This is a genomic window from Nocardia sp. NPDC049220, from assembly GCF_040647855.1.
Classification (GTDB): Bacteria; Actinomycetota; Actinomycetes; order Mycobacteriales; family Mycobacteriaceae; genus Nocardia.
This window is the reverse complement of sequence record NZ_JBEZDA010000018.1, coordinates 1-56660: the sequence shown is the minus strand read 5'-3', so window position 1 is coordinate 56660 and position 56660 is coordinate 1. Positions and strand designations below refer to the sequence as shown.

Here is a 56660-nt window from a genome sequence, read left to right as displayed (position 1 = left end):
CACCGCTCGCTACGGGATCGCGGACACACTGGGCGATCGCGGTTGGCAGGTCGGCGCGATCTTCGCATTCGCGCTACCCGCCGCCGTGCTGGCGGGCCGGTGGGAATACCGCACGCCGTACCTCGAGCTGTGGTCCAGCCCCGCCTCGGCGGTGGCGGGGCTGCTCGGTGCGCTCGCCTACCTGACCGGTCTGCTGCTGTTGTTGCGGACCGAGACCGGCGCGGTGCTGTCGGAAGTACTCGAGCCACTCGGCCGGATGGCACTGACCAACTACGTCTGCGCGACGGCGCTGATCCTGCTGGCGAACCCGTGGTTGGGACTGTCCGACTCCGCCGACTCCGCCGACTCCGCCGACTACGCAGCGCTGCTCGGCCTCGCGGTCGCGATCATCGTGGCGCAGGCGATCCTCAGCGCCGCATGGCTGCGGTTTTTCCAGTACGGACCACTCGAATGGGTGTGGCGCAGCATCACCTGGTGGGAATGGGCGCCTGCCCGTGCCCGCCGACGATCGGTGTCCTGGTGATGGTGGACGGCTTGCCCGCGCGATCGTTGGCGCGCGGGTCACCGACCGGCGGGTTACTGCGCTGGATCGCTGAGTCTCCCTTGGGTCAACCGAGCCGCACCGGCAGCACGAGTGGTCCACGATGCCGAAATCCCGAGCGCCAGAGGATCTCTCGCTTATCCACCGCGAGCACGGTGTCCGGCCACCGGGCATCGACGTGGGCTAGCACGGCCGCGGTGACCGTGCGCACCAGGCCGTTGCCCAAGCAGGCGTGCACCCCGTAGCCGAGCGCGAGCTGTGGGCCGCGGTCCCTGGTGAGATCCAATTCCTCCGGGCGGTCGAAGATTTCGGGATCGTGGTTGGCAGCGGCGAGGCAGAGCAGAACGGCCTGCCCCGGGCGGATGGTCGCCGCGCCGATCGTCAGCTCGGTGGTCGCGAAGCGTGGTCCGGCCAGCACCTGTGGCGACAGGTGGCGCAGCAACTCGTCCACCGCGGCTTCCTTGTCCGACATCGACCGGAGAATTTCTCGTTGGTCCGGGCGGCCCAGCAGCGTGAGCACGGCACCCGCGATCAGGTCGACTAGTACCTCATACCAAACGAACAGCAGGTAGAACAGCAACCCTGCTAGTTCGTCCGCGCTCGGCGAACCGGTGTCGACGTGTGCGGCGACCAGCCGTCCGAGCACCGTGTCCGTGCGGTGCGTCCGCGCGTGCTCGATGGTGTCGGTGATGATCGCGAGCATGGTCGCCAAGGTGTCGCGTGCCCGGGGCGGCGACGCCGACGGCAGTAACGTCGAATTCGCCCACCCGAGAAGGTACTCGCGGGTCGGTCCGTCGAGGCCGAGGAGTTCGCCGAGCACCGCGGCCGGCAGCGGCACGGCCAGCCGTTCGACCAGATCGACCGTCTGGCCCGAATTCAGTGTCCATAGGCAGGAATTCACCAACTCAGGAGCCAGCCGGGTCCACTCGGCCAGCCGTCGTGGCGACACCTCGCCGGTGACCAGGCTGCGCAATCGAACGTGGTCGGCGGGCTCGGTGTTGAGCAGGTTCGCATTCAGCGGTGGCGGAACAGTGAAACCCTGGTAGTCCTCGGCATTCGCGTGCCGGACATGGGTGGACAGCCGATCGTCCAGCAGCCCGGCCCGCACGTCCCGATACCTGGTCACCAACCAGGCCGAGGGACCGTCCGGCGTGCGGATACGGTGCACGCCGCCCGACGCACGGAGTCGCGCGAGCTCGGGCCACGGGTTTCGCGCGAATTCGGAGTCGAAAACGTCCGTCACCCCTGCATCATCGCGTATGGGGCGTAGACGGGTGGGCATGGGCGAGGTGTTGTCCGGCGTATCGCGCGTATCGCCACCGGGCAGGGCCGATCGTGGCGTCCGGCCCAGGCGGCACTGCTTGGTCAGGTGGCGGCGACGCCGCTCTGGCGGATCGCGGCCAGGACCTCGTTGTAGGTCAGGGTGGAGGTGACCAGGGCGCGCTCCGAGGTCACATCGATGTCGACCGAGTCGATGCCGCTGACACCGCGCAGGTTCGCTGCGATCGCCGAGGCGGACTCGCGGGTAACGCTGGGCAGGTTGATGGTGTAGGTCATGCTTTCCGCATAGACCGATACACCTGGCTCAAACAAACAATTCCTTGGTCGGGTTTGACTCTGTTCTCGCCGGGAATAGCCGGTTTGTCACATCAATCGACGCAACAGGATTGTCATGATCATCATCATCGGACTCATTGTCTTGATCGCGGCAGTGATCATCGGGGTTGCCGCCGTCGTGGGAAACACCGGCACAGCCCAGCAAGTGACAAGTGAATTCTCGGTCTTCGATTACTACTTCCATGGTTCCATGGGAACGCTGTTCGGTTATGGGGTCGTGCTCGGCGCGATCGGGATGCTCGGGCTCGCGCTCGTACTGGCCGGTGTCTGGCGCGCTACCCGGCGCGGCGCGGCCGCACGGCGCGAACTGCGGCAGTCGCGTCGGGAAATGGCCGCGGTGCGGCGAGACCTCGCGACCGGCACATCCGAGACGCGGAAGCCGACGGCCACGGGAGAGCCCGTCTGGAACCGGTTGTTCCGCAAGCGGGCGACACCTTCTTCCGGTGGCTCCGCGAGTACAGAACGAACCCGCAGCGCACCGGCATCGGCGGCGAAATAACTATCGAGAAAAGGAAATACAACCATGATTGTTCTCGGTCTCGTGCTTCTCATCATCGGATGGCTGCTCGGAATTTCTTTGCTCACCACCGCGGGCATCATCATTCTGGTCATCGGCTTGGTCCTGCTGCTGGCCGGCTCGCTCGGCCGCCCGGTCGGCGGCCGCCGCTGGTACTACTAGGTATCGTCGTCAGAGTGTGGTAGTTCGTCGAGCGGAGGCGAATGGCGGTCGAACCCTTCGACCGCCATTCGCCTCCGTTCGATCATTCGCGTCCGTCAGGTTCCCACGCCCGCGGCGAACTGCCCGATGCCGTAGGTGACTGCCATGGCGAGCGTGCCGCCGAGTACTACCCGTGCGACGGCTCGGCCGCGGGGGCTTCCACCGAGGGCGGCGCTGATCGACCCCGTGAGTGCGAGCGCGGCCGCAACCGCCGTGAAAGTTACTGGAATGCGGGCGGTAACCGGCGGCAGCAGAATGGCCAGCAGCGGGAGCAGCGCCCCGAGCGTGAACGCCACCGCGGAGGAGAATGCCGCCTGCCACGGGTTGGTCAGTTCGTCGGGGCGCAGGCCGAGTTCCGCCTCGGCGTGCGCGGCGAATGCGTCGTGTGCCGTGAGTTCTTCGGCCACCTTGCGCGCGGTCTGGGCGGACAGGCCTTTGGCTCGGTAGATTCCGGTGAGTTCATCCAGCTCGTAGTTCGGCTCTTGCTCGAGTTCCCTGCGCTCGGTGGCCAGCAGCGCCCGCTCCGCATCACGTTGCGTGCTGACCGAGACGTATTCGCCGACCGCCATCGAGATCGCGCCCGCGAACAGGCCAGCGATGCCGGCGGTGAACAGGGCGCTGGTGCTGGTCGTGGCCGCGGCGACACCGACGACGAGGCCAGCGGTGGACACGATGCCGTCGTTCGCGCCGAGCACGCCGGCGCGTAGCCAGTTCAGGGTGGATGCGAACCCCTCGCCGTGCGGCTCGTCCGGATGCGCGCCCGATGCGCTGGTCGATCGGTTCATGAAGCGCAGACTAGGCTATTGGGTCGCGGAGGTCGGGTGCTGTGGGTTTGCCCACGAATCCCAGTGCGGTGCAGACGATAGCGATACGGCGTCGGAAGGTCCGCTGGCCCGCCGTTGTGCGTGACAGTTCCAGCCGTCGGCGCCATCGCAGCGATGACGGCTACTCGGACCGATCGCCGCCGGGGAGCAAAGGATGTGGCAGAAACGTGCGGTGCACGATCTGCAGAATCACCAGCAACAGCACCGAAAGCACTGCGGTGGTGTAGTCGCCGAGTAGTACGGCGAGTGCCGCGAAGGCGCCGTACACGGGCAGTTCCAGAAGCGCGCACCACCGCAATATTCGAACCCACCGTGCGTTGGCGTCCAGCCGCTGTACGCCGTCGTCAATGATGTCGAGTGCGGTGTCGTAGTGCACCAGTCCGTCGCCGACCTGGACGAACATGTGCACCGCCTGTTCGCGGGTGAGTTCGCCGAGCCAGGCGCGGTCGATGAGCCGCTTGCCCTCCTCGGCGACCTCCTTGATGACCGCGTCCATGCGGCCCCCTTCCCAGTCGATCCCGAGAGGATTCTATGCCGCGCGACGGCCTCTTCCCAGCACCGATCAGAGCGGGCGGGGAGCCGAACAGTTGCTGTGGAACGATCCGTCGATCGGATGCTGCGCCGCCGATACCGGGGGTGTCGCGCCGACCAGGATTCGCGCAGTCGAACCGGGATCGGACACACTGGAACCATGACCGAGCCCGTCGTGCGTCCGGAGCACCTCGATGTCGTGATCGTCGGTGCGGGCCTGTCCGGTATCGGCGCCGCCTACCGGCTGCAGACCGCGTGCCGCGGCAAGACCTACGCCATTGTCGAGGCACGCGACAGTCTGGGCGGTACCTGGGACTTGTTCCGGTATCCAGGCATCCGATCGGACTCCGACATGTTCACCCTCGGCTACCCCTTCAAGCCGTGGCGCGCCGCCGAGTCGATCGCCGACGGCCCGTCGATCTTGCGCTATATCACCGAGACCGCCACGGACTACGACATCGACCGGCACATCCGCTTTCGCACCAAGGTGCGCTGCGCCGACTGGTCCAGCCGGACCGCGCGCTGGACGCTGACGCTCGAACACCGCGACGCGACGGGCGGCACCGAACTGAGTACTCTCACCTGCGGCTTTCTCTACGCGTGTGCCGGCTACTACGACTACGACCAGCCGTACACACCCGAGTTTTCTGGGATTTCCACCTTCTCCGGTCGGGTGGTGCACCCGCAGTTCTGGCCGGAGGACATCGACTACGCCGGCAAGCGCGTCGTCGTGATCGGGAGCGGCGCTACCGCGGTCACCCTGGTCCCGGCGATGGCCGAGCAGGCCGAGTCGGTGACCATGGTGCAGCGCTCACCGACCTGGATCAGCCCCGTCCCGGGCCGGGACAAGCAAGCCGACAAGATCCGCGAGTTACTCCCGCCCCGACTGGCGCATCGGGTGATCCGTATCAAGAACATCCTGTTCACCATCGGCTTCTACCAGTACTGCCGGCGCCGACCGGACTCCGCGCGCAAGCTGCTCACCGGTCTCGCCACTCGAATTCTGAAGGACGACAAGGCCGTAGCGGAGCACTTCACGCCCAGCTACAATCCGTGGGACCAGCGGCTGTGCGCTGCCCCGGATGCCGACTTCTTCAAGGCGATGCGCAGGGGTACGGCCGAGGTGGTGACCGACCACATCGAAAGCTTTGTGCCGGAAGGTATTCGGCTGAAGTCCGGCCGTGTGTTGGCGGCCGACATCGTGATCACCGCCACCGGACTGCAATTGCTCGCCTTCGGCGGCATCGACCTGACGGTAGACGACGCCGCGGTCGAGTTGTCCGAGCAGTTCGTCTGGCAGGGCACCATGATCACCGGCGTTCCCAATTTCGCCGTCTGCATCGGATACACCAACGCCTCATGGACCTTGCGCGCCGATCTCACGTCTCGGCTGGTGTGCAAGGTCCTCGACCACATGGACCGCAAGGACTACGCCGCCGTGGTCCCGCAACCGCAGGGCGCGCTCGACGAACACCCACTGCTGGATCTGGCCTCCGGCTATATCCGGCGGTCCATCGCCGAGTTCCCTCGCCAAGGCGCCCGCCACCCGTGGAAGGTTCGGCAGAACTACCTGCTCGATTCGGCTATGACGCTACGCACAGACCTGAACAAGACGTTGACCCCGACGCCGAGATCCGCTGTCGGGCAACCGGTGCGAATTTCCTAGCGCTGAGCGAACATCTCGCCTGATGGACTTGGCGCCGGGTCGCGCCATCGTGACCCGGACGTCCAACCGAAAGGGTCATTCGACATGACGAGATTCGTTCGAGCCACCGTCGCTCTCGGCAGCCTGGTCGCCGCGGGCGCGCTGCTGATCCCGGCGACCGCCTCCGCCCAGCCGGGTTCAGGCCTGCTCGAGACGACCTGCAGCTTCGAGCAGATCGATGCCGCCGTGCATGCCCAGTTCCCCGAGTTCGCCGCCCGCCTCGATGCGCACCCGGACCGTAAGGCCAAGGCGCAGGAGTTCCTCAGCCTCCCGGTCGACCAGCGTAAGCAGCGGGCCAAGGAGTTCCTGGACACGCATCCGGAGGCCAAGGCCAAGTTCGAACAGCGCCGCGACTCGCCGCAGGCGCAGGAGCGCAGGGAGAAGATGCGCACCATCGCCGACACCTGCCACAACTACTGACGTCGGTGCGGGCGGGTGTCGTACCCGCCCGCGTCCGGAGTGGATCACGGCACGGAGGCAACCGGCCGGGGCGGTGCCGGCTGCTGTTTGCCGTGCCCGCCGGCGAGCGGGAGGTCGACTGTCACCGTGAGCCCGCCCTCCGGACGCGCCACCGCACGGACGGCGCCACCGTGGGCCTGGGCGACCGAGCGCACGATCGACAGCCCCAACCCGGCCCCGCGGTTTCCAGAGTCGGCGAGGCGCTCGGCGGACAACGACCGGCGAAACGGTTCGAAGAGCCCGTCGACTTCCGACGCCGGGACCGCTGGGCCGCTGTTGTCGACGGTGAGTTCGGCGTGGTCAGCGGCCGATCGGGACCGAACCGACACCCATCCGTGCTCCGCGAGGTTGTAGCGCACGGCATTGTCGACCAGATTCTGAATGAGGCGTTCCAGCAGCAGTGGGTCACCCAGTACGGGGGCCGTTCGCAGGTCGGCGGTGATCCGCACACCGGTCTGGCCGGCGGCGCTCGTCGCGACAGTGATCGCGCTGCGGGCGAGGTCGGCGAGATCGGCGCCGCGGTGCTCGGTCGGACATTGTTCGCTGGTGGCCAGCAGCAGCAGGCCTTCGATGAGTCGTTCGTGGCGGTGATTGACCTCGAGCAGCGTACCGCCGAGCATGCGAGTGGACTCCGCTACATCCGGTGCGTCGAGTGCCACTTCGATCAGTGTCCGGTTGATCGTCAGCGGTGTGCGCAGTTCGTGTGAGGCGTTCGCGACGAACCTGCGCTGCCCGTCGAACGCCCGGTCCAACCGTTCCAGCATGGCGTCGAAAGTGTCAGCCAGATCCTTGATTTCGTCCTCGGGCCCGTCGAGCGCGATACGCTCGTGCAGGCGAGTGTCGGCCACGCGTCGTGCGGTCGCGGTGATCCGCTGCAACGGATGCAGGGCCCGGCCGGCCATCAACCAGCCGATCCCGCCCGCGGCGATCCCGACCGCCCCGAGCGACACCAGCGACCACACCAGCATGGCACGCAGAGTATCCCGCCGATTCTGCTCGGCCTGATCGATCAGTGCCCGGTACAGTTCCTCCGAGACCGGCGTCCTGGTCCGCTCCGCTCGCGCGGCGAGATATTCCCGTACCACCTTCTGTGCGCCCACCCCGGGGCGCCGTTCCAGCGACTGGTTCAGGTAGAAGTACATCAGCGCGATGAGCACCGCGCCCGCCAGGAAGAAGGCCGCCGCGTACAGCAGCGTGAGCCGCAGGCGAATCGTCCTTCCTCTCACCGGATCCGGTATCCCACACCGGGCTCGGTCTCGATCAGCTGGGGCTCGCCGAGTTTCCTGCGCACGTTCATGATGGTGTATCGCACCACGCCCGTGAACGGGTCGGTGTGCTCGTCCCACGCCTTTTCCAGCAAGTGTTCGGCCGACACCACGCCGCCGTCCGCCCGGAGCAATTCGGCGAGCACCGCGAACTCCTTGCGGGACAAGGACACCGGCCCGCCGTTGCGGGTCACGACGAAACGGTGTGGGTCCAGCCTGATCCCGGACCGTTCCAGTACCGGGGGAGTGGCGGCACGCGCCCGCCGTCCCAATGCCTGGACGCGCGCGACCAGTTCCGCGAAGGCGAACGGCTTCGTCAGATAGTCGTCGGCCCCGAGTCCGAGGCCGGCCACCCGCTCGGTCACCGCACTCGCGGCGGTCAGCATCAGGATCCGGGCCTGCCCACCCGATTCGGTGAGTCTGCCGCACACGGCGTCGCCGGAGACCTGAGGGAGGTCCCGGTCCAGCACCACCACGTCGTAGTCGTTGACGCCTGCTCGTTCCAGCGCCGCGGATCCGTCGTAGGCCACGTCGACCGCCATCGCATGCCTGCGTAGTCCGCCCGCAATCGCGTCGGCCAATAACTTCTCGTCCTCGACCACCAGCACTCGCACACCGCTATCGTGCCTGTTCTCGCTGTTAGGTGACTGTTAGTCACACCCCGCGTGCGAAGATACGGCCATGGCAGACGACTGGAACAGCCAGATCATCGAAGAATTCCGTGCCAATCAGGGCAAGGTAGGCGGTCCGTTCGCCGGCCGTGACCTGCTCCTGCTCAGCACCATCGGCGCGAAAACCGGTCGGCCCCGCACCACTCCGCTGGCCTTCGTCCGCGACGGCGACACCCTCGTCATCGTCGCGTCCAAGGCGGGCGCCCCCACCAACCCGGACTGGTACCACAATATTCGGGTCAACCCGGAAGTCACCGTCGAAATCGGGGCGGAAACCGTGGACGCGACGGCCACCCCGATTACCGAGGGCCCGGAACGCGACCGCCTCTACACAGCGATGGTCCAGGTGATGCCCGGCTTCGCCGAGTACCAGGAAAAGACCGACCGGGTGATTCCGGTCGTTATTCTCACGACGCAGTAAGCGCCTTGCCGGCCACCGCGGCTCAGAGCTTGCGCAAGCACGCGAGGTGATTCGCCGATCGAGGGCTGCGCAGGGCAGCGTCGGGCATTTCGCACCCGGATTTGCCGCGGGTGTCTCTGAGTGTCGCTGTGATGCGGATCCAGTCGACTCGGCGGTCGAGGTAACTGGGCGGCAGATCTCGGTGGTCGGTCCACGCCCAGGAAGCACGGGACATGGCTGCCCGCAGCCGAGCCACCGCTGAAACCCGTGCAGTTGAACCGGCCGAGCATTCGTTGGTGCCATTCTCTGTTTGACGTGCTCGTGTCGCCGGAAGCCACGGATGTGCGGATGTCGGGTGGGCTCGGATTGCGGGGGTAATGGCCCCATCGGGCGCGCCTAGCGAGGCGCGTTCGGCCACGAGTTTCGGGTTGCAGCCGACGAGTCGGCGAGGAACCGTGCGGGAATCTCACGCAGGAGTTCGTTGACGGCCATGATCCGGCCGGCGCAGGTGATGCCCAGTCGGCGGGCGAGCAGGCGCTTCTTCGGACTGGAGACGAGACGAACCGGTCATCGATGTGTGCTGTGTGTACTTGACCAACGTTCATCCTCGCGACCGCGACCATTTCGAGCAGTGCCTCGAAACCTGCACGTCCGGACAGAGCAACAGTACCCCGCTCGCCTGTTCTCAGACTGAGAACCTGAAGCCGTTGACACGCAGAATCATTCATTAGATGAAACTCTGGCCGGAGGTCAGATGACGCGCTATTGTCTGAAGGGCCGGACAAAGCCCCTGGCCCCGCTGCGTGCCACCGCTTTCCCGCTGGTATCTGACATTCGAGGAGTCGTGGGCCGATGACCCCCACCCGGCGACTGGCTCAGGTTCCCATCCTTCCGGCCGCGATACCGACCGTAGCGGCGCTGGTGCAGTACCTGCGATGGCTCACAGTCGATCCGGGCGTATCACGTGACCGGAAATGGTGCGCGCCGGTACTAGAGCGCTGCCGGTCGCGTTCGCTGGCATCGCGAACCTCGCCGAGTTCGACGGTTAGGGCCGAACCGGCTACACCGCAACATCCCCGCCGCGCGGGGGTACCGTGTTCCGGCCACGTTCAACGCCGAACGCGCAACGGTCGTCAGCGCCTCGAACTATTTCCAGGCCCAGCAGTGGATCAGCGACGCTACTGCCTGTGCTGGACGGGCTGTATCGCGAACACCAACCCAAACCCGACACCAGCCGGGTCCGCCTGCGCAAGGCGAACTATCGCCTGGTCTTCGACAAACGGAGACCGCTCGAAGACCAGACCGTGTGGGCGATGCTGTATGCGGCCACGGCCCGCGCTGCAGAAGTCCTTTGCCGGGAATCACCGACCCGGACCGCTCCTACCGGCGCGCCCGAATCTGCTGTAAGGGCGGCAAGCCGGATGAACTGCGCTACAAAACCTGCACCGCACGCCTGCTCGGTCAACTGCCCACCACACGCACCGGCGGACCGGTCTTCCTGTCGTGCCACGTCGCGTCTGACGACGACATCGTACCCATCTGTGGCATCGTTCCGGGTCACGCGGCGCCGGCAGATGTGCTCCCGCACCATCGAACGACATCTGGGCGCCGCGGCTGACGATGGATGGGATCCGTACGGCCCGCGGCATTCCCGGCTCACCCATGCCGGGGAGGACGGCACCACCGACACCGACCTGATGGACCTGTCGGGTCACGAGGATCGCCGCACCCTGCAGCGGTATCTGACACTAAGCGAGTACGCACCCGCCGCCGGCTCGACGGCATCGTCGCCTGAAGGGCCACTTGGACGCCCCGCCCGGACGAGTTCGCGATCCGCCTCGCCGCCGCCTCGCCGCCCGCAGTTTGTCACAGTGGTAAGGGTCAAATGCGCAACGGCGTAACCAGAGCCTTGGTCTCGGCCATGAACGAGCTGAAACGCCTCACCAGCCTAGAAACGGCGGCGCTACGAAACGCCTACAGAGACGTAGTTCGCTCGATGGTGCGGGACGCCGATGAAAAGGTACGCACCGACCAGGCAGGCGGGCGCAGGATCAAGAATGCGACGAAACAAGGATGGGTGCACAGACCGCACTCCCAATCCATAGGTCCGGAGCTCGCCATTGCCGAGATCGGTTCTGGCCGACAGGAACTCCCAAAAATTACACCTGGTTACGTCATATCATTGCCGCGATCGATCTGGAAAGAATTTGGCACGGGAGTCGATGTAATAATTAGGACGTCGCCTAGCCTTCTGCGGCGCATACACGATATTACGCGCGAAGGGTGGACTATCAGATATGGACCGAAACACAGTGGGACGCAGACTATTACTGAACTGAAACGGATAATCATCGATCCCAGTCGCAAAGACGACCCGTTGCAAACAGCTGTCGCCATCGCGTACGAGGTCGGGCACACAATAGAACCCTTCAGAAAACTCAGACCAGGGCCAGTGGATGACAAAGAGGAGTGGATCGAACATCACCTGGACAAGATTTACAAATCCGAGGCACGCGCGCATTGGTCTCTGCAGCACGCGCAGCGCGAAAGCGCTTCTCGGGGTGGTCCACTCGTCGGTTTCGGGTCCCCCACCTTCGGAAGGCGTATCGAAGAAATCTACGATGCCGCGGATGGCAACATGTCTGACGACGCGATCGAAAGTATTTCTGAACTGATGAAATATGGAACAGTGGGAGATTGGCACGATTCGTCACCGCCCACCTTCGCGGATTATTATAGGCAATGGCTCGAGGAGCTCTGGGAAAAGTATAAGAGATGAATAATGATCGAGATCGAGACAGATTCGTACGGGTGGGTATGACGGCGTTCGTCAGCGAGATATATGCGGTCACCCGGCGATTGTTGGAGGTTCCTGGGCACCTGAGCCCGAAGTCCGTCGCAGATGCCTGCTCCGTGGTGCTACATGAAGTGACCAGGACCGAGTACGGTAGCGAGTTCGAAGGGAAGTCCGAAGGCGGTCCTTTCTCGGTCCTCTCGTTCCGTATGCTGGCCGACTCCCCCGAGCGCCCTCGAAGTATGGTGGTCCTGGATATTTGGCAGGAGGTCGAAATAACCGAAGCCGAGTTGAGAAGCTACTTTGACCTGTCAACTGACAATATGAGCTTCAATCCGAGGATACCGCGCGCCGGAGCTGTATTTTTTTCCGAACAACATGCCAACCGAACACTTGTCCTGCAGTTCGCTTTACACTCGGACCTGCTTCAGGCGATAGCAGTGCGAGAGAACATGTGACTGTTCACGTGTCGGTGCCGGCTGTCCTGTGGAGGCTTGCCGTGCCGGTCCGGTCAACCATTCCCGGCGCACAATCCGAAAGGTTGGTCAGCGAGTTACCGACGCGATCTGCTTTTCGGTCCAGGCCGCGACCATAGTTCGGGGCCGATGGCACCGCATGAACTGCCTTCATGTACCTGGTGGCACTCATCAGCGGATGCAAACGACCGGTGAAGTCGGTCTGCGAACCGTAAGTTCTGTGGCCAGGCGCGGGATGGCATCGGATCGTCGTCTCGGTGCGGGACGAGGTCACGCGGCCGCGACGCCGGTGATCAGGGTCTGGCTCGAACCGGTCCGAGTGGTGATGAACTGCGTGAAAGTGCTCGGCCGCTCATCCGGGAACTGCTGGGTCAGTTCGACCTCCCACCGCATCTGCCCGTCGGCGTCGTCCCTGGCCCGGGTGATCCGCACGCAGTAGCGGGTGCCGATCGGTACCTGGTTGATACCGCGTTGGATCTGCTCGGCGGGTGCGACCGTCGCGTCGGGGGCCACCACGGCGCGGGCTCGGAATCCGGAGCGTTCGGCGTAGTAGGCGTACTCGAAGGCGAGAATGGCGTCGGGACCGTTGCCGGTGCCGCCCGGGTCGGTGCCGGAGACGATGTCGGCCGTGCGCCGCTGCTCACATCCCGGCGTAGCGATGGCCCACGGCGGCCGCACCGATGTGGTTGTCGCCGACATGGTTTGCGCGGAGCCCGATGCGCGCGTGGGCGCGCTGGTCGCGGTCGGGGGCGCGTCTTTTCCGGTCCCGTAGACGATGGTCAGCGCGATCGAGACGGTCGCGACCACTACCCCGAGCACGATCAACACGGCCAGCGGTCGGTTACCACGCTGCTGATCTGTTCGGCGGGGGCGACGCACCGGCGTGCCCGGCTGGACTCCGGATCGGTTGATGATCGTCGGCGCTTGGACAGTGCTGTCTTCCGCCGCGAGGGGTTCGTCGCCTGCGGGCACACTTCGGTTCTGTTCGGCGGCCGGTTCGGGCAGTGTCTCGGTCGCGGGCGCGGGATCGAGCCACTGCTGCCACTCGGCTGATCGCGGTCGTGTGCTCGTCTGGTCCGGCGCCCGTGGCGGCTCGGGAGCGTCCAGTTCCGGCTCTCGTCGCAGGACCGTTCCTCGGCGGCCCGGTGGGCGCTGTCGCTTGGACGCCTTGCCCGCCGGCATACGCAACATCGGCAGACCCGTGTCGAACGGATTGCTCTGGCCCGCGCCCTGACTCGGATGGTCCCGGTCAGGGGGCGTCATCGTCGAACTCGCCCAACACCGGCACGACGGCGGTCACGCTCGACGGCACGGTGACGCCGAGCTGGCCGTCGCGCGGCTTGTGCTCCCCGTCGTTCCCCGACGGGGGTGGTACCGGTGGAACCACCAAGCCGCCGGACGGTCCCGGGCGAACCGGCTGGTCCGGGCGGGTGTGCGGTGCCGGAGGAGTGGACTCGGCGAACGGTCCGGTTCCGGGCATGGCCCTGCTGTCCGGCCGCGGCGTGTCCGACTTCGCGGTGGGGGTCGAACCGGAACCGTGGGGCGCGATCACCGACGTCGAGGGCTTACCGTCGTGCGACCCGCCGAAGTCGAACAGTTTCGAAGAGTTCTTCGCACTGTCGTCCTGGGTGGTGGAGCCGGGGTGGATCAGCTCGGGGATGGCCTTGTCCGCCGACGCCGCCACGGTGTCGATGGTGTGTATGCCCACCTCGGCGATCTTGTCGATGATGTGCGTGCCGATGTCGACGCCCGCGGTGATGGCAGAGGTGCCGATCTGCACCCCGGCTGCGACGAGCTGTTGCTGAAGTTGGAGCTGCGCGGCCAGCGCCGGGTCGATCGGTTGGCCGACGACCGGCGTGGTGGCGCCGGGTGCGGTGCCACCGGGGGTGAATTGCCCTGTCGCGCCGGGTTGCACGGTCTGCCCCTGCGTTATCCCGGCCGGCGTGGTGATGGTGAGCGGCCCCATCTCCTCCAGTTTCCTGGTGTGGTCGTTCATCTCCGTGCGTGCGACCGAGACCGTGGTGAGGGCGTCGCGCAGCGCCTGGGTGGCGCGCGCGATGACCGCGTCGGTGTCCGGCGCGGTGCTGGCGTTGTCCAGGATTTCGCGCGCATCGCGTCGGAACTCCGCGATGATCTGGTCGACCCGCCGCGCCGCACGTCCAGAGGTGGTGTGGGCGTCGGCGAGCACCGACAGATATGCCGGGCCCCGATCGGAGATGTCGCCGATCTGGGTCTGTGTGGTGCGCAGTGCGGGCACCGCGGCATCGGCGGCGCGTGCGGTCCAGGTCGACTCCAGCGCGTGCAGGCCATCGCGATGCGGGCCTTCGGTGTCGGCCGCCCGCGTGGACGCGGCGGACAGTGCGCTGGTCGCGGTCGTGTTCGGCAGACCGACGCCGGTGCCGAGTGCGGCGCGAAGCGCCAGCAACGGACGGACCAGCGCGGCCACGATCGGGGGGTCGGCACCGGGTGCGGTGCTCGGTGGCCGGGTGGTCTCGGCGGGGGGCTTGGTGGCCGATGCCCGTTTGCGCAGTCCCAGACTCCTCATGCCGGTGCCTCCCCCGCCTGATCGATGGCGCCTGCGGTGTCGGTGTCGACCCGTTGTGCGTTCTCGCTGTACATGCGTAGTACCTGCCCGTAGGTGCCGACCAGTTGCCCCGCGGTCGACAGCGCCTGCGCGTGTTCGGAAACGGCCGTGGCGAACCGTGCGGCGAACTCCGCGCCGACGAGCCCGAGATCGGCGGCCAGCTGGTCGGGATCCACTGCGCCGGAGGTGACCTCGGCCGCCGATGCCAATTGTCTGGACACCGCGTCCGCGATGGTGGTGTAGGCGGCCACTGCCGCCGGGTCGAGCCTGAGCGTCTCCACTGTTCCCCTCCCGGATCCCAGTCTGTCGCTACCGCGCCATGATTCACCGCCAAGCGTACTGTGCCACCCGGACACCGCGCGCCCGATCCTCGGTGTCATTCCCAATCGAGCAGGGCCGCTTTCATGTTCCGGGCGCTTGCGGTGAAGTGGACGGAGTTCGCTCACCGCTTCCGTGCGTCGGGCGCGGTGCTGTGCGGTCTGCCGACGAGCCTGTTCAGTAGGCCACCGGCGCGCTCGCCGCTCCTCGGACCGCCCTGCTCCGAAGCGGCGGACGCCCGCTCGATTGTTATGCGAAACAACAAATTGGTCCCGCGAACATATTGTGCGCCGCGTCATCGTCGAATATGTTGCTCTGAACAACATTCGCTTCACTCGACCGACCGCCGATCTCCGGGGCCGGTGGCTCCACGAAAGGCCCCTCTATGCGTAAGGGCATGCTCAGCGTCGCCGCTGTGGCGGTCGCACTCCTGCCCGCACTCACCGCGTGCGGCGACGACTCCGCCAGCTCGGCGAACTCCGGGACCCCGACCCGGATCGGCGTCATCCTTCCGGACAGCAAGACCTCCGCACGCTGGGAAACCGCGGACCGGAAATACCTCCAGCAGGCGTTCGACGCCGCGGGCGTCAAAGCCGATATCCAGAACGCGCAGGGCGACAAGAACGCCTTCCAGACCCTCGCCGACCAGATGATCACCAACGGAGCCTCGGTACTGGTGATGACGAACTTGGACAGCGGCACCGGCAAAGCCGTGATCCAGAAGGCGAAGTCGCAGGGTGTCACCGTGATCGACTACGACCGGCTCACGCTGGGTGGCGGAGCGCAGTACTACGTCTCCTTCGACAACGTGAAGGTCGGCAACCTGCTCGGCGAGGGCGTCGCGAAGTGCTTGACCGACAAGAAGGCGGTGAATCCCGTCGTCGCGTATCTGAACGGCGGGCCGACCGACAACAACGCCACGTTGCTCGAGACCGGCTATGACGCGGTGCTGAAGCCCCACTTCGACGCGGGCGACTATGTGAAGGGTCCCGACCAGGCGGTCCCGGGATGGAACAACGCCGATGCGGGCACCATCTTCGAGCAGATGCTGACCGGCCAGCCGAATATCGGTGGGGTGGTCGCCGCGAACGACGGCCTGGCCAACGCCGCGATCGCGGTGCTGAAGAAGCAGAAACTCAACGGCCAGGTTCCGGTCAGTGGTCAGGACGCCACCGTCCAGGGCCTACAGAACGTGCTCGCCGGCGATCAGTGTATGACCGTCTACAAGGCGATCGAAAAGGAGGCCGCGGCGACCGCCGAACTCGCTATCGCACTCGCGAAAGGGCAGCCAGGCACGTCCAATGGGACCGTGCGGGATCCGGAGGCGAACGCGGACGTGCCCTCGGTGCTGTTGGAGCCGAAGCCGATCTACCTGGACAACATCAAGGACGTGCTCGCCGACGGCTACGTCACCAAGGCGGAGCTGTGCGCGGGCGAATTCGTGAAACTCTGTGCCGACCACGGCATCTGACTCGCACGCCCCTTCCGCCGTTCGATGAGGGGACGGCGGAAGGGGCCCTACCCCTTCTAGGAGCTAGACCCATGCCCGACCTGCCGGTAATCGAATTGCGGGGTATAGAAAAGAGTTTCGGCCCGGTGCACGTTCTGCACGATGTCGCCTTCAGCGCCTACCCCGGCGAGGTGACCGCGCTGGTCGGTGATAACGGCGCGGGGAAGTCCACGCTGGTCAAATGCATCGGCGGCACGCATCCGATCGACGCGGGCGAAATCCTCTTCGAGGGCGCGCCGGTGCAGGTGCACAGCCCGCGTGACGCTGCCGCGCTCGGCATCGAGATCGTCTACCAGGATCTCGCGCTCTGCGACAACCTGGACATCGTCCAGAACATGTTCCTCGGTCGCGAGAAAAAGCACGGCATCGTACTCGACGAGTACGCGATGGAGGAGCTGGCCGGAAAAACGCTGGCGAGCTTGTCTGTTCGCACGGTCACATCGGTGCGCCAGCAGGTGGCGAGCCTGTCCGGCGGGCAGCGCCAGACTGTGGCCATCGCGAAGGCCGTGCTGTGGAACAGCAAGGTGGTGGTCCTCGACGAGCCGACGGCGGCGCTCGGTGTCGCGCAGACCCAGCAGGTGCTCGAGCTCGTCCGCCGCCTCGCCGACAAAGGCCTCGCGGTGGTGTTGATCTCACACAACATGAACGACGTCTTCGCGGTGTCCGATCGGATCGCCGCGCTCTACTTGGGCCGGATGGCGGCACAGGTCCGGACCTCCGACGTGACCCACGCGCAGGTCGTCGAACTGATCACGGCCGGTCGCAGCGGCAACCTCGGCCTCCACCCGAGCGGAGTCAAACGATGATCGCGATATCGACTGAGCGACCGACAGCCGCGCCGGCGACCGATCTGGTCCACCGCTACGTCGGCCGGGTGCGCAGCGGCGATATGGGCGCATTGCCTTCGGTGATCGCGCTCGTCGTCCTCTCGGCGATCTTCTGGGCAGCCCGTCCGGTCTTCATGTCCGAGGCAAACTTCGCCAACCTCTTCACGCAGGGCGCGGCGATCGCAGTGATCGCGATGGGCTTGGTCTTCGTGTTGCTGCTCGGCGAGATCGATTTGTCGGCGGGGTTCACCAGCGGCGTCTGCGCCGCCGTGCTCGCGGTGCTGCTCACCGACAAGGGCTGGCCGTGGTATCTGGCCGTGCTGGTTTCGTTGCTCACCGGTGTCGCGATCGGGCTGGTGATCGGTGCTGTCGTCGTGAAGGTCGGCATCCCTTCGTTCGTGGTGACGCTCGCCGCGTTCCTCGCCTTGCAGGGCGTGGCGCTGAAGATCATGGACAACGGTCGCAACATCTCCATCCATGACGAGACGATCGTCGCGATCGCCAACAAGAACGTGCCGCCGTTGTTCGGCTGGGCGCTGTACGCGGTACTGGTCGTGGGGTTCGCGATCGTCCAGTACCGAAAGTTGCGGGCCCGCAACGAACTCGGACTCACCGGCGAGACCGCGCCGGTGATCGCGGTACGCATCGCCATACTCGCGGTAGTGGCGGGCGCCGCGGTGTTCGTGCTCAATGGTGAACGCAGCCGCAACCCGGAACTGCACTCGCTCGCGGGCATGCCGATCGTCGTGCCGCTGATCGTGGCGCTACTGCTGGTGTGGACGTTCGTGCTCAACCGCACCTCGTTCGGCAGGCACACCTACGCGGTCGGCGGCAACGCGGAGGCTGCCCGCCGCGCGGGCATCGCGGTGAACCGCGTGAAAATCAGTGCCTTCGTGCTGTGCTCGACGATGGCTGCGGTCGGCGGGCTGATCGCGGCGTCGCGGGCGAACTCCGTCGATCCGAACACCGGCGGCAGCGACGTGCTGCTCACCGCGGTCGGCGCCGCCGTGATCGGCGGCACCAGCCTGTTCGGTGGGCGCGGGCGGATGCTGGACGCGGTAGTCGGCGCCGCGGTAGTCGCGGTGATCAACAATGGCATGGGGCTGATGGGCTACAGCGCGGGCACCAAATTCGTTGTGACAGGATTTGTGCTGCTCTTGGCCGCCGGAGTAGACGCTCTGTCGCGCAAGCGCGCGCCCCTGCAACGATAGGCATCCTGTCCCGCGATGAAAGCCCGGTGAATGCGAGCAGCACCTTCGCCCGAGGAGATCCGCACGCGCAATCTTGCCGTGCTGCTCCGGCATGTCCATCGCGACGGTGCGGTGTCCCGTGCGACACTCGCCGAGCGAATGGGGTTGAACCGCAGCACCATCCTGGCGCTGACCGCGGACCTGGCCGCCGCGGGCCTGGTACGCGAGGAGCTGCCCGGCCAGACCGGAAAGGCGGGTAGGCCGTCGCTGGTGGTGCGGCCGCAGGCGGATCGGGTGTACGTCGTCGCGCTCGACGTCGGCGCGGACCGGCTGGCCGCGGCCCGGGTCGGGTTGGGCGGTTCGGTGCTCGACCGCACCGAGACCACCCGGCCCAGCGGCACTTTCGACCCGGAAGACGTGATCGGTGCACTGGTGGACATGGCGCGCGCGATGACCGGCGCAGCCGGGGCAGATGCCGTCTGTGTCGGTGTCGGTGTCGCGTTCTGTGGCATGGTGCGGGAAGAAGACGGCGTCGTCCGGTACGGGCCGAATATCGGCTGGGTCGATGTTCCCTTCGGGGACAGCATGACCGAGGCGCTCGACCTGGGCCTGCGGGTCGCGGTCGGCAACAACGCCAATCTCGGCGCGTTGGCCGAATGTGAACGCGGTGTGGGGGAGGGCCTGGCCGACCTGATCTATCTCCACGGCGACGTGGGCATCGGAGGCGGCATCATCATGGGCGGTGAGTTGCTCGGCGGTGAGGGCGGCTATGGCGGCGAGGTCGGGCACATGATCGTGCGTCCGGGCGGGCGAGCCTGTGCGTGCGGCTCCCGTGGCTGCTTGGAAGTCGAGTCAGGAGAACTCGGGCTGATCGCGGCGGTGGGCCGGACCGATCCGGTGGGGCAGGCGGCGGTGGACGCGATCGTGGAGGCCGCCGCCCGCGGCGATGCCGCCGCACAAGACGCGCTGCACCAGGTCGGCGAGTGGCTCGGCTACGGTGTCGCCAACCTGGTCAATATCTTCAACCCGTCGATGGTGGTCTTCGGGGGTGTACTGCGCGAGATCTATCTGGCTTCGGCGGCGCAAGTGCGCAGCCGGGTTGCGGTGAACAGTCTGCAGGCCGTGCGGGATCGGGTCCGGCTGCGCACCAGCGCACTCGGCGGCGACTCGACGCTGATCGGCGCGGCCGAGTTGGCCTTCCGCGACGTTTTGACCGACCCGTTGCAGACCCTGGCACGCGCCGCCGCCGCCCGAGCCTGACCGGTTCGGCCGCACCACCGACGACGACCGCCGCACCATCGGCGAACTGTCGGACTGACTCCGCCGCAGGCTCGGGTGGCGATGGTGGCCGGGCTATCCGGCGCCCGCGGCGCCGAATCCGGACAGATGCGAAGCCAGCAGCCGTACGCGCGAACGCTGCTGGGCGGTGGTCTCTTCGGGGTGGTGGATCTCGATGCTCAATTGATCATCGAAAGTGCTGACGATGATGGTGCCGCTGGGTTGTTGGAGCCGCCGACCGGTTTTGTCCGGCTTGCCGAGCATGATCGAGCGGAAATCGGTGATCCGTAGATTCCCCGGCACCCGTGGTCTTCGCACGCGACCCCAATTGGTAGCGAGCACGATTCCCGGTTCGCGTGGTGGCGGACTGGCCGCGATCTCGGGGATGTGCAGCGGCGTTTGCTGCACCATGCCGGCGGCGAGACCGGCGCGCAGGCTGTCGCTGATGCCACGGGCCAGGCCGACCAGTCCCAGGCCGGCGGGCGGGACGTAGTTCGCGAAGCCGATGACGTTCGTGCCTTCGGTCATACCGATGGGCGGTGCCACCCGGGTGCGCAGGTCGACCGAGTAGGAGTAGCGCAGTTCGGTCAGCGATAGCTCGCGCAGTTCGGCCTCGGTGAGCAGGATCGCTGCGGAGGCGAGTCCATTGATCGTCGTGTTCTCCCGGTGCCCCAGCTCGACCAGTGCCGCGGTCTGCTCCTTGGTCAGCCTGCAGCGAGCGGTACGCGGTATCAGATAATCCGGATCGTCGGTGTTGCAGGGAGTTCGGGCTACGGTGACCGGATAGGTCGGCATCGTGTCCGCACGGATCTTCTCGACGCCGCGCATGGTCAGCAGTTCCTCGACCGACTTCGGGTAGCCGCGTAACTCCAGCCTGGGTAATCGGCCCTGGATGAGATCGGTATAACAGGACCAGAGCTCGGCGAAGACGGCCAGCGAATGATTGGCATCCGCGATGCTGTGGTTGGTGACGAGCGTGATGCCCGCGTGCTCGCCGTCGCGCACGACACACAGTGCCCCGAGCGTTTTGCGCTGATCCAGTTGCGCACCGGTCAGCAATAGTTCCGGATCTCCATCGGCGACCGACATCTCCGGCGGCGCGTCGGGCGATTCGAGCAGGACGTGTCCGCCGTCCCCATCCGGCTCCAGGCGGGCTCCGAGGATCGGACGGGCGCGAACCACGAGGTCGAACGCCGCCGCTAGCGCGGCCAGGTCCAACCGGCCCACTACTCGAAGCGAATAGCCGACCAGAACTTCGCTGTTGGCAAAGATTCGCTCGCTCGGCGCCAGCGGACGGATGACGATTGCTGTGGTCATGTCGGTTTCTCCACCTGGACCTCTCCCCGAGGCTGGTCGAAGGCAGGGTGCCCCAGACTCTTTCGGATTCGTCGCCTCTGCCGTGTATCGGGACGTGTGGCGGTCCTGTTTCGGGTCTTTTTCACACAGTGCATCGGGCTCGGCGATCGGCCGCGGACGCTGGGCGGAGTCGGTCGGATTAGAGTACTACTCTAGAGTGCAACGCTAAAGGAGGCTCGTATGACTGGACGTGTCACCTATCGGCTCGACAGCGGCGTCGCCACGATAGCCATGGACGACGGCAAGGCGAATGTGATGTCCGTGGCGATGATCGGTGACATCGCGGCGGCGCTGGACCGGGCCGAGCGAGATCGCGCCGTCGTACTGCTCACCGGGCGGCCACGAATGTTCTCGGCCGGCTACGACCTGGCGACGTTCTCTGGGAACGCCGACGACATCCGTCGAACCCTGCGCGCGGGCGGCAACCTCGTCCACCGGCTGCTCGGTTTTCCCTTCCCGGTCGTGGCCGCGTGCCCGGGGCACGCGATCGCCCAGGGCGCGTTCCTGCTGTTGGCCACGGATGTACGGATCGGCGTCGCCGGAGATTTCAAGCTCGGCCTCAACGAGGTCGCTATCGGGTTGACAATTCCGCACTACGGGGTCGAGATCGCGCGGCATCGGCTCACAGCGCCCGGGTTCGACCGGGCCGCGAACACCGGAATCCTGGTCGCGCCCGAGGAGGCGAGGGATCTGGGATTTCTCGATCTGCTCGTGTCCGATGCGGATGAGTTGCGCACCCGCGCGACGGCCGAGGCGCAACGGCTCACCGGAATCGACGTGTCCGCCTATCTCGAGACCAAGCTGCGGGTGCGCGCTCAGGTACTCGCCGCGGTCCGGTCCGGAATCGATGCCGAGTTCGGTGGATAGATGGCCACGAACACCCGCGGGCGGATTTTGGCCGAGGCGACGAGACAACTCCTGGCCAAGGGCTATCCGGCGTTCACGGTTGCGGGCGTCCGCGACCGGCTGGGATTGTCCAGCGGCAGTATGTTTCACGCGTTCGGTTCGAAGGTCGAGTTGGCCGCCGCGGTCTATGTCACCGGCATGCGTGACTATCAACGCACTGTGTTGGACCCCATGGGCGCTCCTGGAATCGGCGCGGAGCAGGCGATTCGCGCGATGCTCGCCGCCCATCTGGGCTGGGTCGAAGATCACCGAGACCTGGCTCGTCTGCTGTTCGCCACGCTTCCCGACGAAGTCGCTCACGCCGCGGAACCCGAACTGGCACAGCATAATCAGGCATTCTTGGCCGCTCTGGAGCATCGGTACCGCGAGCTTCTGGGTCCTGGCATGACCGTGGCCGGCTCCGGCTACCCGGTGGCGCATGCGATTTGTATCGGACCGTCGCAGGAATACTGCCGTCAGTGGGTGCGCGGTGGTGCCGGTCCTACGCCACGCACGGTGGCGCCGACTTTGCAGCAGGCGGCGCTCGCCGCTCTCGCCACGATGACGCGGAGTCGCGAGCGGGAGAGTTCGCAGTGAATTGCTGAAGATTTGCCGAATGCTGGCTCTTGTTCCACTAGAAGCAGCACAATAGAGAGGTGTTCCAGCGGATCGTGGTGGGCTACGACGACTCACCCGGCGCCCGGGCAGCCTTGCGGATGGCGCTCGAACTGGCGGCGGTACATCACAGCGCGCTCACCGTGGTCGCCGTCGAAGAGCATCTGCCGCACTACGGTCCGGTGGTCGGCGACATCGAGGATGAGCGTTCGGTCGGGGAAGCGGCCTGCCGTCGATGGCTCGGCATCGCCGCGGCGACGGCAGAACGGCGCGGCATCGCGGTGCGGGCGGAGATCAGGTCGGGGCAGGCGGCGCGGGAACTGGCCACCTCCGCGGTCGAATACGCGGCCGACCTGCTGATTCTCGGGCGCAGCGGACATTCGGGTATCTGGGGACGGTTCATCGGCAGTACGGCGGAGAAGGCCGCCCGGCATGCCGCCTGCTCCGTCCTGGTCGCCTATGACGACGACGGGCAGTCCAATCACGGATAAGCGTGCCGCGACACCGCAAGTCGGCTGTCGCCGACCAGGGGCTGCCGCTCCGACCGTGCGACTGAGTGCTGACCTCCCGATATGTGGCGGTGTGGCTGGCTGCTCCGGTAGTCGGAACAATCGCGGCGGGCTCCGTCGTCAGCCGGCCGGGGCGATCCGCGCCAGGCCGGCTCGATTTGTGATCCAGGTCACTCGTTATGGAGATCGCGGTGCGATCAGGGTGGGTTAGGCTATTCGACAGATGCAGATATGCGCATACATGTTGGTGTAGGAAAGTGGGGTTGGGTCGATGGGACACGGGCACGATCATGATCACACACACGGGGTGTCCGGTGACGCCGACCGCAGGTGGCTGACCGTCGCGCTGACCCTGATCGCCGGGTTCATGGCGGTCGAGGTCGTGGTCGGTCTGCTGGCGAACTCGCTGGCGCTGCTGTCCGACGCCGCGCACATGCTCACCGACGCCGCCGCGATCGTGCTGGCGCTCGCGGCTATTCGACTCGCCGCCCGGCCCGCGCGCGGCAAATACACCTACGGCTACAAGCGCGCCGAGATCCTGTCGGCGCAGGCGAACGGCATCACACTGCTGGTCCTCGCGGGTTGGCTGACCTACGAGGCCATCCGGCGCCTGTTCGAGCCGCCGGAGGTGACCGGCGGGCTCGTGCTGGCCACCGCGCTGGTCGGCATCGTCGTCAATATCGCGGCCGCGTGGGCGATCAGCAAGGCGAACCGGTCCAGCCTGAATGTCGAGGGTGCTTTCCAGCATGTGCTCAACGACCTGTACGGATTCATCGCCACCGCCGTGGCCGGACTCGTCGTGCTGGTCACCGGATTCGCCAGGGCGGACTCGATCGCCACGTTGATCGTGGTCGCCTTGATGGTGAAGGCGGGGCTCGGGCTCGTGCGTGAATCCGGCCGTATCTTCTTGGAGGCGGCGCCCGCGGGCGTCGATCCGGACGCGCTCGGGCGCGGGCTAGTCGAGTTGGACGGCATCGACGAGGTGCACGATCTCCACGTTTGGCAGATCACCTCCGGCGAGATCGCACTGTCGGCGCACGTACTGGTCCGAGCGGGCGCCGACTGCCACGGATTACGTCAGCGGATCGAGCGACTGCTCGATCACGACTACGACATCACCCACACCACACTGCAGGTCGACCACAGTCACGTCGTCGATGCGGCGGCGGTCGGTGACGCGCGACATCTGCTACCGATGGTGAACGACCACTGTGACGACGCGCACGGCCCGGTGCACCGGGAGCGCCCAGCGCCGGCGGCGGGTATCGGCGCGCCGTCAGCGGCTGCTGCCGCGCGCACAGGCGGTATCGGGCGGCAGAGCAGCGCACGGCAACCGGATCAAGGTCGGTTCAACCTCGGGAACGGCTGTTCGGACTCGACCAGGTAGGCCAGTTCGAGCAACGTGCGCTCGTTGCCGCGGGTCGCGGCGAGCTGGACACCGATCGGCAACCCTTCCGCGGTCAAGCCTGCCGGGATCGCTATCGCGGGCGTGCCGGTGATGTTGTTGATCGGGGTGAAGGCGACGTAGGCGCGCAATCGGTCGATCAATTCGTCGAATGGAACAGTCGGACTGAGGAGGCCGAGCTCGGGGGTGGTGTGGCCCAGGACCGGAAGCAGCACCGCGTCGAACGGGCCGAGTGCCCGTTGGTAGATGCCCGCCGCCGCGCGTAATCGGTAGAGCGTGAGCGGGGTGCGCAGTGCCCGCCGCACGAAGAGCTCGCGCAGTCCAGCGGTCAGGTCATCCACGCGCCCGGCGTCGAAACGTCGATCGAGGAATCTTCCGGTCGTGGTGATCACGGCCGCGAGCAGACCCCAGTAGTGCAGGAAGTCCGTTTCGAGCCTCGCGTCGAACGGCAACGGTACCGGCTCGACCGAGTGACCGCTGGATTCGAGTGTGGCGGCGACCTTTTCGACGGCGGCGCGGATCGGTCCGGGTGCGACCGGTCCCGCGAGGTTGTCGAGAACGAGTGCGATCCGCATCCGTCGGGAGGCGGGGCCCTCGACGTGACCGATCGGCGGCAGTGCTGGATTGCGCCAATATCGTTCGGCGGCAGCGATATACGCGGCGGTGTCCCGCACTGTGCGGGTGAGCACCCCTTCGCTGACGATGTTGATCGGGAGCGCGCGGGCCATTCCCGAGTCGACGTGCCGTCCGCGACTCGGCTTCAGGCCGACGAGTCCGGCACATGCGGCCGGAATCCGGATCGAACCGCCGCCGTCGTTGCCGTGCGCGATCGGGACGACTCCCGCTGCGACCAGCGCGGCAGCGCCGCCGGACGATCCACCCACCGAATACCCCGGATGCCACGGGTTGCGGGTGGGACGAGCGTGCGGCGGCTCGGTGCTGGCGTTGAACCCGAACTCTGGCATGGCACTTTTCCCGAGCACGGTGACGCCGGTGCTGAGCAACTGTCGTGTGTAGGGGCCGTGCTCGCGTGCCCGCGTGGCGTGGAAGGCGGCGGTGCCCTGGTTGGTCGGCATGCCAGCGACATCCGTGTTGTCTTTCACGAAGGTGGGGACGCCATAGAACGTGCCGCTGCGCGCGCTGGGCGACAGCGGTCGCGAATAGCTCGGGTAGGCGACAGCGGCCAATTCTTCGACCTGTTCGGCGCGCGCCGCCGCCGCGGCGGCGAGTTCTTCTGCCCCGACCGCTCCCGTGCGCACCAGCTCGGCCAGCGCGACGGCATCGTGTTCGCCGAGCGCGTCATCGGTGAAGGCGTGGATGCGCGGAGGGGACGGAATCTTGGCGTCGGCGGTCACGTCACTGAATCTAATGTCTTAACCCGCCTTCGCGAGCGGGCCGGAACGAAGGCTGTCGCGCATCCGGAGTCGGCGCCATCAGTGAGCTGGGCGGCAAAACTCGGTTCGGTCGCAGATCTGGACGGCCGGCCACTCGGTGTGGAGCCGGTCGAATAGTCCCAGCGGCGCACCGGACCGCCTGCTAGCGTTCGGCGCATGCATGACAGCGTGACAGTTCGGATGGCCGCCGCCGCCGACACGATCTGGGAGCTGGTCAGCGATATCGAGAACACCGGACGGTTCAGTCCCGAGACCTTCGCCGCGGAATGGCTCGGTGGAGCGACCGAGCCCGCGGTGGGCGTCACGTTCCGTGGGCATGTCAACCGCAACGGTTGGGGGTTGAAGTATTGGACGGTGTGCCGGATCATCGCCTGCGAGCCGGGCCGAGAATTCGCCTTCACTGTGCTCGGCCCAGGCGGCATGTCGATCAACACCTGGCGTTATGTCTTCGAGCCGGTCGAGGGTGGTACCGACGTGACCGAGTCGTTCCAATTGCACAGCAACCCGGCCCTGCGGATGTACTGGTTGCTGGCCGGATGGGCGCGCGACAAGACGAATGTCGAGGGAATGCGGGAGACGCTGAACCGGATCAAGGCAGTCGTCGAAAAGGGCTGAATAAGGGCTAGGGCGCGAGCAAGTCAGTTCACGCAGGGCACCGAGTCACCGAGGGGGGTGGTCACCGGCGTGCCCGAATCCGGTGTCGGCGCCGCCGAATCGCTCGACTGGGATTCGGGGGTCGCCGGGGTTGTGTCCAACTCGGCGGGCATGGCGAAATCGCTGCCGATGACGATCTCGACGTGGCCGGGCGGGAGATCGGGCGACGCCGTGGCGGGAAGTCCACCGAGGAGGTCGGCCAACTGGGCGGCGTCGGTCTCCGTGCCGGGGCCGTAGGTGATCGCGGTGTCGGAGCCGTCGGCGTAGGTACCGTTGCCGATGCTGCCCCGCCGGTAACCGCGGGCGGTCAGCGCGGTGGAGAGCGCGGCGGCCCGACCTTCGACCTGACCGGCGTTGTGCACGTCGACGGTGCTGGTCGGCACACGCCCCGGAGTGGGCTGTGGCCCTTCGCCCTCGAACGCGGCGCGCACCTGCTTTTTGATCGCCGCGGCGTCGACGATATTGACGTCTTGGCCCTCGACGGTGTCGTAGCGCAGCACCGGCAGCGTGCGGAACTCGACCGGCAGCACCCCCGCGGTGCCGAGGTCGCGGGCGAAGTCGAGCAGATTCCAGTCGCCGGAGAGCACGACATCCCGGTGCGCCACGTCCATCAGCCGGGCGAGCTGGGTGATATCGGTCAGGGTGCCGGAATCCTTCAGCGACTTGGCCACCGAGGTCAGAAAAGCCTGCTGCCGGTGTGTGCGGTCGAGGTCGCCGTTCTCCAGGCCGTGGCGCTGTCGAACGAACGCGAGCGCCTCGGAGCCGTCGAGGTGCTGCGGCCCGGCCGGGAAGGCGGCACCCGAGTAGAAGCTGTCGTCCACGGCGTGATTCAGACACACGTCCACGCCGCCGAGTGCCGTGGCCAGGTCGTAGAAACCGGCCAGCGATATCTCGGCGAAGCGGTCGATCGGGACACCGACCAGGTTGCGCACCGTCGACACGAGGGATGCGCGGCCGGCCTCCCGGCCCGCGTGCTCCAAGGTGACCGGATTCTGCTCGCCGGAGGCGATCAACGCGGCCTGCGCGGCGGCTTTCTTCAGGCCGTACGCCTCCTTGATCTTGGCGTGGTCGTAGCCGGGGATGCCGGAGACCGGGACGTAGTCGTCGCGGGGGATGGAGAACGCCACGATCTTTCGCATGTCCGCGGGAATGTGCAGCAGGATCAGCGAGTTCGCGTTGTACCCGCCCGCCAGGCCGTCGCCGGCGTGTAACTGGTCGAGAATCGGCTGCGGCAAGTCGTTGCCGTCCTGGTCCTTGCGGGTATCCAGGCCGATCAGCAAGATGTTCAGGTCGCCGCCGAGCGAGCGCGGCGCATCCTGGCCGATGGCATCGGTGCGGGTGAATCCGTGGTCGAAAGTGGTCTCGGCGGACCAGGCGAATCCGGTTCCGGCCATGATCGCCACGGCGGAGGCGGCCGCCACCAGTTGAGCCGCGATTCGGGCCGAACGCAAGGATTTTCGATGCCGCTCGGCGCCGCGGCGACGAGCGACGTCGGTACGGCGGTGGCGAGGAACCGCGGAGCGAGGTCGCTCGCTGATCCGAGCGAACGGGATGGTGTCGTCGTCGGCCGGCACGGCGGTTGCCCCGACCGGCATCCGTCTCGACCTACGTTCCACCGGATCGCTCCTCGACGCCTCGTCCTCGACCTCGATTCGACAATACCCATGGTCGGGGTGCATGGCCGGGCGTGACTTCTTCGGCCCATGCACACCCCGCGACGCCACCATGGTCACCGATCGACGTCGACTGACGAGAAAGCGGCCGCAATCCGTCGATGAATCGTCACGTCGTGGCCGGGCGGGCAGCAGTCCCCCCTAGGCTCGGGAGGTATGACTGTTCCTGTGCTTCTCGTACTCGGCGCCGGTCCCGGTATCGGGCTGTCGGTGGCTCGTTTGTTCGCCCGGGATGGCTTCGCCACGGTGTTGGTCTGTCGCTGGGCCGCAGAGGCCGAGCCGCTCGCGGAGCAATTGCGCGGCGAAGGGTTCGACGCCGAGGGGGTCGGGGTGGATCTCGCCGATCCCGCCGACGTGGGCCGGGTCGTCGCGGGCGTAGGGGAGCGCCGCGGTCGCATCGACGTGTTGCACTTCAACCCGAGCGTCTTCCGCCAGGCCGATCCATTGCAGTTGTCGGTGCCGGAGCTGATCGAGGACTTCACCGTGGGGGCCGCGGCGTTGCTCCCCGCGGTTCAGTCGGCGCGCCCGTTCTTGGCCGAGGGGGCGCGCGTGCTGGTCACCGGTAGTGCGGCTGCGGACAAGCCGTGGAACCAGGCCGCCTCGCTCGGCGTGCAGAAGGCGGCGGTGCGCAACTTGGTGACCAGCTTGGACACCACACTGGCACCCGCTGGCATCCGCGCGGTCGCGGTGCAGATCAACGGAGTGCTCGGAGAGGGACCATTCACCCGGGATCGAGTTGCCGAGGCGCTGTACACCGCAGCCACCCGTCCCGCCGCCGCGTGGACGCCGCATGTCTCCTACGACGGCTGAATCTCTGGGGAAGTACGCAGACTCGGGTAGCGTCGGCTGAGTGACCAAGGGTCGTACGGGGCCGAGTTGCCGAGGGCGGACGCCGACTACCTGCGAGTGATCGCCGCGAACGGGATCGGCATGGAGGCGGCCGCGCAGATCGACGTGGTCGCGATAGCGCGGCGGATCCGTAGGCAGTGTGGGGGATTCGACGCGCCGCGCGAACCGGCTCAGGACTACCCGCGCCTAATCGGGCCAGCGGCGTGCCGAGGCGGAAGGCCAGATGGCGGTTCTCCCGTGTCTTCGGCCGCGATCAGCGCCGAGAGCGGGTCCGGGCCCCCAGTGACGCGGCGGCTCGGTGAGCTGCTCGAGTAGGCGTGGAGTTCGGTTCCGGCGCGCTGGATTCCGTCCGGGTCGGCGCGGAACTCGGCGGCGGCGCGCCCGGCCGGGTCGACGGTGCGGGTCAGCAGCGCCGACCATGCGCTCAGCCGGGCTTCGTCCGCCACCGGGCGACCGAGCAATTCGCAGATCACGGTCACCGGGAGCGGTTGGGCGAAATCCATGACGGCGTCGAAAGTCCCCGCGGCCGCGCGCGGGTCCAGGATGTCGTCGACAATTTCGTGTGATCAGCGGCTCCAGTTGCTGCACGATCCGCTCGGGGAACGCCTTGGACACCAGACGCCGCAACCGGGGGTGGTTCGGTGGATCGAGGAACAGAGACGACGGTTTCGCCTGTGCCGCACCGTCTGTGACTCCCCGGTGTCCGGCCCGGCCCGACGCCAGGCATAGAAGGCCGCGTCGACTACCACCTCACCGCAGCGAGCCGCGAACTGTATCCGATCCTCCTCGCGATGGTGGTGTGGGGCGACAACCATCTGGTCGGACCGGAGGGTCCGCCGATCGGTCTCGAACACCACAGCTGTGGGTCCGACCTCGCCGATGCTGGTCTGCGACCACTCCGCGAACCGCGCGACCCGCGCGAGGTCGAACCGAAGGCGGGTACCGGCTTCCGCCAGCCGCTGAGCGTAGCCGAGTACATCTCCTGACGTACTCGACTCTGCTGCTGCTCGGTATGCAGGGGGGCGGAGCGGAGCAGTCGCTTCGCGGGGCCGGGACCGCCGAAGTCGGCCACTCGGCGATGCGCTGGAGCCGACCGCGCTCAGTCCAGCAGGTGCAAGAGGGCTTCGGCGAGATAGAGCGGTAGCAGTGCGTAATACAACAGCATCGCCATCGAATCGGCTCCGATCATGTACGCGGGTCCCACCCCGTGCCACCTGGGTGTGGCGCCCGGGGATTGGAGACCGAATGGTCTTGCGACAGCAGGAGGCTAGTGTAGGCGCCGATCGTCGGCAAGGCCGATCAGCGTGTCGTCGAGCCGGTCACGATTCGGTGCGCTAGTTCAGCGCACTGCCCTGCACCCACTCGTCCCAGGGCAGACCCCAGTCGCCGTTCTGCCAGACCTGCAGCGGGGCGCCCCCGGTGTTGCGGATCTCCACTACATCGCCGGGGACGGCGAAATCGAAGAACCATCGAGCGTTTTCGCCACTGAGGTTCAGGCAGCCGTGCGAGACGTTGCTGTTGCCCTGTGCCCAGATGGTGGAGTCGAGCTGATGCAGGTAGATGCCATCGGTGCTGATCCGGGTCGCCCAGCCGATGGCTTCCTTGTAGCCCAGGCGGGAGTTGATCGGCAGGCCATAGGTGGAGGAGTCCATGATCACCGGGTTGGCCTTGTTCATCACGGTGTAGATCCCGGGCTGGGTCCAGAACGTGATGGTCTTGCCCGCGACCACTTCGCTGCCGCCCATACCCATCGAGGTCGGCATGGTGCGGATCAGTTTGCCGTTCTCGAAGACCTGGATCTGCTTGGTGTTGTCGTCGGAGATCGAGACGTGTGCGGCGCCGATGGTGAACGTGGTCTTGGTGTCCTCTTGGCCATAGAGGCCGTGGCCGAGTTCCTTTCCGTAGATATTGGCCGCGACGCTGACCTTCGTGCCCGGCGCGTAGTACTCGCGTGGCCGCCAATGGACGTTGCGGTCGTCGAGCCAGTACCAAGAGCCCTCGACCGGCGGGTCGGTGGTCACCGACAGATGCTTCTCGGCGGTGGCACGGTCGGGGATGTCCTCGTCGAAGTGGGCCACCACCACGGCGCCGACGCCGAACGTCGCGCCGTCGGCCAGCGGCGTTCCGCCGGTGGTGGTCAGATACACCTTGGTTTGGTTGTGCGGGGTCAACGTGGAGAATGTCGAGGTGGTCGGGCCGGTCTTGCCGGTGATGGTGAGTCCTTCGGCCGTCACGGTGTACGTGTGTCCATAACCGAGCGGCTCCGCGGGCTTCCAGGTCGTCTTGTCCGGCGTCAGAATGCCCTCGACCGTCTTGCCCTGTTCGTTCGTCATCGTGACCGAGGTCAGCTGGCCTTCGACCGCGCTCACCTGGGTAGGCGCCAGCGGATCGATGTCGTCCGCGCCGGAGCCCGGCGTGATGGCGATGGGCGCGGGCATCGGGCCGGGGGCGCCCGGCCGGCTCTCGGGCGCCGAGGACGAGCACGCCGCCACGGTCAGTGTCATCACCACTGCGAATCCCGCGGTGACACCGGATCGGATGCGGCCGGTCGGCATGGATTCTCCTATCACCCGTGCGTTGCCCCCGCGCACCATTCAGTACTACCCCGGCCCGTACTTTACCGGGCCGTCACCCGTCGATTCGCACGCGAAGGCAGGATCACGACAGGTTCCCAGGCACTACACAGGAATGGTCCGTCCATTCGGTTCGATGGGAAGCGAAGCGTCCGAAGGAGTTCGACGCGCGGCGCAGTTCAGTGGCGGCGAATCCTGGCCAGCCACGCGGCGGCCTCGACCTGGCCGGACTCGGAGACCCGCAAGTGCGCTGCCTCGTGGGCCACCGCGTCGGTGATCCGTCCTCGGTATCGCGTGGGCACGAGGTCTTCCACCGTCCAGCCGTCGAGGAACGAATCCCGGATCAGCGCATCGCTGATCCGGGGGCCGAACCCAGGTTCGGCATCCGAGAGTGCGAGCACGTGGACCGTGCCGCCCGGCTTGCAGATCGCGTGCAGACTCCGGACGTACGCGGCGCGCGCCTCGTCCTCGGCCCGGAAGACGTGGAACAGTGCGCTGTCGACGATGGTGTCGAATGCGGGCGTTGAGCCGGGCGGGGCACCGGCGAAATCCGGCCGGTCACCGAGCGCGAGCACGTCTGCCACCTCGAACATGGCGTGCGGGACTCCCTGCGCCGCCGCATTGGCTCGCGCATGGGCCACCGCGCTGGTCGACATGTCGATCCCACGCACGTCGTACCCGAGGCGGGTCAGCAGAATCGTGTGCTCGCCCGCGCCGCAGCCGGGGTCCAGCACACGCCCCGTGATCCGCCCCGCTCGCTCGAGCTCGACGATGGCGGGCTGTGGCGCGCCGATCACCCAGGGTGCGGTGTCGTCGTCGTAGGCGGAGTTCCAGGTACCGGTGGGCCGAGTCATGATTCCATCGTCCGCCCTCAACTGTGGTTGAGGTCAACGGTGCCGTCTGTGGTGGGGGCGACCCGGAATCCCGGATCGCATGATTCGTTGTGCCACACGTCTTCGCCGTCTGCAACGCCCTGTCGCGTGGTTGGTCGTGGAGATCTCGAAATCGCCACGGTTGCCGATGCCATCGGTCGATGGTCTATCGAACCGATCCGCCGGGGAAGCCCGCCTGCCGCGCCACCTCGGCACACCGCCGACACCGATCCTCGCCCCACCGCCCGCGGTCCCCGGTCAGGCGTCTGCGTTAGCGTCACAGATATGCGGCTTCACGTGGGATGTGCGATGTGGACGCACGCGGCATGGCAGGACCGGCAGCTCGCGCCGGACGAGCGACTGCGGTTCTACGCCACGTGGTGCAACGCGGTCGAGGGCAATACGACGTTCTACGCGACGCCGTCGCGCAGCACGGTGGAATCGTGGGCGAAGCAATCCGATCCCGAGTTCCGCTTCGTGATCAAGTTGCCCAGGCCGATCACCCACGAGCGCAGGCTGATCGGCGCCGACGAGGAACTGCGATCGTTCCTTACCTCGATGCAGCCGCTCGGCGAGCGTATCCACGCGCTGTGGGTGCAGCTGCCCGGCTCGTTCGGGCCGACCGATCTCGGCGCGCTGGCTTCTTTCCTGCGCCGAATGCCGGACGCCTATCGGACCGCCGTCGAGGTAAGACATCCCGCGTTTTTCGCCGACGAGCAGGCCGGGCGGCAGCTGGAATACGTGTTGTCCCGAGTCGGCGCCGAGTGGATACCGTTCGATACGACAGTGCTTTTCGACGCTGCGCCGGTCAGTGCGGGCGAGCGGGAGGCGTGGCGGAAGAAGCCGCGGGTGCCACGCCGGATGCGCGCCATGACGGAGTATCCGATCGTGCGGTATCACGGCCGTGACGACCTCGAGCAGACCGTCGACGGCTGGCAACCGTGGATCGCGACGGTCTGTGACTGGCTGCGCGAAGGCAGGTCGCCGACCGTGTTCATCCACACTCCGGACAATGCCGCCGCGGTGGGATTGGCCCGCCGTTTCCACGACGAGGTCCGTGCGCGGCTGCCTGAACTCGAGCCGCTGCCCGCGCCGACGCCGACCGAGCCGATGACCCTGTTCTGACCGGAAAACGTTCCCGCGGAAGACCCGATCTCCCGCGGGAACGCTCGCTCGATCAGGACTGCAACGCGACCTCGACCTCGAGGCTCAGCGTGATCTTGTCGCCGATCACCGCGCCACCGTCGGGCAGCGGCATGTCGATGGTGATGCCGAAGTCGCGGCGATTGATCACGGTCTTGGCTTCGAAGCCCGCGACCGGGCCCTGGCCCATGCCGGGGTTCACGCCGAGGAATTCGACATCGAGCGTGACCGGCTTGGTGACGCCACGGATGGTGAACTCGCCGTCCACCACGAAATCGCCGCCGTTGACCCGGAACCCGGTGGACTTGAAGGTGGCTGCCGGGAATTCCTCGGCGTGGAAGAAGTCCGCGGTGCGCAGGTGCCCATCGCGCTGTTCGTTGTCGGTGGTGATCGAGTCGACCCGGATCTCGACGTCGGCCGATGCGGCGCCGTCCGCGCCGATGACCAACGTGCCGGAGAAGTCCGTGAAGCGGCCGCGCACCTTGCTGACCATCAGGTGGCGCACCGAGAAACCGAGGGTGGAGTGCGTGGGGTCGATGGCCCAGGTGCCTGCGGTCAGGGCGTTGGTGGTTCCGGTGGTCATAATGTTCTCCTTCATATAGTTGAGATTTCAATTACGTGGACAGGTGATTGGTCTGTGGATGGTCGTACGGGTCAGGCGAGCAGCTGGGCGAACGGTACCGGATCGTCGTACGGATCGATGCCGCGACGCGGCTGCGTAGTCGTCACCGTGGCCGCGAATTCCGCTGCGGCACGGTCGATGCGGACGTTCAGTCCGTCCGCCTCCGACGAGGCCCAGTCCTCGGCTGCCGCGTACACCGACGTCGGCACGACCATCGCGCGCAGGTAGCTGAACATCGGCCGCACCGCGTGTTCGAGGGCAAGGGAATGCCGCGCGGAGCCGCCGGTCGCACCGATCAGTACCGGCATCCCGGCGAGCGAATCCGTTTCCAGCACATCGAAGAACAGCTTGAACAGGCCGCTGAAGGACGCGTTGAAGATCGGTGTGACGGCAATCAGGCCATCGGCGGTGGCGACCCCGTTTATCGTCTCGCGTAGTCCACCCGCCGCGAATCCGGTCAGCAGGGAGTTGGTCAGATCGTGGGCATGACTACGCATTTCGATGACATCGAAGGTCACGTCCCGGCCGTGCGATGACAGCGCGCGGTCTGCGGCCGCGGCGAGTCGATCGGCCAGCAGCCGGGTCGACGAGGGTTCCGATAAGCCCGCCGAGACCACGGCGACGCGGGTCATCGCGTTGCCTCCAGCGCGGCATCGCGGGCCAGGACCAACGACGCGTGGGTCGGTGCGTCCGGAACGTGCGCCGGTCGCAGCGCGTCGAATTCCTTGCGCAGCACCGGGACTACCTCCGCGCCCAGTAGATCCAGTTGCTCCAGGACCGTTTTCAGCGGAAGGCCGGCATGGTCCATCAGGAACAACTGCCGCTGGTAGTCGCCGAACGACTCGCGGAAGGTCAGCGTCTTGTCGATGACCTCTTGCGGACTGCCCACGGTCAGCGGCGTCTGTTCGGTGAATTCCTCCAACGACGGCCCGTGTCCGTACACGGGTGCGTTGTCGAAATAGGGCCGGAACTCGCGAACCGCGTCCTGGGAGTTCTTGCGCATGAACACTTGCCCGCCCAGGCCGACGATCGCCTGGTCGGCCGAGCCATGACCGTAGTGCTCGTAGCGCTGCCGATACAGTGCGATCAACTGCTGGAAGTGCTCTTTCGGCCAGAAGATGTTGTTGGCGAAGAACCCGTCGCCGTAATACGCGGCTTGCTCCGCGATCTCCGGGCTTCTAATCGAGCCGTGCCAGACGAACGGTGCGACATCATCCAGTGGACGCGGGGTCGAGGTGAACGACTGTAGCGGGGTGCGGAACTTTCCCTCCCAGTCGACTACGTCCTCCCGCCAGAGTCGGTGCAGCAGGTGGTAGTTCTCGATCGCGAGCGAAATACCGTCGCGGATGTCTCTGCCGAACCAGGGGTATACCGGTCCGGTGTTGCCACGGCCGAGCATCAGGTCGACCCGGCCGCCGGCCAGGTGTTGCAGCATCGCGAAATCCTCGGCGATCTTGACCGGATCGTTCGTAGTGATCAGCGTCGTCGCGGTGGACAGCTGAAGCCGCTCGGTCCGGGCCGCGAGGTAACCGAGCATGGTCGTCGGCGACGACGGCACGAACGGCGGGTTGTGGTGCTCGCCGGTGGCGAAAACGTCCAGCCCGACCTCTTCGGCCTTCTGCGCGATCGTCACCATGGCCGTGATGCGCTCGTGCTCACTCGGCGTCCGGCCGGTGGTCGGATCGGTCGTCACGTCACCGACGGTGAAAATCCCGAACTGCACGATGCCTCCTCTGGTAAGCAGTCTGACAGCAATTTGGTGGATATGGCAACCAATGCAACGGGAGGGGGTGTCGGGCTATTCCCGGCGCGGCGGTGTGCTCTCGGTTACGGCAGGTATTCCCGCAGCCAGGTCAGGGCGAGGCCGCGGGTGACTCGGGCGCCCACGTCGAGTTCGGTGGAGCCGAAGGCGTGGTCGAGGAAGGGCAGTTCGACGTACCGGTTGGGGATACCCGCCGCGGTGAGCGCGGCGGCGAAGGCCGCGGTGTGGTCGGCGAGCACGAGGTGGTCGTTGGCGCCCTGGACAAGCAGCGTCGGCGGCGACTGGTCGGTGATGTGCGGCGCGGAGTCGGCCGCGGTGTAGCGGTCCGGGTACTGCTCAGGGGGTCCGCCGAGGTATCGCGCGGCCGTGTCGACGCCGACTGCGGTTTCGGTGCCGGAGGCGGCGAGATCGACGACGGGGTAGAGCGCCATCGCGGCGCGCACGCGAGGTAACTGGTCGGCGGTGCCGCAGCTGGGCCGGAGGGTGCCCGCGTTGATCTTGTTGGCCACGTTGATCGCGAGATTGCCGCCGGCCGAGCTACCGAAGGTGGCGACCCGGCTCAAGTCCACGTGGTACTGCTGTGCGTGCGCGGTGGCGAAGGTCAGCGCGCAACCGACGTCGGCGTCCTGGGTGTCCCAGCGGTGGTTGACCTCGTCGGACAGTCGGTAGTCGACATCGAGCACGGCGTAGCCGTTCTCGGCCAGCCAGGTGGTGTAGGCGTTGGTGCCCCTGCTGCCGCCGATGAACGCGCCACCATGGATGCTCACCACCAGCGGCGCAGGTGCGGCGCCGGGTGCGGGGAGATAAAGGTCCGCCTGGACCGTGCTGCCCTCGATGGTCGCGTAGGTGACCGTCTCGTCGGGCGCGTCGCCCACGGTGCCGAAGGGCACGGTCGGGGCGAACAGGACCCATGCGCCCACCGCGTTGTTCGCCGCGCACATCAACACCACGGTGGTTGTCACGGACAAGATCAAGCCGGTCACCGCCGCTGCGGCCACTGTGCCCGCGAGGCGCCGCCCGCGATCGCTGCGCCGCAGCGCCGCCAGTGCGAGCCCGATCGCGATCACCGCGAGCACCATGTTCCACGATCCGGCGGCGTCGCGGACCGCGCCCAGCAACAGCACAGCCGATTGCGTGACCGCGTTGCGCAGCAGTGGCATCACCCAGTGGACCGGAAGGACCGCCATGACGTGGCCGAGTACAAGGTATGCGGCGAGCGCGGCCGCGATCGTCAGCAGGCCGATCCGGGCCAGGCGCCGCCGGCCACCGACCGCCGGCACCGCCGCTGGCTTCGCGGACACCGCCACGTTCGGTCCTTGCTCGTCGGTCATCCAGGATCTCCGCCTCGTCCGGTGAGTAATCACTCCAACATAGGTGCGCCGCCTTCCTCTAGCCGGTGGTGGTAACCGCGTTCGTCGTCCGCTCGGTGCGTCGCACGTGCCCAGACGACGAATCCGCAGCCATCGCAGCGGTATCGGACCGAATCGGCCGGATCTGGTCGCCGCGCAGTACCTACTCGTCGCTCCGGGTGTACGGCGTTGTAGTCGAGGCGCGGGCGAGTGCGGCCTATCGCACAATCAGGTAGCCCACTACGCGTGACATCCGCTGTCGGGTCCGCAGAATTGACCGCTACAGGTCGTAGCCATCGGGGTCGAAGGGGTGTCATATGGCTGGGATACATGATTGGTTGTCGTCGGCGCCGAATCCGGAGCCGCCGTTGGACAGCCGTCGCCGCGCCGAGGCCGGGCGGGGGGCGCTCGATCCGGCGACGCCGCGCGCACTGCCGTGTCGGACCAGGGTGCACTCTTCGGGGCAGGCGAGCGCGGGGGTGCGTAACGCGATGCGCAGGGCGCATACCGGGGCTATCGCACAGGAGGACGAAACCCTGTCGGCGGCGCGCCGTTTCGCCGCGACGGTGGTGCGTGTCGTGCTGGAGGTGCTCGACCGCAGGCGGCCGGTGCCGCAATTGGCGGGGGTCGCCGACCCTACGGTGATCGCCGCGGTGCGCACTTTGATCAGCGCCGATCTCGTGCCCGGCCGCTCGCTCGGTGGCGCGGTGCCGATCCGGGTGAGCGTAATACCGGTGAACGTCAACACCGCCGAGGTCTACGCCGGGTACTCCCGCGGCGCGCGGCATTTCGCGCTGGCGGCGCGGATTACCCGTACGCGGTCCGCGGGGTGGCGCCTGACGGCGTTGCGCATCCGATGACTCGCGACCGCGTTATCAGGTCATGGCGCTCCACTGTCCGCCCCCGGCCGCCGGCCGGGGGCGGCGCGACAACGCTGATGCGGTGCGTCGGTTGCCCGTCATGTGTTGTCTTTCGCTACGGCGACTCAGCCGAGTTGGATGGGTCGGCGTGCCATGCTGAACCAGTCGTCGATGACGGTGCGCCTGGTGCGGGTCGCGCGCGACCATGTCATGACGGTTCGTCGGATACTCGCCGACGTGCTCACACCCGCGCAGCGCGCCGCCGTCACGGCGGGGTTCGCGGCTGGCCGCGTCCTGAGGATCGGGGTTCAGGCCAGCGAGCGCAGCCAGTCGCGCATCCAGGCCAGCGCTGTCTTCCCGCCACCGACGGGGTAGCTGCCGTAGCGGGTGTGCGCCTCGGAGCGGTAGAACTCGTCGAGCAGGCGAGCGCGTTCCTGATTGGCCGGGTCGGAGAGTTGGCTCTGTAGCAGCGTGATCCCGCCGCGGGACATGAGGTCACTGATGATGGCGCCCATTTCGAGTTGGTAACGCCACAGGTAGGCCGGATCCGGATGGGAGGTCTGGGCCAGGAAGCCCGCGAAGCGGGTCACGAAATCGTCCGAGGCGGTGGAGCAATAGAGGTCGCCGATCGCGCACATGGTGCGGGTCTGCGGAGTGACGAAACCGAACCCGCCGATCCGGGGCCCGCCCGCGCCCGCGCCGGGCACCGGCGGCCCGACCAGCGTGTCGGTGGGTGAGCGGCGCGGGTCGGAGATGAGGCCGACCGCAGCGATCCGGTGCGGCGGCACGACCCCGAGGCCGGTGCCGATTTCGGCGGCGAGGTCGCCGGCGGCGTCCGCGCCCTGGCTGTATCCGACCAGCGCGATCCTGGTCGCGTCGCACTGCCCGGCCATCGCGGCGATCATGCCGCGTGCACTGGCCACGGCCTCGCGCTTCGAGGCTCCGTAGACTTCGCTCTCCCACGGGAATGCCGTCGCGGCGTAGCTGACGTAGTCCACCCGGGCCGAGTCGGGTAGTCCGTCCGTGACCGCTGCGAGCATCCCGGGCCCTGGGCGCTCTCCCTCTGGGTTATCCGTGGTCTCCCAGGTACCCGGGATAGCGACTACATACAGGCTCGGGCACGAATCGGTGACGGCGGAGGCGGGCCCGCTGCCAGGCCCGATAGACGACAGCATCAGCGCCGCGATGCCGATGGCCGCCGAGATCAACTTCGATCGCATGGCGATGCTCCTGATACTCCACGCGCCGCAGGCGCTCCCCGGCAGGTGTCGGCCTACGCCGGTGCCGTGCGGAGGCCGGCCCCGTCGAAGGCGATGTTGAGACCTTTCGGTCTCAAATGCCCAGTTAGGATAACGGTGCTGTGGGACAGGGCACAATCGGGTTACGGAGTGACGCATATCACAGTTCGAATGAGTTGCTCGACGGTGGTTGCCGATGTCCAACTGCGATCAGGACGCCTATCACCTCGGCCTATTGGTCGACAATGGCCGAGTCGGCGTGCCCGCTCGGCTGTAGCTGTAGGACATCGCCGAACCGCGCAGCAGCGCGATGGCGAGATCGACCGGCCCAGGGTTGTCGGACAGACCGCGGGTACTCGGCCGCCATCGGAAAGGACAATCAGTGACCGACAGCGACATGCCGGACGACGTGGGTGCGGGCGCGTGGTACCGGAACTGGACCGACGTCCCGGACTCGCCATGGGCGGACCGTCCGCAGCCCGAAGGCAACCGCGCATACCGGACGTTGACCTACGAACGCGATGGCCGGATCGCGCGCATCACCTTCAACCGTCCGGAGCAGGGCAATGCGATCACCCCGGACACACCGCACGACTTGGCGCGTGCCGTCGAGCGCGCCGATCTCGATCCCCGGGTGCACGTCATCCTGCTGTCCGGGCGCGGCAAGGGATTTTGTGGCGGTTACGACCTGAGCATGTTCGCCGAGCAGAGTTTCGTAGTGCGCGGCGGTTCGGACGATGTGGCGGGGACGGTCGTCGATCCGGTGGTGCAGGGCCGCAACCACAATCCCGCCCAGACGTGGGACCCGATGATCGACTACGCGATGATGAGCCGATTCAACCGCGGTTTCGCGAGCCTGCTGCAGGCGAACAAGCCGACAGTGGCCAAACTGCACGGTTTCGCGGTGGCGGGCGGCAGCGACATCGCCCTGTTCGCCGATCAGATCATCTGCGCCGACGACACCAAGATCGGCTACCCGCCTACCCGGGTCTGGGGGATTCCCGCGGCAGGTATGTGGGCGCACCGCCTCGGTGACCAGCGTGCCAAACGCCTGCTGTTCACCGGTGACTGTATTACCGGAAAGCAAGCCGTCGAGTGGGGACTCGCGGTCGAGTCGTGCCCCGCCGACGAACTCGACGAGCGCACCGAGGAATTCGTCGCGCGGATCGCGCGCATGCCGGTCAACCAGTTGATGATGGCCAAGCTGGCGCTGAACTCGGCGCTGTACCAGCAGGGTATCGCCAACTCCGGCATGATCAGCACGGTGTTCGACGGCATCGCCCGACACACCAGGGAGGGCTACGCCTTCCAGACGCGGGCCGCCGCCGCCGGTTTCCGCGCGACGGTACGGGAACGCGACGAGCCGTTCGGCGATCACAAACGTGATCGATCCGGCCAGTAACACCCGCACACACCGTTCCGGCCGGCTCGGTGCTCACCGGTCGGTTCCGTATTTGCGTAGTTCTTGCCGTGCGATCATCCCGAGATGCACTTCGTCGGGTCCGTCGGCGAAGCGCAGCGACCGGACGCCCGCGAACGCCCGCGCCAGCGGGAAATCTTCGGAAAGACCCGCGCCGCCGTGCAACTGGATCGCCATGTCGATCACCTCCTGGGTCATCCTCGGCACGACCGCCTTGATCTGGGAGACCTCGCTGCGCGCGCCGTGCAGACCTTTCGTGTCCAGCAGCCAGGCGGTGTGCAGCACGAGCAGTCTGGCCTGATCGATCGCGACGCGCGCGTGCGCGATCCGCTCCCGGTTCCCGCCGAGATCGACCAGTCGTTTGCCGAAGGCGGTGCGGGACATACCGCGGCGGCAGGCCAGTTCGAGCGCGCGTTCGGCCAGCCCGATGGCCCGCATGCAGTGGTGGATGCGGCCAGGACCGAGGCGGCCCTGCGCGATCTCGAATCCCCGTCCAGGCCCGGCGATCACGGCGTCCATCGGAAGTCGAACATCGGTGAAGGTGACCTCGTCGTGGCCGTAAGGTTCGTCCAGATACCCGAAAGTGCTGAGCATGCGTTCGATCCGCACGCCGGGCGTGTCCAGCGGGACGAGCACCATGGAGTGCCGCTGGTACGGGTGGGCGTCCGGGTCGGTGAGTCCCATGAAGATGAGGAACGCGCAGTTCGGATGGCCGATGCCGGTGCTCCACCACTTACGGCCGTTGAGCACGACGTCCATGCCGTCGACGATGGCGGTCGCCGCCATATTGGTCGCGTCGGAGGAGGCCACCTCGGGTTCGGTCATGCAGAAGGCGGAGCGGATCGTGCCGTCCAGCAGCGGTGGTAACCATTCCTGTCGCTGCTGCGCGCTGCCGTAGTGCAGCAGGACTTCGGCGTTGCCGGTGTCGGGTGCGTTGCAGTTGAACACCTCCGGCGCCCAGCCGGAACTGCCTATGACTTCGGCTATCGGCGCGTAGTCGACGTTGCTCAACCCCGCTCCCAGATCCGGATCAGGGAGGAAGAGGTTCCACAGGCGGGCGGCCCGCGCTTTGTCCTTCAGCGCTTCGACCACCGGGGGGGACCGCCCATGGCGAGTCCCGCAGGAAGGCGGCGTGCTCTTGCTCGCGCGGCTCGATCTCCTCGCGCACGAATTGCCGCACCTGGTCGGTGAGACGGACGGCTCGGTCGGAATGCGTGAAGTCCATACCCCTCCTCGAGGTCCGCTGAGCATCGCTCGACGTCCGGTCGGGTTCATCGGCAGCATACTGTTGACTACCGCCTCGATGGCGGAGGTCGGATCTCGCGGTGCCGCCGCGGGGGCGGATCTCGGCGCCACCGCCGTATCCGAATGCGCTACGAGAGCGCACGCACCCCCGTGTAGGCGAAGCGCCCCCTCGAGCATCGAGCGATATATGCTCCGGCGCGCGTTGCGATCAGACCGTCTCGTCTGCCTGATCAGACGTCGATCGCACGCCCGTGAAATCACCTCGCGCCACGTGTGTCGTCCGCGGCACGCCGAATTGTTTCCGCACTCGATAAATGAATAGTTTCGCTGGCAGCGGTGCATCGACTATGAATGGGGTGTGCCGTTGCCATACGTGATCACTTGTCCGCCATCGAATCTCCCGTGCGGGGAGCGCTGATGGTCATCGAACATCCCATCGAGGACGAGGTCACACAGCTGGCGCGGCGGGTCGAGAAGGCCCGCGGACGGCTCGCCTACCAGTTCGATCCCGCGCTCACCGAGGCGCTGTCGGAGGACGAGCTGTATGCCGAACGTGAGCTCGCCGAACGGATTCGCACGCAGGAGCGCGGCCAGCGCTGGAAAGAGGCGCAGGCCGACGCCGCGGCATCCGACCGGGCCAGGCAGACCACCGAAGCGATCGAGAAGGCCGACATGCGAGATCTGTTGCTCGCCCGCAAGGCGATTGCCGCGCAGCGACGCGAATCCAGCCCGCACGCGAAACTCGCCTCGCTGTACCGGCATCGATCGTGGTCGCTGCGCGCGCTGGCCGGTGTCGTCGCGGCAGGCATGCTGTGGTCGGCGGTCAACGTCCAGCACAACATCGCGCCCGGCGGCGCGTCCGATCCGCTGTACTGGTTCAGCTATCTACTCGAAGGCATGATCAGCGTCTGCTTGATCATCATCATGATCGGCACCAACAAGGTCGCCGAGTGGGGCGTCGTCGACAACCGCCGCCAGGTCGCCAGCGCCGAAATCGCGCTGCTGACACTGACGGTCAGCCTCAACACCTACCCCTATCTGCGCGAAGGCTCGTGGTACGACGCTGCGGTGCATGCCATTGCGCCAGTGATGATCGGTGTCGCGCTGCTCATTCACGACGCCGCCAGCGCGCGCTACGGCCTCGCCATCGCCAGGGCGACCGATCAGGTCCGCGATCTGCCCGATCCGGCCGAGCAGATTCGGCTCACGCTGCCCCGGTACCGGACGCCTGGTCCCGCGGAAATGACAGCGCCGCACGACCGGCCCGACGTCGAAGAATATTCCGCGCCGCCGAGCCAGGTGACGCAGCTCGAGGTGATCGCCCAGGCCGACGTCGAGGATGCGGTGGCGGACAGCAACGGTGTGCCGGCACAGCCTGACGAGCGTCCCGTTCCGGTGGCCGTGGTGCAGGCGGAGAAGGAGCGTGCTTCGGTCGAAGCATCGCGCAAGCCGGTGCTGCCGGAGAGCATCGAAGCGCTCGACGCGCTGGACGACTTCGAGATTCGGCCCATCGTGCCTGCGAAGGTCGAGAACACCGAGCCGGTGGCGGCAAAGGTTGTGCCCGCCCCCTCGACCAACGGCAAGAAGGCCGCGGCACCCGTCGCGCGAAAGACGAAGGCTGATGACCGACCGGCGACGCGGGCGCAGACCGAAGAGCCCGCCCCGGCCAAGGTGGTTGTCCGGCGGAAGCCTCCGGTAAAGCCGCGCACCATGGTGTCCGACTCCGAAGCCCCGACCATTGCGCTGCCGGAGATCGCTGCCGTCGGTGCGACTACCCGCCCGGTCGCCGAGGCCAAGAGCGACACCGCGCCCGCCGACGCCAAGAACGGCAAGGACACCCCCAACCCGGCGGACCCCTACGACACCGGTTCGTTCCGGGTGGCCGACATCCTCGAGCAGGAACTTGCCGAACTGCAGGCCGAGCGCCGTCGCGCCCGCAGCAGCAGGCAGCGGTCCGCGTCGGCCGCGGGACGAGAGTCCTAGCGAGTCCTATTCCTTCGTAAGCGGTGCCCGTCTGCGCCAGGGCTGTCCTGGGCGCAGCCGGGCACTGTCGTTTCCTCAGCCGTCCTCAGCCGTCCTCAGCCGTCTTCGCCGAGATGAGCGGCGAGTGCGGATTTCTGCTCGCCGCCGCAGATCAGCTCCAGTCGCCGAGGCCACGGCTGCCCGGGCACGGTGCCGGGACCGGTGAAATAGAAAGTCGAGCAGCCTGCGCCGTGGCTACGATCGTGCGGGTTGAAACCACCGCCGTCCGGGACCATGTGGGCGCACTCCGCAAGATGGTGCCGCACGGCCAGATAGGTGCTCAGATCGACATCGCTGAGGGCGAAGGCGAAGTGGGTTTCTCGGTTGTGCCGCCGTTCATCGTCGCGGGCCAGCCGCGCCTGCCTGGGGAATACGCCTGATCCGCCGACCGCGGACGGGACGTCCGGAAAGAAGATCTCGAGGCGCTGCTCGCGCCCGAAGTCGTCCGAATGTCGGTATGCCTGCGCGATGTGAATTCGATAGGCGTCGGGATCGAGTCCGTAGCGACCGCAGACCCGGTGCTGGACCACGACGCTCGGCACCGTGGCGCCCAGCCGGAAGCCCGCTGCGGCAAGGTGTGTGCGCAGCGCCGCGGCGTCTGCCGGAAACAGCATCACCGCGCCATGATCGAAAACACATCGATCCCAGAGGGGATCGCGCGCGGCCTCGGTGTGATCCGAGGACAACAGCGCCGAGAGAATGGCGTGCGAAGAATTCCCGGCGATGTATTCGGCCAGCCGACTCAGGCGGGCACTGTCGGTCGGGTCGCCGCCGTCAGTGACGGCTGTCGGGTCGCCGCCGTCAGTGACGGCTGTCAGGTCACAGCCGTCAGCGACGGCGGAGGCTTCGACTCCGTCGATACCTGGTAGTTCAATCACACGTGAGCCCTCATCACGACGCAGCAATTCCCGCGCGACCGCGACGTGGGATATCTGGTGCGAAGAAATCTGCCAGGCCAATTCGACATGCACAACAGGCGGGTACTGGCCAGCTGTGGGAAGGATGCTTGGCGAGCACACTGACAGCAGCCGTGTAAGGATTCGTTTCGACCTTCCATACTGCCCGCCGTACGCCCCGATTCAGACACCATGCAGGACGGTTATGACCCATCGCAAGACGCTCGACAAGGTGCGGGATCTCGTCCCGGGCATCCGGCAGCGGGCGGAGCAGGCCGAGCGACAGCGGAGCGTGCCGGAGCAGACGATTCGCGAACTGACCGAGGCGGGCGTCTTCCGGATGTTGCAGCCCCGCCGGTTCGGCGGCGACGAGTCGTCGCCGGTGGAGTTCTTCGAGGTTGTTCGGGCCATCGCGGCAGCGTGTCCGTCGACCGGGTGGGTCGCTTCGGTCTTCGGTACGCATGCGTGGCAACTGGCTTTGTTCCAGCCCGAAGCCCAGCGCGATGTCTGGAGCGCCGACCCGGATGCCGTGATAGCGACGTCCTATGTGCCGTCGGGCGAGCTGAGACCAGTGGACGGCGGGTTCGAACTGTCCGGTCGCTGGGGGTTCTCTTCCGGTTGTGATCACGCCGGTTGGGTCATGGTGGGTGCGTTGGCGCCGGGTGTCGACGGCGCACCGGGTGACCATCTGACGTTATTGGTGCCGCGCGGCGATTTTCGGATCGACGACGTATGGCACGCGGTCGGCCTGGCCGGGACGGGCAGCCACGACCTCGTGATCGACAAGGCCTTCGTACCGGCCCACCGGATCCACGACGCCGAACGCCACAATGGCGCACTCGCAGGTGCGCAAGCCGAAACCCCTGCGCTGTATCGGCTTCCGTTCACCAGCATCTTGCCGGGCGGCGTCGCCGCACCCGTGATCGGGGCGGTACAGGGCGCCTATGGGGCGTTCGTGGAACGCATGCGCGACCGTGCCTTCGACCCGTCCATTCCGGTACAGCTGGCCCGTGCCGGCTCGGAGATCGATGCCGCGATTCTGCAGATGGACCATAACCTGTCCACGGAACTTCGCTACGCCGAAGCGGGGGAGGACATCCCGCTCGACGTGCGCTTGCGTGCCCGGCGCGATCAGGTCCGCGCTACCGAGCGTGCTGTCGAAGCGATCGAACTGCTGTTTCGGATCTCCGGTGGCCGGGCGGCGCGTACCCCCGATGTGCTGGAACGGCATTGGCGCGACGCGCATGCGGGCAGCCTGCACCTGGCGAACGCGGCCGAGCGGGCGTTGGCGAACTTCGGACGCGGGGAACTCGGCATCGCCGTGGAAGACCGGATTCTCTGAACGACCGATTCACCAGGTGCGCTCGATAGATAGAGGTAGTACAGCATGACCACCACCGTGGTGGACCCCCATCTCCTCGGGGTCGCCGCCGAACTTCCCCGTTCCGCGTATTCGACCGAGGAGTTGCTCGACGCGGGCCAGGGACATCTGTCCGACCGGCTCGAGGAGATGTTGGGCAGCCTCGGCGTCGACACGCGGTACTCGATTCTTGCCAACTATCCGGAAGTGCTCTTTCAGGGCGCCGAACCGGAACTCGACATCACCGTGGTCGATCTCGCGGTCAGAGCAGCCCGCAAATGCCTCGCCAAGGCAGATGTTCCGGTGGAGACGATAGGTCTGGTACTCGGCGTGTCCAGCAGTCCGGGACGGCTGGTGCCGAGCTTGGTGTGCGACATGTTCGCGCGCATGCCCGAACTCCCCAGAACCGCGCAGAACCTGAGCATCGAATACATGGGTTGTTCCGCGATGGCGAAGGCCATCGACACGGCCCGCTGGTATCTGACCTGCAATCCGGGAAAACGGGTCCTGGTCTGCTTCGCGGAAGCGACTACACCGCTGTCCCCGCCGCTTCCTGGTTTCTATCGACATTTCCTGGAGGTCCCCCCGGACCAGCGCCAGCAGTCGGTCGATGTGTTGCACGGCTTCCTGTTCGCCGATGCGGCCGTGGCGATGGTTCTGGGAGCCGACGGCGATGGACCGACGTTCGGTCCGGTGGCGAACCTGACGAACGATCTTCCGGAAGACGCCGAACTCGGTACCGTGCCGGACGGCGGCTCGGATATTCCGGTGGTGCAGGGACGTCGGGCTTACACCCTGAGTCCCCTCGTCACGCCACGTGGGGCTTTCTATGCCAGAGAGACCATGCAGATGGCACTGAAGGACGACTCCTGCCACCTGGCCGCGCCTGCCGACGCTTCGGTTCTGCTCGTGCACACCGGCAGCGTGCGCATTCTGAACGCGTTGTGTCAGGAATTCGGCCTCGACCCCGGTCATGACAAAGTCGTCTCGTCGTATCGGGTGTTGCGCGACTACGGCAACACGCTCGGTTGCTCGGTTCCGCTGATGCTGGCGGAGCCGGTACGACGTCCGGCCGGGCAGGGCCTGCTGGTGGCGTTCGGGCTGAGTTTCGGCTGCGGCGTGTTCACGATGACCGTCCCCGAAGGCGGATGGACTCCGTAGCAGATCAGATCGGGACTACTTATGCGTCACACACTTCCCGCGCTGTTCCGCGCCGCCGCCGAGGCCGGCGCTACGGAACCGGCGGTGTTCACCGACGGCGGGTATCGGACTTGGGGGCAATGGCGAGCGGAGGCGGACGCGCTGACTCGCGGGCTGCAGGATCTGGGCATCGGGAAGGGTGACGTCGTCGCGGTTCACCTGCCCAACTGCTGGGAGTTCCTGACTGTCCACGTCGCCGTCGCGGCCGCGGGCGCGGTGTTGCTGCCGTTGCACATGGGTCTCGGCGCGCATGAGGTGCGCTCGCTGTTGGCTCGGACACGGGCCACCACGATGGTCGTCACAGCGCAACGCCGCACCGAACTCATGTCGGAACTTCGCGCGGAATTCCTTGCCCTGGAACAGGTGCTCGTCGTCGGCGACGTGGCTGCCGCGGTGGGCACTGTGTCGCTGGTCGAAGACCTGCTACGGCGGTGGGCGGGGGCGGACCCGCTGCCGGTCGCGGTGGCACCGGACGACCCGTTCGTCCTCGTGCCGTCGTCCGGCACGACGTCGATGCGCCCGAAGATCTGTGTGCACACCCATGGCAGCCTGATGTCGAACGCGGTCACGGTTGCCGCGGACGCTGGTTCACGCAGCAGCGACGCAATTCTCAGCGGCAGTCTGTTCACGCACCTGTTCGGCCTGCTGTCGGTGCACGTCAGCGTGGTGACCCGGGGCCGCCAGACATTGCTGGGCGGTTGGGATGTGGCGGAGTTCCTCCGACTGGCTCGCCTCGGCGAGGCGACGGTGCTGTTCGCGGTGCCCGCCCAGATTCGCGACGTGGTGTCCCGGCTCGATTCCGCCGCGGACGCCGGCATCCGATTGCGGGAGATCCGGGCCAGCGGCGCGGCGGTGCCCGCCACGCTCGTCGCGGACGCCCGCCGCCTGCTCGGCGCCGAGGTGATCGTCCAATGGGGCATGTCCGAGCTGGGCGCCGGCCTGTTCACCCGGCCGGACGATCCGCCGGAAGCGGCGACCGACGGTGTCGGTCGCCCGATTTCCGGCGGTGAGGCGCGGATAGTCGCCGCGGACGGTCGCCTGTGCGGCGCCGGCGAGACCGGCGAGTTGCAGTTCCGCAGCCCCTTTCGCTGCTCCGGATATTTCGAGGACCCGGAACTCATGGCGGCCGCGCTGACCGCGGACGGGTGGTTGCGGACCGGTGACCGGGCGTGCCTGCGCGACGATGGAGCGATCGCCTTCCGCGGCCGGGACGCCGAGCTGATCAACGTCGGTGGGGTGAAATTCAGCGCGCCGGAGGTCGAGACCCTCCTCGACGACGTGCCGGGTATGGATCGCATCGCGGTCGTCGGTCGCCCGGACGATCGCCTCGGCGAGTATCCATGTCTGGTCGTCACGGTGCGCACCGGCGCCGTGGTCACCCTGGACCGGATCACCGCACACCTGACTGCCAAAGGCGTTGCGGAGCACAAGATACCGATCGAGCTGATCGTGCTCGAGCAAATGCCGTGCACCCCGACCGGAAAGATCGCGCGCAGCAGACTCGTCGCGATGCTCGACCAGGTCGGCTCGGGGCCGCGGTCGACGGTGGTGACACGGCCGCGTGCGGCGCCGGCGGCACAGCGGCTGCCGCAGCTGCTGGAGTTGGTGCGCGAACAGGCGCGCGTCGTCCTGGATGCTGCCGAGCCGATCGGGGCGGACCAAGTGTTCACCGACTACGGTCTGACCTCGCTGACCGCCGTTCGATTGCGGGCCGCGTTGGCCGAGGCGACCGGTTTGGATCTGCCCACCACCATCGCCTATGACCTGCCGACCCCGAATCTGGTCGCCCGCCATCTCAGCGATGTGATCGCCGGTAGCCCAACCCAGAACTTGCCCGATCCCGCGACACCGGTCCGGCCACGACCGGCCGACGAAGACCCGGTGGTCATCGTGGGCGTGGGCTGCCGGTTGCCGGGCGGCATCGGGTCTCCTGGCGAATTCTGGGATCTGTTGGCGGCCGGTCGCGAGACGATCGACGATTTTCCGACCGATCGTGGGTGGGATGTCGATCCGGATACCACGTACGCGCGGCGCGGCAGCTTTCTCGATGCCGCCTGGTTCGATCCCGCGTTCTTCGGGATCTCGCCGCGCGAAGCCGTCACCATGGACCCGCAACAGCGGCTGCTGTTGGAGACCACGTGGGAGGCGCTCGAGCACGCCAGGATCGACCCGACCTCGCTGCGCGACAGCGACACCGGGGTATTCGTCGGCGTGATGGCCTCCGATTACGTGCCGCGCACCTACGAGGCCGCCAAGAGCACCGACATCGGGGCCATGACCGGCAACGCCGGTAGTGTGGCGTCCGGCCGGATCTCGTATGCGCTGGGGCTGCACGGCCCCGCGCTCACCGTGGACACGGCATGTTCGTCGTCACTGGTGGCGCTGCACCTCGCGGTCCGAGCACTGCGCTACGGCGAGTGCTCGATGGCGGTGGTCGCAGGAGCGACGATCCTGTCGACGCCGACCACCTTTCTCGAGTTCGCCCGGCAGAACGGTCTCGCCGCCGACGGCAGATGCAAGCCGTTCGCGGCCGCCGCGGACGGGACCGGCTGGGGCGAAGGCGTGGGTGTCCTTGTGCTGGAGCGCTTGTCCGATGCGCGTCGGGCGGGCCGCCGCGTCCTCGGCGTGGTGCGCGGTACGGCCGTGAACTCCGACGGCACGTCGAACGGGCTGACCGCGCCGAACGGTGTTGCGCAACAGCGGCTGATCCGGCGGGCGCTGGTCGATGCCGGACTCGCGGCGTCCGAGGTGGACGTAGTCGAGGCACACGGGACCGGGACCACGCTCGGTGACCCGATCGAGGCGAACGCCATCCTGGCGACCTACGGACGCGATCGCGGCGATGCGCTGCTGCTCGGCTCGGTGAAATCGAACATCGGGCACACCCAGGCGGCCGCCGGCATCCTCGGGACGATCAAGATGCTGCTGGCCATCCAGCACGGGGTGGTGCCCCCGACGTTGCATGTGGATGAGCCCTCCCCGCACGTGAACTGGGCGGCGGAGGCGGTGCGCTTGGCCACCGACGCGACGCCGTGGCCGCAGAGCCGACGACCGCGACGTGCGGGCATCTCCGCATTCGGGATCAGCGGCACGAACGCACACGTCATCCTCGAACAGGCTCCGGCCGAAGACGAGGTCGCCGACTCCGACAATGTCGTCGATTCCGACGACGACACTGCCGTTCCCGCCGGGCGCACGCCCGTTGTGCCGCTGATCTTCTCGGGAGCTACGTCCGCGGCTCTGGCGGCGCAGGCGGGCCGGTTGGCGTCCCTGCTCGACGGCGGAGCCGAGCCGAGCGACGTCGGCTACACACTGGCGACTTCGCGGGCCGAGCTCGATTATCGGGCGGTGGTGTTCGGAGCCGACCGTGCCGACTTGGCGGCGCTCGCCGCGGAGCGGTCCGGTTACGCGGTGACCGGTCGCGCCGATCTTCGCGGCCGGACGGTATTCATGTTTCCCGGGCACGGCGCCCAGTGGGCGGGCATGGCCGCTGAGCTGCTCGACTCGTCTCCGGTCTTCGCCACGGCGATGGCCGAGTGCGCGACGGCGTTGAGCGAGTTCGTGGACTGGTCATTGTTCGAGGCGGTCGCAGACGAATCTGCTTTGCGCCGTACCGACATTGTTCAGCCGGCGCTGTTCGCGGTGACGGTCTCGCTGGCCCGAATGTGGCAGTGGCACGGTGTCATCCCCGATGCGGTCATCGGCCACTCCTTCGGCGAGATCGCCGCCGCGCACATCGCGGGAGTCCTTTCCTTGCGCGATGCCGCCCGTGTCATCGTGCGCCGTGGCGTGCTGTGCGCTGATCTCAGCGGTCGGATGCTGTCGGTCGAATCTCCCGCCGCGGAAGTCTTCGAACGAATCTCCGGACATCCCGGTGTGAGTATCGCCGTCTGTAACAGCCCGTCGACCACCGTCGTGGCGGGTGACGACGACGTCATCACCACGCTGATGGCGCAGTATCGCGATGCCGGCGTGCCCGCGCATATCGTGAAGATCAACTTCGCGTCGCATTCGGCGCACGTGGAGCCCATCCGCGATCGTCTGGTCGCAGACCTGTCCGAGCTGCGCGGGCAGCCCGCGCACATCCCCTGGTACTCCACGGTTACCGGAAGGCAGCTGGCCGGTCCCGAAGCCGACAGCGCCTATTGGTATGACAACCTGCGTCAGCCCGTGCAGTTCGCGTCGACGATCGAGACGTTGGCGGCGGCGGGTTTCAGCTACTTCATCGAGGTGGGGCCCCATCCGGTGTTGACAACCGCGGTCGGCGCGACGGTGGCGGACGCGGGTCTGGCCATCGGGACGGTACGGCGGCGGCACGGCGGCATCGATCAGTTCGCGACCTCGTTGGCCCGCGGGTACGTGCGGGGGCTGCCGGTCGAATGGGCGAGGTTCTTCGACGGTTCCCGAGCACGGCACATCGACCTGCCGACCTACCCATTCCAGCGCGGTCGGTACTGGCTCAGCCGGACGACACCGTCGAACACCACCGGCTACTCCCGACCCGACGACGAGCGGCGCCATGGCGCGCCTCAGCCGGCCGACGACGTCGGACAGCGGGTCGCGTCCGCTGATGTCGCGGCGTCGAATTCGTTTCGCACCCAGCTCACCGGCCTCGGTCCGGCCGAACAGGTGCGGCTTGTCGAGGACCTGGTCCGCGCGCGTGCCGCCGGTCTGCTCGGATACCACGACCCGCACGCGATAGCGGTGGACCACACCTTCCTCGACCTCGGGTTCGACTCGCTGACCGCGGTCGAACTGCATGACACGCTCAACAAGGTCACCGGCCTGCGGCTGCCGCCGATCACCGTCTTCGACGCCGAAACTCCCGCCGCGCTCGCCGAGCGATTGCTCGGCGAACTGCGTGCGGAGTCGGGCGCCGCCGAGCGCGAGCCGCCGCCGGTATGAGGTCGGCGGTTGCTCGACCTGTCGGGCTTCGCGGTCTGCACTCGGCTGTCTACGGCAGGCGCCGGTCAACGCTCCGGGCGAGGTGGAGTCCGACGTCGAACCGTCACCGCTAGGTTCGCGGGTCAGGAGTTTCGCTGTCGGTGTGGTCGCAGTACGGCATCTGCTCGGACCTTGTCGATGACATCCTTGGGGACGAATCCGATGATGTCCTCGCGCGAGGTGATGGTCAGTTTCTTCAGGATCGCGGCCATCTGCGCGTCGACGGTTCGGACGGAGTTTCCCCGGCGCGCCGCGATCGCGGCGTTGGTCCACCGGGCCGCCGCCAGTGTCGCGACCTCCTGCTCTGCGGTGGTCAGCTCGGTCCAGTAGGACGACGCCGCGGTGTCCTCCTGGAGGGGCGCCGTCAGTGCCGCCGTGGGTAGGGTGCCCATCGCGAGTTGTTGCACCTCGTTGCGTTCGGGTCGCAACCGGGATCCTCGGGTGTGTGCTTGTTCGAATGCCTTGGGGCCGAGTACTCGGCGGGCGACGGCGAGGGCTCGAGCGGCTTCATCGGCGAAGGGCCCCAGCGCTTCGAGGTGAATGCCGAGCTTGGCCTGTTGTGTCGCGGTCCCTCCGGCGAGCAGGGCGATTTCGGTGGCCCATGCGGTGACCATGTCGCGGTCCGGGGCGTCGGTGGCTTCCGCGTCGACGATGCACTGCGCCAAAGACCAGGTCCGAAACTGCACCGCCCAGAACAGGCCCCACGGATCACGAGCGGGCAACTGATGTTCCAGTGCCTGTCGTTCGAAAACCAAGGCTTCCGTGGGATTGCCGTGTTTGGTCAAGGTGAGCGCCCACGCCAGTTGCGCCCAGGACTTCATCCACAATGCACCCGATGCACTCGCTTCGTCGAGGTGGCGTCGGGTGACCTGATGGGCTTGTCGCGTGCTTCCGAGCGCGGCTGCTGCCAGCGCTGCCCACATGTCGGCCGTTGCGGCCGCGCCGCGGTTGTCGACCTGAAGCCACTTCTCCCTGGCTCGGCTGAGCACATCGACCGCTCGGACATCACGGCGGGCCAGCAGCAGTTCGGTGCCCCACGCGAGCTCGACGACCGCCGGCAAGCCGATATCGGTCTGGGCGGTCAGTCGCCAATCGCGTCTGCGGTCGATGTCCGGGAGACAGGCGGCCACGCAGTCCTCCAGTATCCGTTCGGCATCATCGTGCTCGCCCTGGCACAAGGCGAGCCATACGATCAACGCCATCGCCCTGATCTGGAGTTCTGTGGGTTGCGGGTCCAGCATCCGGGTGGCCTGTAAGGAGCGTTCGGTCCACCGCCGTGTCTCGCGGAATGGGCCTCTGAAAAAAGGCAACCGTAGCGCGAGCAACCCGGCACAGATTTCCAAGCCGACGGCTGCTTTACCGGGAGTTCGGATGCTGGTGTCGATGGCGGTCAGGATGTTGTCCCACGCCGTGAGGGCCCGGTGCAGCAACTCTTGCTCCGCGGGACCGAACCAATGGGCCGCGGCGTACGCGATTTGGTCGCGGTAGTACTGGCAATGTCGTATGGCCAGCCGCGTTGCCTCCTCGGCCCGGTCGGTCGAGTGCTGCTCGAGCTTCTGCCGAGCGAATATCCGAAGACTTTCCAAAAGCGAGTACCGGACCGTGGTCTCCGAGAAGTGCGCTGTCACCAGCGACCGATCGACGAGTCGACCGAGTAGAGTTTCGATCTCGTCTCGGGCCAGTCGCGCGGTCACGGCACTGGAGGGCATGGCGAGGTGATCGTCATCTCCGGGTTGCCGATCGTCGGCGCACACGCTTTCGATCGCACCCAGTTCCGCCCCGACAGTGAGCAAAGCGCAGCTGTGGGCGTCGTCGGGGTCGGGGTCGTATCCCGCGGCGAACACCGACATGCGCTCGAACAACAGGCGTTCCTTGTCGGTGCACAGGTCGTAGGACCAGGCGATCACATCACCGACCCCTCGATGTCGCGGGTCGGCTCCCACCCTGGGCCCATGCGACCACCGCATCCGTTTATCGGCGGTGTCCTCCCCGCTGAGTTCACCGAGGATCGCCGCCAACGGCTGACGCACCAGGCGTGCCGCGGCCAGTCGGATATACAGCGGATGGTTGTGCATGTGGCGGCAGATCAGGCCGGCCGTGGCGATCTGGTCGGCGCCGGACACCTGGCGGCCGGTGAGTTCGGATCGTTGCCGGAACAGTGTCAGCGCTTGCTGCCGCGACAACGGCGGCACCACGATCACATGTTCATCGACCCACCCGATCAGTTCCCTGCTGGTGGCCAGAATGCTCAACCCCGGCACCGCCTCCAGCAACCGGGCGATCACATCACCGGCGCCGACCAGGACATGCTCACAGTTGTCCATCACCAATACCGATTGCCGGAAGCGCCCCACCGCGTCTTTCTCGGTGAATGTGTCGACAAGCGCCTCCCAGACCGAACGCCCGGAGAAATCCACATCCAGCACCGACTGGGCGATCTCCGCTGCCACCGTGTCGGCATCCGAGCCAGCGGCCAGACGCGCCAGCCGAACCCAGTGCACCGACACATTCCTTGCCGATTGGTAACGGCCCACAGCATGCGCGGCCAGTCGGGTCTTCCCGATACCGCCCGTACCGACCAAGGTGATCAACCGAGCCGAACGCCCCAACAGTGATATGACGTCATCCAGCTCACCCTCGCGACCGACGAAATCGTTCGTCGCCCGCGGCGGGCGATAGGCCAGGCCACGACGCGCCACCACAAACATCAAGGATAGTCGGCGCGAGAGGCCGCAATATAGATTTCTCGGCTCTGGCCCACACGCCTGTAGTGGGAAACCTCCTGCTCTGGTCCGTGTGAAAATAGATCACCTGCTACGACACGTATCGATGAGGAGGGCCGGCATGGCCGACCACCCGGTTGTCGCCGCGATAACGAATGCCGCGCCGCGTCTCCAGGAGATCCCACGCGAACTCGGGGCCATCGGGCAGGTTCCTGACCAGCGACCGAGGTCTGGCGGTGGCGTGGGAGAACGTCGCGGCGGCCGCGATGGAAAACGATCACCTCTCTGGTGAATCGTTCAGGCATCTGGGCAGGATCTCGGTGTGAGCGATCAAGACACGGGCAACCTGGAGGACAACGCCGAGTCGCCGGATGCGGGCGCCGCGCGGGTGTGGGCGGTGTTGGCGGAGAACGAGTTCCCGGACTTCCCGCAGACGCAAACGCGCTGGTCGGTTATCTCCGCCGCGTTCACCGCCGCCGCATCTGATTGGGGCCCAAGGATATTGCCGTCGACAGGCCGGTTCGAAAGCTCCTTGCGCGGTGGATCCACGCTGTACGAGCTGGTCGACAGGCGCGACGGTGCTGCTCGGCGGATTCGGGAGTCGTCGAACCCGTGCGCCGCCTACGGCGATGGCGTCGAGACGGCGAAATTCATTGCTGGAGTGCTGGATCGGGTTGGACGGCGACCGGTCCAGCTGCGAGCTGATGGAATATGTGCAGGTGCCGCGCAGCGAGATCGCGTTCGGCCGGGCCATCTTCTACATCGGAGACCACGGCGTGCTGGAACCGCCGTCCTCCTGGACCGCGTTCGTGGAAGATTTCGAGCAGCGATACCAGGAACGGCAGGGCGTTCGGGTATGAGCAGGGTTGTCTACGAGGACCGAATGAATAGAGGACGGCGTGGCTGAGAACAGGTTGAAGGTTGAACCCATGACTCGGAGGCGGATCCGTTGATGACGCGGCCGGTTTGTGGGACGCATGAGACGGGCGCGCATTTTCGTATGGATTACGCGGCGCACAGTGACGCTATTCGTAATTTTAGTGCTCATTATGTGGAGCTCTCCAGCGCGCGGGCGCGCTTGCGGAAGTGAGCGGGCCAGGCGTGAACGATAAGGAGATGTCGGCGGCTCCGTTGATGGATCTGATCGATTCCGTCCAGGCCGGAATGAAGTCGATCGAGAATATGCAGCGGCAGTCGGTCCTACTCACCTCGACCGGATTGGCGGCGAATGAGCGTGTCATGTCGATCAATGCCGAAGGTGCGGTCATCGAAACCCGTTTTACCGATCCGCCGGAACGGCTCGCCGCCGAGTCGGAGGCGATGGTTTTTGCCGATACTGAGCAGCCCGACCGTGATGTGTCGCAGTCCGGGGTGACTGATTCG

49 protein-coding genes and 2 pseudogenes (1 of these 51 running past the window's edge) are annotated in these 56660 nt (G+C 66.8%); 28 read left to right on the top strand and 23 right to left on the bottom strand.

Features of this window, described 5'->3' with window-relative positions:
* Positions 1 to 523 carry the 3' portion of a DUF418 domain-containing protein gene (locus tag AB0C34_RS27070; protein WP_357078709.1) on the top strand. Its footprint begins 494 nt before the window's first position, so the window shows 523 of its 1017 coding nt (coding positions 495–1017); the start codon falls outside the window, past its left edge; it ends in the stop codon at positions 521 to 523.
* 85 nt (positions 524 to 608) lie between these two features.
* Here the strand turns inward: AB0C34_RS27070 and AB0C34_RS27065 are convergent, their stop codons facing one another.
* Both AB0C34_RS27065 and AB0C34_RS27060 read right to left on the bottom strand, forming a co-directional pair.
* Entirely contained in the window at positions 609 to 1784 is a 1176-nt protein-coding gene (locus AB0C34_RS27065) for a cytochrome P450 (protein WP_357078706.1), read from the bottom strand.
* A gap of 122 nt (positions 1785 to 1906) precedes the next feature.
* Positions 1907 to 2098 (bottom strand): hypothetical protein, encoded by a 192-nt coding sequence (locus AB0C34_RS27060; RefSeq protein WP_357078703.1) that lies wholly within the window; start codon positions 2096 to 2098, stop codon positions 1907 to 1909.
* Between the two features lie 115 nt (positions 2099 to 2213).
* Between AB0C34_RS27060 and AB0C34_RS27055 the strand changes: the two genes are divergently transcribed.
* Positions 2214 to 2657, top strand: a complete 444-nt coding sequence (locus AB0C34_RS27055; RefSeq protein ID WP_357078700.1) for a hypothetical protein — start codon at positions 2214 to 2216, stop codon at positions 2655 to 2657.
* Between the two features lie 24 nt (positions 2658 to 2681).
* Positions 2682 to 2837, top strand: a complete 156-nt coding sequence (locus AB0C34_RS27050) for a DUF6131 family protein (RefSeq protein ID WP_357078698.1) — start codon at positions 2682 to 2684, stop codon at positions 2835 to 2837.
* Positions 2838 to 2932: 95 nt separating this feature from the next.
* On the opposite strand, the gene AB0C34_RS27045 is transcribed toward AB0C34_RS27050, so the two are convergent.
* Together AB0C34_RS27045 and AB0C34_RS27040 are read right to left on the bottom strand one after the other, a co-directional pair.
* Complete coding sequence (locus tag AB0C34_RS27045; RefSeq protein WP_357078695.1) at positions 2933 to 3661, bottom strand: VIT family protein; 729 nt, start codon at positions 3659 to 3661, stop codon at positions 2933 to 2935.
* Positions 3662 to 3821: 160 nt separating this feature from the next.
* The gene (locus AB0C34_RS27040; RefSeq protein ID WP_357078692.1) at positions 3822 to 4196 is read right to left on the bottom strand and encodes a hypothetical protein; all 375 of its coding nucleotides are present in this window, start codon (positions 4194 to 4196) and stop codon (positions 3822 to 3824) included.
* Between the two features lie 195 nt (positions 4197 to 4391).
* On the opposite strand from AB0C34_RS27040, the gene AB0C34_RS27035 reads away from it, so the two are divergent.
* Positions 4392 to 5897 carry an NAD(P)/FAD-dependent oxidoreductase gene (locus AB0C34_RS27035; RefSeq protein WP_357078690.1) on the top strand — a complete coding sequence of 502 codons (1506 nt, stop codon included), beginning with the start codon at positions 4392 to 4394 and terminating at the stop codon, positions 5895 to 5897.
* Positions 5898 to 5981: 84 nt separating this feature from the next.
* Positions 5982 to 6356 (top strand): hemophore-related protein, encoded by a 375-nt coding sequence (locus AB0C34_RS27030; protein WP_357078687.1) that lies wholly within the window; start codon positions 5982 to 5984, stop codon positions 6354 to 6356.
* Positions 6357 to 6400: 44 nt separating this feature from the next.
* On the opposite strand, the gene AB0C34_RS27025 is transcribed toward AB0C34_RS27030, so the two are convergent.
* The gene (locus tag AB0C34_RS27025) at positions 6401 to 7621 is read right to left on the bottom strand and encodes a HAMP domain-containing sensor histidine kinase (protein WP_357078684.1); all 1221 of its coding nucleotides are present in this window, start codon (positions 7619 to 7621) and stop codon (positions 6401 to 6403) included.
* The gene (locus AB0C34_RS27020; RefSeq protein WP_357078682.1) at positions 7618 to 8274 is read right to left on the bottom strand and encodes a response regulator transcription factor; all 657 of its coding nucleotides are present in this window, start codon (positions 8272 to 8274) and stop codon (positions 7618 to 7620) included. The genes AB0C34_RS27025 and AB0C34_RS27020 overlap by 4 nt, the downstream gene beginning before the upstream one ends.
* Before the next feature lie 67 nt (positions 8275 to 8341).
* Here AB0C34_RS27020 and AB0C34_RS27015 point away from each other — a divergent pair, with 67 nt between their 5' ends.
* The 3 genes from AB0C34_RS27015 (at position 8342) to AB0C34_RS27005 (ending at position 11983) form a co-directional block, all read left to right on the top strand.
* Positions 8342 to 8752 carry a nitroreductase family deazaflavin-dependent oxidoreductase gene (locus AB0C34_RS27015; RefSeq protein WP_357078680.1) on the top strand — a complete coding sequence of 137 codons (411 nt, stop codon included), beginning with the start codon at positions 8342 to 8344 and terminating at the stop codon, positions 8750 to 8752.
* Positions 8753 to 10652: 1900 nt separating this feature from the next.
* Positions 10653 to 11510: a hypothetical protein gene (locus tag AB0C34_RS27010; protein WP_357078677.1), complete on the top strand. Its 858-nt coding sequence runs from the start codon at positions 10653 to 10655 to the stop codon at positions 11508 to 11510.
* A 38-nt stretch (positions 11511 to 11548) separates the two neighbouring features.
* A complete protein-coding gene (locus AB0C34_RS27005) occupies positions 11549 to 11983 on the top strand; it encodes a hypothetical protein (protein ID WP_357078674.1) in 435 nt (144 codons plus the stop codon).
* A 288-nt stretch (positions 11984 to 12271) separates the two neighbouring features.
* On the opposite strand, the gene AB0C34_RS27000 is transcribed toward AB0C34_RS27005, so the two are convergent.
* From AB0C34_RS27000 to AB0C34_RS26990, 3 genes are read right to left on the bottom strand one after another with little or no spacing between them, the layout of a single operon-like run.
* A complete protein-coding gene (locus AB0C34_RS27000) occupies positions 12272 to 13264 on the bottom strand; it encodes a hypothetical protein (RefSeq protein WP_357078671.1) in 993 nt (330 codons plus the stop codon).
* Positions 13251 to 14546, bottom strand: coding sequence for a hypothetical protein (locus AB0C34_RS26995; RefSeq protein WP_357078667.1), 1296 nt, complete (start codon positions 14544 to 14546; stop codon positions 13251 to 13253). The genes AB0C34_RS27000 and AB0C34_RS26995 overlap by 14 nt, the downstream gene beginning before the upstream one ends.
* A complete protein-coding gene (locus AB0C34_RS26990) occupies positions 14543 to 14866 on the bottom strand; it encodes a type VII secretion target (RefSeq protein WP_357078664.1) in 324 nt (107 codons plus the stop codon). Before AB0C34_RS26990 ends, AB0C34_RS26995 begins: the two co-directional genes overlap by 4 nt.
* A gap of 422 nt (positions 14867 to 15288) precedes the next feature.
* On the opposite strand from AB0C34_RS26990, the gene AB0C34_RS26985 reads away from it, so the two are divergent.
* The 4 genes from AB0C34_RS26985 (at position 15289) to AB0C34_RS26970 (ending at position 19690) form a co-directional block, all read left to right on the top strand.
* Entirely contained in the window at positions 15289 to 16374 is a 1086-nt protein-coding gene (locus tag AB0C34_RS26985; protein ID WP_357078661.1) for a substrate-binding domain-containing protein, read from the top strand.
* Positions 16375 to 16445: 71 nt separating this feature from the next.
* Complete coding sequence (locus tag AB0C34_RS26980; protein ID WP_357078659.1) at positions 16446 to 17219, top strand: ATP-binding cassette domain-containing protein; 774 nt, start codon at positions 16446 to 16448, stop codon at positions 17217 to 17219.
* Positions 17216 to 18451 (top strand): ABC transporter permease, encoded by a 1236-nt coding sequence (locus tag AB0C34_RS26975; RefSeq protein WP_357078657.1) that lies wholly within the window; start codon positions 17216 to 17218, stop codon positions 18449 to 18451. The genes AB0C34_RS26980 and AB0C34_RS26975 overlap by 4 nt, the downstream gene beginning before the upstream one ends.
* 30 nt (positions 18452 to 18481) lie before the next feature.
* Positions 18482 to 19690 carry an ROK family protein gene (locus AB0C34_RS26970; protein WP_357078654.1) on the top strand — a complete coding sequence of 403 codons (1209 nt, stop codon included), beginning with the start codon at positions 18482 to 18484 and terminating at the stop codon, positions 19688 to 19690.
* Between the two features lie 93 nt (positions 19691 to 19783).
* On the opposite strand, the gene AB0C34_RS26965 is transcribed toward AB0C34_RS26970, so the two are convergent.
* Positions 19784 to 21025 carry a hypothetical protein gene (locus tag AB0C34_RS26965; RefSeq protein WP_357078651.1) on the bottom strand — a complete coding sequence of 414 codons (1242 nt, stop codon included), beginning with the start codon at positions 21023 to 21025 and terminating at the stop codon, positions 19784 to 19786.
* A gap of 219 nt (positions 21026 to 21244) precedes the next feature.
* Between AB0C34_RS26965 and AB0C34_RS26960 the strand changes: the two genes are divergently transcribed.
* The 4 genes from AB0C34_RS26960 to AB0C34_RS26945 all read left to right on the top strand — a co-directional run bounded on the left by AB0C34_RS26960 (position 21245) and on the right by AB0C34_RS26945 (position 24460).
* The gene (locus tag AB0C34_RS26960) at positions 21245 to 21931 is read left to right on the top strand and encodes a crotonase/enoyl-CoA hydratase family protein (RefSeq protein ID WP_357078648.1); all 687 of its coding nucleotides are present in this window, start codon (positions 21245 to 21247) and stop codon (positions 21929 to 21931) included.
* Complete coding sequence (locus tag AB0C34_RS26955) at positions 21932 to 22546, top strand: TetR/AcrR family transcriptional regulator (RefSeq protein WP_357078646.1); 615 nt, start codon at positions 21932 to 21934, stop codon at positions 22544 to 22546.
* Positions 22547 to 22605: 59 nt separating this feature from the next.
* The gene (locus AB0C34_RS26950; protein WP_357078643.1) at positions 22606 to 23055 is read left to right on the top strand and encodes a universal stress protein; all 450 of its coding nucleotides are present in this window, start codon (positions 22606 to 22608) and stop codon (positions 23053 to 23055) included.
* A 289-nt stretch (positions 23056 to 23344) separates the two neighbouring features.
* The gene (locus tag AB0C34_RS26945; protein ID WP_357078641.1) at positions 23345 to 24460 is read left to right on the top strand and encodes a cation diffusion facilitator family transporter; all 1116 of its coding nucleotides are present in this window, start codon (positions 23345 to 23347) and stop codon (positions 24458 to 24460) included.
* Here AB0C34_RS26945 and AB0C34_RS26940 read toward each other — a convergent pair.
* Positions 24412 to 25833: an amidase gene (locus AB0C34_RS26940; RefSeq protein ID WP_357078638.1), complete on the bottom strand. Its 1422-nt coding sequence runs from the start codon at positions 25831 to 25833 to the stop codon at positions 24412 to 24414. The two genes, AB0C34_RS26945 and AB0C34_RS26940, sit on opposite strands and share 49 nt — an antisense overlap.
* Before the next feature lie 195 nt (positions 25834 to 26028).
* On the opposite strand from AB0C34_RS26940, the gene AB0C34_RS26935 reads away from it, so the two are divergent.
* Positions 26029 to 26487, top strand: a complete 459-nt coding sequence (locus tag AB0C34_RS26935) for an SRPBCC family protein (RefSeq protein WP_357078635.1) — start codon at positions 26029 to 26031, stop codon at positions 26485 to 26487.
* Between the two features lie 23 nt (positions 26488 to 26510).
* On the opposite strand, the gene AB0C34_RS26930 is transcribed toward AB0C34_RS26935, so the two are convergent.
* On the bottom strand, positions 26511 to 28121 hold the full coding sequence (locus AB0C34_RS26930; RefSeq protein WP_357078633.1) for an LCP family protein: 1611 nt from the start codon (positions 28119 to 28121) through the stop codon (positions 26511 to 26513).
* A gap of 234 nt (positions 28122 to 28355) precedes the next feature.
* Here AB0C34_RS26930 and AB0C34_RS26925 point away from each other — a divergent pair, with 234 nt between their 5' ends.
* Positions 28356 to 29009, top strand: coding sequence for an SDR family NAD(P)-dependent oxidoreductase (locus tag AB0C34_RS26925; RefSeq protein WP_357078630.1), 654 nt, complete (start codon positions 28356 to 28358; stop codon positions 29007 to 29009).
* Between the two features lie 215 nt (positions 29010 to 29224).
* On the opposite strand, the gene AB0C34_RS26920 is transcribed toward AB0C34_RS26925, so the two are convergent.
* Entirely contained in the window at positions 29225 to 29551 is a 327-nt protein-coding gene (locus tag AB0C34_RS26920) for a hypothetical protein (RefSeq protein WP_357078627.1), read from the bottom strand.
* A 288-nt stretch (positions 29552 to 29839) separates the two neighbouring features.
* Between AB0C34_RS26920 and AB0C34_RS26915 the strand changes: the two genes are divergently transcribed.
* Positions 29840 to 30034: a hypothetical protein gene (locus tag AB0C34_RS26915; RefSeq protein ID WP_357078625.1), complete on the top strand. Its 195-nt coding sequence runs from the start codon at positions 29840 to 29842 to the stop codon at positions 30032 to 30034.
* 348 nt (positions 30035 to 30382) lie between these two features.
* Here AB0C34_RS26915 and AB0C34_RS26910 read toward each other — a convergent pair whose 3' ends face one another.
* Both AB0C34_RS26910 and AB0C34_RS26905 read right to left on the bottom strand, forming a co-directional pair.
* Positions 30383 to 31603: an Ig-like domain-containing protein gene (locus AB0C34_RS26910; protein WP_357078622.1), complete on the bottom strand. Its 1221-nt coding sequence runs from the start codon at positions 31601 to 31603 to the stop codon at positions 30383 to 30385.
* 197 nt (positions 31604 to 31800) lie between these two features.
* Positions 31801 to 32475: a methyltransferase domain-containing protein gene (locus AB0C34_RS26905; protein ID WP_357078619.1), complete on the bottom strand. Its 675-nt coding sequence runs from the start codon at positions 32473 to 32475 to the stop codon at positions 31801 to 31803.
* Between the two features lie 303 nt (positions 32476 to 32778).
* On the opposite strand from AB0C34_RS26905, the gene AB0C34_RS26900 reads away from it, so the two are divergent.
* Positions 32779 to 33618, top strand: coding sequence for a DUF72 domain-containing protein (locus tag AB0C34_RS26900; RefSeq protein ID WP_357078616.1), 840 nt, complete (start codon positions 32779 to 32781; stop codon positions 33616 to 33618).
* Between the two features lie 52 nt (positions 33619 to 33670).
* Here AB0C34_RS26900 and AB0C34_RS26895 read toward each other — a convergent pair whose 3' ends face one another.
* From AB0C34_RS26895 to AB0C34_RS26880, 4 genes are all read right to left on the bottom strand, one after another.
* Entirely contained in the window at positions 33671 to 34219 is a 549-nt protein-coding gene (locus AB0C34_RS26895; RefSeq protein ID WP_357078613.1) for a YceI family protein, read from the bottom strand.
* Between the two features lie 71 nt (positions 34220 to 34290).
* Positions 34291 to 34890: an FMN reductase gene (locus AB0C34_RS26890; RefSeq protein ID WP_357078610.1), complete on the bottom strand. Its 600-nt coding sequence runs from the start codon at positions 34888 to 34890 to the stop codon at positions 34291 to 34293.
* On the bottom strand, positions 34887 to 35981 hold the full coding sequence (locus AB0C34_RS26885) for an LLM class flavin-dependent oxidoreductase (protein ID WP_357078608.1): 1095 nt from the start codon (positions 35979 to 35981) through the stop codon (positions 34887 to 34889). The genes AB0C34_RS26890 and AB0C34_RS26885 overlap by 4 nt, the downstream gene beginning before the upstream one ends.
* A 104-nt stretch (positions 35982 to 36085) precedes the next feature.
* Complete coding sequence (locus AB0C34_RS26880; RefSeq protein ID WP_357078605.1) at positions 36086 to 37351, bottom strand: alpha/beta hydrolase; 1266 nt, start codon at positions 37349 to 37351, stop codon at positions 36086 to 36088.
* Between the two features lie 335 nt (positions 37352 to 37686).
* Here AB0C34_RS26880 and AB0C34_RS26875 point away from each other — a divergent pair, with 335 nt between their 5' ends.
* Complete coding sequence (locus tag AB0C34_RS26875) at positions 37687 to 38229, top strand: Rv3235 family protein (RefSeq protein WP_357078602.1); 543 nt, start codon at positions 37687 to 37689, stop codon at positions 38227 to 38229.
* A gap of 308 nt (positions 38230 to 38537) precedes the next feature.
* Here AB0C34_RS26875 and AB0C34_RS26870 read toward each other — a convergent pair whose 3' ends face one another.
* Positions 38538 to 39449 (bottom strand): cutinase family protein, encoded by a 912-nt coding sequence (locus tag AB0C34_RS26870; protein ID WP_357078599.1) that lies wholly within the window; start codon positions 39447 to 39449, stop codon positions 38538 to 38540.
* A 415-nt stretch (positions 39450 to 39864) separates the two neighbouring features.
* Here AB0C34_RS26870 and AB0C34_RS26865 point away from each other — a divergent pair, with 415 nt between their 5' ends.
* A complete protein-coding gene (locus tag AB0C34_RS26865) occupies positions 39865 to 40869 on the top strand; it encodes a crotonase/enoyl-CoA hydratase family protein (protein ID WP_357078828.1) in 1005 nt (334 codons plus the stop codon).
* A gap of 33 nt (positions 40870 to 40902) precedes the next feature.
* On the opposite strand, the pseudogene AB0C34_RS26860 reads toward AB0C34_RS26865, so the two are convergent.
* A pseudogene (locus tag AB0C34_RS26860) lies at positions 40903 to 42112 on the bottom strand (acyl-CoA dehydrogenase family protein).
* Positions 42113 to 42549: 437 nt separating this feature from the next.
* Between AB0C34_RS26860 and AB0C34_RS26855 the strand changes: the two are divergent.
* A complete protein-coding gene (locus AB0C34_RS26855) occupies positions 42550 to 44115 on the top strand; it encodes a hypothetical protein (RefSeq protein WP_357078596.1) in 1566 nt (521 codons plus the stop codon).
* A gap of 95 nt (positions 44116 to 44210) precedes the next feature.
* Here the strand turns inward: AB0C34_RS26855 and AB0C34_RS26850 are convergent, their stop codons facing one another.
* The gene (locus tag AB0C34_RS26850; RefSeq protein ID WP_357078593.1) at positions 44211 to 45032 is read right to left on the bottom strand and encodes a hypothetical protein; all 822 of its coding nucleotides are present in this window, start codon (positions 45030 to 45032) and stop codon (positions 44211 to 44213) included.
* Between the two features lie 223 nt (positions 45033 to 45255).
* On the opposite strand from AB0C34_RS26850, the gene hsaA reads away from it, so the two are divergent.
* The 3 genes from hsaA to AB0C34_RS26835 are packed head-to-tail and all read left to right on the top strand — an operon-like array spanning position 45256 to position 52515.
* Positions 45256 to 46392, top strand: a complete 1137-nt coding sequence (hsaA, locus tag AB0C34_RS26845) for a 3-hydroxy-9,10-secoandrosta-1,3,5(10)-triene-9,17-dione monooxygenase oxygenase subunit (protein ID WP_357078591.1) — start codon at positions 45256 to 45258, stop codon at positions 46390 to 46392.
* Between the two features lie 45 nt (positions 46393 to 46437).
* Positions 46438 to 47571, top strand: coding sequence for a 3-oxoacyl-[acyl-carrier-protein] synthase III C-terminal domain-containing protein (locus AB0C34_RS26840; protein WP_357078588.1), 1134 nt, complete (start codon positions 46438 to 46440; stop codon positions 47569 to 47571).
* Positions 47572 to 47592: 21 nt separating this feature from the next.
* Positions 47593 to 52515, top strand: a complete 4923-nt coding sequence (locus tag AB0C34_RS26835) for a beta-ketoacyl synthase N-terminal-like domain-containing protein (RefSeq protein WP_357078584.1) — start codon at positions 47593 to 47595, stop codon at positions 52513 to 52515.
* 122 nt (positions 52516 to 52637) lie between these two features.
* On the opposite strand, the gene AB0C34_RS26830 is transcribed toward AB0C34_RS26835, so the two are convergent.
* Entirely contained in the window at positions 52638 to 55262 is a 2625-nt protein-coding gene (locus tag AB0C34_RS26830) for a hypothetical protein (RefSeq protein ID WP_357078581.1), read from the bottom strand.
* Positions 55263 to 55981: 719 nt separating this feature from the next.
* Here AB0C34_RS26830 and AB0C34_RS26825 point away from each other — a divergent pair.
* Both AB0C34_RS26825 and AB0C34_RS26820 read left to right on the top strand, forming a co-directional pair.
* A complete protein-coding gene (locus tag AB0C34_RS26825) occupies positions 55982 to 56137 on the top strand; it encodes a hypothetical protein (protein WP_357078578.1) in 156 nt (51 codons plus the stop codon).
* A 274-nt stretch (positions 56138 to 56411) separates the two neighbouring features.
* Positions 56412 to 56660, top strand: a pseudogene (locus AB0C34_RS26820) (hypothetical protein); the annotation flags it as partial.

What these genes read in the sequence shown, in the direction of transcription:
- AB0C34_RS27060 (WP_357078703.1), bottom strand. Translation starts at nt 2,098, where the DNA reads ATGACCTACACCATCAACCTGCCCAGCGTTACCCGCGAGTCCGCCTCG.
- AB0C34_RS27055 (WP_357078700.1), top strand. Translation starts at nt 2,214, where the DNA reads ATGATCATCATCATCGGACTCATTGTCTTGATCGCGGCAGTGATCATC.
- AB0C34_RS27050 (WP_357078698.1), top strand. Translation starts at nt 2,682, where the DNA reads ATGATTGTTCTCGGTCTCGTGCTTCTCATCATCGGATGGCTGCTCGGA.
- AB0C34_RS27045 (WP_357078695.1), bottom strand. Translation starts at nt 3,661, where the DNA reads ATGAACCGATCGACCAGCGCATCGGGCGCGCATCCGGACGAGCCGCAC.
- AB0C34_RS27040 (WP_357078692.1), bottom strand. Translation starts at nt 4,196, where the DNA reads ATGGACGCGGTCATCAAGGAGGTCGCCGAGGAGGGCAAGCGGCTCATC.
- AB0C34_RS27035 (WP_357078690.1), top strand. Translation starts at nt 4,392, where the DNA reads ATGACCGAGCCCGTCGTGCGTCCGGAGCACCTCGATGTCGTGATCGTC.
- AB0C34_RS27030 (WP_357078687.1), top strand. Translation starts at nt 5,982, where the DNA reads ATGACGAGATTCGTTCGAGCCACCGTCGCTCTCGGCAGCCTGGTCGCC.
- AB0C34_RS27015 (WP_357078680.1), top strand. Translation starts at nt 8,342, where the DNA reads ATGGCAGACGACTGGAACAGCCAGATCATCGAAGAATTCCGTGCCAAT.
- AB0C34_RS27010 (WP_357078677.1), top strand. Translation starts at nt 10,653, where the DNA reads ATGAACGAGCTGAAACGCCTCACCAGCCTAGAAACGGCGGCGCTACGA.
- AB0C34_RS27005 (WP_357078674.1), top strand. Translation starts at nt 11,549, where the DNA reads ATGACGGCGTTCGTCAGCGAGATATATGCGGTCACCCGGCGATTGTTG.
- AB0C34_RS27000 (WP_357078671.1), bottom strand. Translation starts at nt 13,264, where the DNA reads ATGACGCCCCCTGACCGGGACCATCCGAGTCAGGGCGCGGGCCAGAGC.
- AB0C34_RS26995 (WP_357078667.1), bottom strand. Translation starts at nt 14,546, where the DNA reads ATGAGGAGTCTGGGACTGCGCAAACGGGCATCGGCCACCAAGCCCCCC.
- AB0C34_RS26985 (WP_357078661.1), top strand. Translation starts at nt 15,289, where the DNA reads ATGCGTAAGGGCATGCTCAGCGTCGCCGCTGTGGCGGTCGCACTCCTG.
- AB0C34_RS26980 (WP_357078659.1), top strand. Translation starts at nt 16,446, where the DNA reads ATGCCCGACCTGCCGGTAATCGAATTGCGGGGTATAGAAAAGAGTTTC.
- AB0C34_RS26975 (WP_357078657.1), top strand. Translation starts at nt 17,216, where the DNA reads ATGATCGCGATATCGACTGAGCGACCGACAGCCGCGCCGGCGACCGAT.
- AB0C34_RS26970 (WP_357078654.1), top strand. Translation starts at nt 18,482, where the DNA reads ATGCGAGCAGCACCTTCGCCCGAGGAGATCCGCACGCGCAATCTTGCC.
- AB0C34_RS26965 (WP_357078651.1), bottom strand. Translation starts at nt 21,025, where the DNA reads ATGACCACAGCAATCGTCATCCGTCCGCTGGCGCCGAGCGAGCGAATC.
- AB0C34_RS26960 (WP_357078648.1), top strand. Translation starts at nt 21,245, where the DNA reads ATGACTGGACGTGTCACCTATCGGCTCGACAGCGGCGTCGCCACGATA.
- AB0C34_RS26955 (WP_357078646.1), top strand. Translation starts at nt 21,932, where the DNA reads ATGGCCACGAACACCCGCGGGCGGATTTTGGCCGAGGCGACGAGACAA.
- AB0C34_RS26945 (WP_357078641.1), top strand. Translation starts at nt 23,345, where the DNA reads ATGGGACACGGGCACGATCATGATCACACACACGGGGTGTCCGGTGAC.
- AB0C34_RS26935 (WP_357078635.1), top strand. Translation starts at nt 26,029, where the DNA reads ATGCATGACAGCGTGACAGTTCGGATGGCCGCCGCCGCCGACACGATC.
- AB0C34_RS26930 (WP_357078633.1), bottom strand. Translation starts at nt 28,121, where the DNA reads ATGCCGGTCGGGGCAACCGCCGTGCCGGCCGACGACGACACCATCCCG.
- AB0C34_RS26925 (WP_357078630.1), top strand. Translation starts at nt 28,356, where the DNA reads ATGACTGTTCCTGTGCTTCTCGTACTCGGCGCCGGTCCCGGTATCGGG.
- AB0C34_RS26920 (WP_357078627.1), bottom strand. Translation starts at nt 29,551, where the DNA reads ATGGATTTCGCCCAACCGCTCCCGGTGACCGTGATCTGCGAATTGCTC.
- AB0C34_RS26915 (WP_357078625.1), top strand. Translation starts at nt 29,840, where the DNA reads ATGGTGGTGTGGGGCGACAACCATCTGGTCGGACCGGAGGGTCCGCCG.
- AB0C34_RS26910 (WP_357078622.1), bottom strand. Translation starts at nt 31,603, where the DNA reads ATGCCGACCGGCCGCATCCGATCCGGTGTCACCGCGGGATTCGCAGTG.
- AB0C34_RS26905 (WP_357078619.1), bottom strand. Translation starts at nt 32,475, where the DNA reads ATGACTCGGCCCACCGGTACCTGGAACTCCGCCTACGACGACGACACC.
- AB0C34_RS26900 (WP_357078616.1), top strand. Translation starts at nt 32,779, where the DNA reads ATGCGGCTTCACGTGGGATGTGCGATGTGGACGCACGCGGCATGGCAG.
- AB0C34_RS26895 (WP_357078613.1), bottom strand. Translation starts at nt 34,219, where the DNA reads ATGACCACCGGAACCACCAACGCCCTGACCGCAGGCACCTGGGCCATC.
- AB0C34_RS26890 (WP_357078610.1), bottom strand. Translation starts at nt 34,890, where the DNA reads ATGACCCGCGTCGCCGTGGTCTCGGCGGGCTTATCGGAACCCTCGTCG.
- AB0C34_RS26880 (WP_357078605.1), bottom strand. Translation starts at nt 37,351, where the DNA reads ATGACCGACGAGCAAGGACCGAACGTGGCGGTGTCCGCGAAGCCAGCG.
- AB0C34_RS26875 (WP_357078602.1), top strand. Translation starts at nt 37,687, where the DNA reads ATGGCTGGGATACATGATTGGTTGTCGTCGGCGCCGAATCCGGAGCCG.
- AB0C34_RS26870 (WP_357078599.1), bottom strand. Translation starts at nt 39,449, where the DNA reads ATGCGATCGAAGTTGATCTCGGCGGCCATCGGCATCGCGGCGCTGATG.
- AB0C34_RS26865 (WP_357078828.1), top strand. Translation starts at nt 39,865, where the DNA reads ATGCCGGACGACGTGGGTGCGGGCGCGTGGTACCGGAACTGGACCGAC.
- AB0C34_RS26855 (WP_357078596.1), top strand. Translation starts at nt 42,550, where the DNA reads ATGGTCATCGAACATCCCATCGAGGACGAGGTCACACAGCTGGCGCGG.
- hsaA (WP_357078591.1), top strand. Translation starts at nt 45,256, where the DNA reads ATGACCCATCGCAAGACGCTCGACAAGGTGCGGGATCTCGTCCCGGGC.
- AB0C34_RS26840 (WP_357078588.1), top strand. Translation starts at nt 46,438, where the DNA reads ATGACCACCACCGTGGTGGACCCCCATCTCCTCGGGGTCGCCGCCGAA.
- AB0C34_RS26835 (WP_357078584.1), top strand. Translation starts at nt 47,593, where the DNA reads ATGCGTCACACACTTCCCGCGCTGTTCCGCGCCGCCGCCGAGGCCGGC.
- AB0C34_RS26830 (WP_357078581.1), bottom strand. Translation starts at nt 55,262, where the DNA reads ATGTTTGTGGTGGCGCGTCGTGGCCTGGCCTATCGCCCGCCGCGGGCG.
- AB0C34_RS26825 (WP_357078578.1), top strand. Translation starts at nt 55,982, where the DNA reads ATGGAATATGTGCAGGTGCCGCGCAGCGAGATCGCGTTCGGCCGGGCC.